Origin of the sequence: Pseudomonas sp. (assembly GCF_030690725.1) — a bacterium.
In the GTDB taxonomy this organism is placed as follows: domain Bacteria; phylum Pseudomonadota; class Gammaproteobacteria; order Pseudomonadales; family Pseudomonadaceae; genus Aquipseudomonas.
Map to the genome: position 1 here is coordinate 1 of NZ_JAUYGD010000054.1, position 57671 is coordinate 57671.

At 60.9% G+C, this 57671-nt stretch carries 45 protein-coding genes, 1 pseudogene and 1 riboswitch (1 of these 47 running past the window's edge); of the genes and pseudogenes, 18 read left to right on the top strand and 28 right to left on the bottom strand.

Translation table 11 applies throughout. From position 1 onward, the window contains the following. Nucleotides 1–28: 28 nt before the first annotated feature. Nucleotides 29–1357 (bottom strand): annotated as a pseudogene (gene thiC / locus Q8O69_RS13715) (phosphomethylpyrimidine synthase ThiC); the annotation flags it as partial. A 95-nt stretch (nt 1358–1452) separates the two neighbouring features. Beyond that, nucleotides 1453–1559: riboswitch (TPP riboswitch) on the bottom strand. A gap of 221 nt (nt 1560–1780) precedes the next feature. Between thiC and Q8O69_RS13720 the strand changes: the two are divergent. Further along, complete coding sequence (locus Q8O69_RS13720) at nt 1781–3226, top strand: TolC family outer membrane protein (protein ID WP_275960525.1); 1446 nt, start codon at nt 1781–1783, stop codon at nt 3224–3226. A gap of 671 nt (nt 3227–3897) precedes the next feature. Continuing rightward, complete coding sequence (locus Q8O69_RS13725; RefSeq protein ID WP_305592873.1) at nt 3898–3996, top strand: excalibur calcium-binding domain-containing protein; 99 nt, start codon at nt 3898–3900, stop codon at nt 3994–3996. Between the two features lie 96 nt (nt 3997–4092). On the opposite strand, the gene waaA is transcribed toward Q8O69_RS13725, so the two are convergent. Both waaA and Q8O69_RS13735 read right to left on the bottom strand, forming a co-directional pair. Beyond that, nucleotides 4093–5376: a lipid IV(A) 3-deoxy-D-manno-octulosonic acid transferase gene (gene waaA, locus Q8O69_RS13730; RefSeq protein ID WP_305592874.1), complete on the bottom strand. Its 1284-nt coding sequence runs from the start codon at nt 5374–5376 to the stop codon at nt 4093–4095. 54 nt (nt 5377–5430) lie between these two features. After that, entirely contained in the window at nt 5431–6315 is an 885-nt protein-coding gene (locus Q8O69_RS13735; protein ID WP_305592875.1) for a LysR family transcriptional regulator, read from the bottom strand. An 87-nt stretch (nt 6316–6402) separates the two neighbouring features. On the opposite strand from Q8O69_RS13735, the gene Q8O69_RS13740 reads away from it, so the two are divergent. The 4 genes from Q8O69_RS13740 to Q8O69_RS13755 all read left to right on the top strand — a co-directional run bounded on the left by Q8O69_RS13740 (nt 6403) and on the right by Q8O69_RS13755 (nt 9731). Beyond that, entirely contained in the window at nt 6403–6735 is a 333-nt protein-coding gene (locus Q8O69_RS13740) for a multidrug efflux SMR transporter (RefSeq protein WP_090249763.1), read from the top strand. A 66-nt stretch (nt 6736–6801) separates the two neighbouring features. Further along, entirely contained in the window at nt 6802–7974 is a 1173-nt protein-coding gene (locus Q8O69_RS13745) for an FAD-binding oxidoreductase (RefSeq protein ID WP_305592876.1), read from the top strand. After that, on the top strand, nt 7974–8792 hold the full coding sequence (locus tag Q8O69_RS13750; RefSeq protein WP_305592877.1) for an aldo/keto reductase: 819 nt from the start codon (nt 7974–7976) through the stop codon (nt 8790–8792). The genes Q8O69_RS13745 and Q8O69_RS13750 overlap by 1 nt, the downstream gene beginning before the upstream one ends. A 63-nt stretch (nt 8793–8855) precedes the next feature. Next, the gene (locus Q8O69_RS13755) at nt 8856–9731 is read left to right on the top strand and encodes a metal ABC transporter ATPase (RefSeq protein WP_305592878.1); all 876 of its coding nucleotides are present in this window, start codon (nt 8856–8858) and stop codon (nt 9729–9731) included. A 203-nt stretch (nt 9732–9934) separates the two neighbouring features. Here Q8O69_RS13755 and Q8O69_RS13760 read toward each other — a convergent pair whose 3' ends face one another. The 7 genes from Q8O69_RS13760 to Q8O69_RS13790 form a co-directional block, all read right to left on the bottom strand. Next, nucleotides 9935–11143, bottom strand: a complete 1209-nt coding sequence (locus Q8O69_RS13760) for an acyl-CoA dehydrogenase family protein (RefSeq protein WP_305592879.1) — start codon at nt 11141–11143, stop codon at nt 9935–9937. Nucleotides 11144–11155: 12 nt separating this feature from the next. Next, entirely contained in the window at nt 11156–12439 is a 1284-nt protein-coding gene (locus tag Q8O69_RS13765; RefSeq protein ID WP_305592880.1) for an acyl-CoA dehydrogenase family protein, read from the bottom strand. 110 nt (nt 12440–12549) lie between these two features. Further along, the gene (gene hldE / locus Q8O69_RS13770; RefSeq protein ID WP_305592881.1) at nt 12550–13971 is read right to left on the bottom strand and encodes a bifunctional D-glycero-beta-D-manno-heptose-7-phosphate kinase/D-glycero-beta-D-manno-heptose 1-phosphate adenylyltransferase HldE; all 1422 of its coding nucleotides are present in this window, start codon (nt 13969–13971) and stop codon (nt 12550–12552) included. Between the two features lie 65 nt (nt 13972–14036). Continuing rightward, nucleotides 14037–15437, bottom strand: coding sequence for a PIG-L deacetylase family protein (locus Q8O69_RS13775; RefSeq protein WP_305592882.1), 1401 nt, complete (start codon nt 15435–15437; stop codon nt 14037–14039). Nucleotides 15438–15439: 2 nt separating this feature from the next. Next, nucleotides 15440–16336 carry a GNAT family N-acetyltransferase gene (locus Q8O69_RS13780; RefSeq protein ID WP_305592883.1) on the bottom strand — a complete coding sequence of 299 codons (897 nt, stop codon included), beginning with the start codon at nt 16334–16336 and terminating at the stop codon, nt 15440–15442. Next, on the bottom strand, nt 16336–18174 hold the full coding sequence (gene msbA, locus Q8O69_RS13785) for a lipid A export permease/ATP-binding protein MsbA (RefSeq protein WP_305592884.1): 1839 nt from the start codon (nt 18172–18174) through the stop codon (nt 16336–16338). Before msbA ends, Q8O69_RS13780 begins: the two co-directional genes overlap by 1 nt. A gap of 3 nt (nt 18175–18177) precedes the next feature. Continuing rightward, nucleotides 18178–19335, bottom strand: coding sequence for an O-antigen ligase (locus Q8O69_RS13790; protein ID WP_305592885.1), 1158 nt, complete (start codon nt 19333–19335; stop codon nt 18178–18180). 103 nt (nt 19336–19438) lie between these two features. On the opposite strand from Q8O69_RS13790, the gene Q8O69_RS13795 reads away from it, so the two are divergent. Continuing rightward, nucleotides 19439–20515, top strand: a complete 1077-nt coding sequence (locus Q8O69_RS13795; protein WP_371136139.1) for a hypothetical protein — start codon at nt 19439–19441, stop codon at nt 20513–20515. A gap of 12 nt (nt 20516–20527) precedes the next feature. Continuing rightward, nucleotides 20528–21139 (top strand): toluene tolerance protein, encoded by a 612-nt coding sequence (locus Q8O69_RS13800; RefSeq protein WP_305592887.1) that lies wholly within the window; start codon nt 20528–20530, stop codon nt 21137–21139. On the opposite strand, the gene Q8O69_RS13805 is transcribed toward Q8O69_RS13800, so the two are convergent. From Q8O69_RS13805 to glnE, 15 genes are all read right to left on the bottom strand, one after another. After that, nucleotides 21136–22233, bottom strand: a complete 1098-nt coding sequence (locus Q8O69_RS13805; protein ID WP_305592888.1) for a glycosyltransferase — start codon at nt 22231–22233, stop codon at nt 21136–21138. The two genes, Q8O69_RS13800 and Q8O69_RS13805, sit on opposite strands and share 4 nt — an antisense overlap. A 29-nt stretch (nt 22234–22262) precedes the next feature. Continuing rightward, complete coding sequence (locus tag Q8O69_RS13810) at nt 22263–23225, bottom strand: glycosyltransferase (protein WP_305592889.1); 963 nt, start codon at nt 23223–23225, stop codon at nt 22263–22265. 121 nt (nt 23226–23346) lie between these two features. Then, the gene (locus Q8O69_RS13815; protein ID WP_305592890.1) at nt 23347–24387 is read right to left on the bottom strand and encodes a hypothetical protein; all 1041 of its coding nucleotides are present in this window, start codon (nt 24385–24387) and stop codon (nt 23347–23349) included. Next, nucleotides 24387–25517, bottom strand: a complete 1131-nt coding sequence (locus tag Q8O69_RS13820) for a glycosyltransferase (RefSeq protein ID WP_305592891.1) — start codon at nt 25515–25517, stop codon at nt 24387–24389. Before Q8O69_RS13820 ends, Q8O69_RS13815 begins: the two co-directional genes overlap by 1 nt. Continuing rightward, nucleotides 25504–27258 (bottom strand): carbamoyltransferase, encoded by a 1755-nt coding sequence (locus tag Q8O69_RS13825; RefSeq protein ID WP_305592892.1) that lies wholly within the window; start codon nt 27256–27258, stop codon nt 25504–25506. The genes Q8O69_RS13820 and Q8O69_RS13825 overlap by 14 nt, the downstream gene beginning before the upstream one ends. 14 nt (nt 27259–27272) lie before the next feature. Then, complete coding sequence (locus Q8O69_RS13830) at nt 27273–28733, bottom strand: lipopolysaccharide kinase InaA family protein (protein ID WP_305592893.1); 1461 nt, start codon at nt 28731–28733, stop codon at nt 27273–27275. Further along, entirely contained in the window at nt 28730–29476 is a 747-nt protein-coding gene (locus Q8O69_RS13835; RefSeq protein WP_305592894.1) for a lipopolysaccharide kinase InaA family protein, read from the bottom strand. Before Q8O69_RS13835 ends, Q8O69_RS13830 begins: the two co-directional genes overlap by 4 nt. Further along, nucleotides 29473–30207 carry a lipopolysaccharide kinase InaA family protein gene (locus Q8O69_RS13840; protein WP_305592895.1) on the bottom strand — a complete coding sequence of 245 codons (735 nt, stop codon included), beginning with the start codon at nt 30205–30207 and terminating at the stop codon, nt 29473–29475. Before Q8O69_RS13840 ends, Q8O69_RS13835 begins: the two co-directional genes overlap by 4 nt. Next, a complete protein-coding gene (locus Q8O69_RS13845; protein ID WP_305592896.1) occupies nt 30204–31169 on the bottom strand; it encodes a glycosyltransferase family 9 protein in 966 nt (321 codons plus the stop codon). Before Q8O69_RS13845 ends, Q8O69_RS13840 begins: the two co-directional genes overlap by 4 nt. Continuing rightward, a complete protein-coding gene (rfaP, locus tag Q8O69_RS13850) occupies nt 31170–31976 on the bottom strand; it encodes a lipopolysaccharide core heptose(I) kinase RfaP (RefSeq protein ID WP_305592897.1) in 807 nt (268 codons plus the stop codon). Further along, the gene (locus Q8O69_RS13855) at nt 31973–33094 is read right to left on the bottom strand and encodes a glycosyltransferase family 4 protein (protein ID WP_305592898.1); all 1122 of its coding nucleotides are present in this window, start codon (nt 33092–33094) and stop codon (nt 31973–31975) included. The genes rfaP and Q8O69_RS13855 overlap by 4 nt, the downstream gene beginning before the upstream one ends. Beyond that, entirely contained in the window at nt 33094–34095 is a 1002-nt protein-coding gene (gene waaC / locus Q8O69_RS13860) for a lipopolysaccharide heptosyltransferase I (protein ID WP_305592899.1), read from the bottom strand. Before waaC ends, Q8O69_RS13855 begins: the two co-directional genes overlap by 1 nt. A 1-nt stretch (nt 34096) precedes the next feature. Further along, on the bottom strand, nt 34097–35131 hold the full coding sequence (gene waaF, locus Q8O69_RS13865) for a lipopolysaccharide heptosyltransferase II (protein ID WP_305592900.1): 1035 nt from the start codon (nt 35129–35131) through the stop codon (nt 34097–34099). A gap of 199 nt (nt 35132–35330) precedes the next feature. Then, nucleotides 35331–36254 carry a branched-chain-amino-acid transaminase gene (gene ilvE / locus Q8O69_RS13870; protein ID WP_090249834.1) on the bottom strand — a complete coding sequence of 308 codons (924 nt, stop codon included), beginning with the start codon at nt 36252–36254 and terminating at the stop codon, nt 35331–35333. An 85-nt stretch (nt 36255–36339) separates the two neighbouring features. Next, nucleotides 36340–39288 (bottom strand): bifunctional [glutamate--ammonia ligase]-adenylyl-L-tyrosine phosphorylase/[glutamate--ammonia-ligase] adenylyltransferase, encoded by a 2949-nt coding sequence (gene glnE, locus Q8O69_RS13875; protein WP_305592901.1) that lies wholly within the window; start codon nt 39286–39288, stop codon nt 36340–36342. A 266-nt stretch (nt 39289–39554) separates the two neighbouring features. On the opposite strand from glnE, the gene aceE reads away from it, so the two are divergent. Both aceE and aceF read left to right on the top strand, forming a co-directional pair. Further along, nucleotides 39555–42200 carry a pyruvate dehydrogenase (acetyl-transferring), homodimeric type gene (gene aceE / locus Q8O69_RS13880; RefSeq protein WP_305592902.1) on the top strand — a complete coding sequence of 882 codons (2646 nt, stop codon included), beginning with the start codon at nt 39555–39557 and terminating at the stop codon, nt 42198–42200. Between the two features lie 11 nt (nt 42201–42211). Further along, nucleotides 42212–43876, top strand: a complete 1665-nt coding sequence (aceF, locus tag Q8O69_RS13885) for a dihydrolipoyllysine-residue acetyltransferase (RefSeq protein WP_305592903.1) — start codon at nt 42212–42214, stop codon at nt 43874–43876. Nucleotides 43877–43975: 99 nt separating this feature from the next. On the opposite strand, the gene Q8O69_RS13890 is transcribed toward aceF, so the two are convergent. Next, the gene (locus tag Q8O69_RS13890) at nt 43976–44452 is read right to left on the bottom strand and encodes a hypothetical protein (protein WP_305592904.1); all 477 of its coding nucleotides are present in this window, start codon (nt 44450–44452) and stop codon (nt 43976–43978) included. 131 nt (nt 44453–44583) lie between these two features. Here Q8O69_RS13890 and Q8O69_RS13895 point away from each other — a divergent pair, with 131 nt between their 5' ends. The 3 genes from Q8O69_RS13895 to Q8O69_RS13905 all read left to right on the top strand — a co-directional run bounded on the left by Q8O69_RS13895 (nt 44584) and on the right by Q8O69_RS13905 (nt 48151). Next, entirely contained in the window at nt 44584–47226 is a 2643-nt protein-coding gene (locus Q8O69_RS13895; RefSeq protein ID WP_305592905.1) for a bifunctional diguanylate cyclase/phosphodiesterase, read from the top strand. A 61-nt stretch (nt 47227–47287) separates the two neighbouring features. After that, nucleotides 47288–47935 carry a peptide-methionine (S)-S-oxide reductase MsrA gene (gene msrA / locus Q8O69_RS13900; RefSeq protein WP_305592906.1) on the top strand — a complete coding sequence of 216 codons (648 nt, stop codon included), beginning with the start codon at nt 47288–47290 and terminating at the stop codon, nt 47933–47935. Nucleotides 47936–47953: 18 nt separating this feature from the next. Beyond that, the gene (locus Q8O69_RS13905) at nt 47954–48151 is read left to right on the top strand and encodes a putative motility protein (RefSeq protein WP_305592907.1); all 198 of its coding nucleotides are present in this window, start codon (nt 47954–47956) and stop codon (nt 48149–48151) included. Here the strand turns inward: Q8O69_RS13905 and Q8O69_RS13910 are convergent. Next, a complete protein-coding gene (locus tag Q8O69_RS13910) occupies nt 48148–49800 on the bottom strand; it encodes an NAD(P)/FAD-dependent oxidoreductase (RefSeq protein WP_305592908.1) in 1653 nt (550 codons plus the stop codon). The genes Q8O69_RS13905 and Q8O69_RS13910 overlap by 4 nt on opposite strands. Before the next feature lie 126 nt (nt 49801–49926). Between Q8O69_RS13910 and Q8O69_RS13915 the strand changes: the two genes are divergently transcribed. Beyond that, the gene (locus Q8O69_RS13915) at nt 49927–50463 is read left to right on the top strand and encodes a PadR family transcriptional regulator (RefSeq protein ID WP_305592909.1); all 537 of its coding nucleotides are present in this window, start codon (nt 49927–49929) and stop codon (nt 50461–50463) included. 86 nt (nt 50464–50549) lie between these two features. Then, entirely contained in the window at nt 50550–51803 is a 1254-nt protein-coding gene (locus Q8O69_RS13920) for an HD-GYP domain-containing protein (RefSeq protein ID WP_305592910.1), read from the top strand. On the opposite strand, the gene Q8O69_RS13925 is transcribed toward Q8O69_RS13920, so the two are convergent. Then, nucleotides 51800–52648 (bottom strand): 23S rRNA (adenine(2030)-N(6))-methyltransferase RlmJ, encoded by an 849-nt coding sequence (locus Q8O69_RS13925; RefSeq protein WP_305592911.1) that lies wholly within the window; start codon nt 52646–52648, stop codon nt 51800–51802. The genes Q8O69_RS13920 and Q8O69_RS13925 overlap by 4 nt on opposite strands. Before the next feature lie 96 nt (nt 52649–52744). Between Q8O69_RS13925 and Q8O69_RS13930 the strand changes: the two genes are divergently transcribed. From Q8O69_RS13930 to Q8O69_RS13940, 3 genes are all read left to right on the top strand, one after another. Further along, nucleotides 52745–53788 carry a nitronate monooxygenase family protein gene (locus tag Q8O69_RS13930; protein ID WP_305592912.1) on the top strand — a complete coding sequence of 348 codons (1044 nt, stop codon included), beginning with the start codon at nt 52745–52747 and terminating at the stop codon, nt 53786–53788. Between the two features lie 315 nt (nt 53789–54103). After that, nucleotides 54104–55906: an acyl-CoA dehydrogenase gene (locus Q8O69_RS13935; protein WP_305592913.1), complete on the top strand. Its 1803-nt coding sequence runs from the start codon at nt 54104–54106 to the stop codon at nt 55904–55906. A gap of 140 nt (nt 55907–56046) precedes the next feature. Continuing rightward, a protein-coding gene (locus tag Q8O69_RS13940; protein ID WP_305592930.1) for a potassium/proton antiporter crosses the window boundary here: on the top strand, nt 56047–57671 show its 5' portion. 121 nt of this gene lie beyond the right edge of the window; 1625 of the gene's 1746 nt are visible here — the first part of the coding sequence; it begins with the start codon at nt 56047–56049; the stop codon falls past the right edge of the window.

Genomic DNA, 57671 nt, shown 5'->3' on the forward strand with positions numbered 1-57671 from the left:
GCGCCTCGTCACAGCACTCCAGCAGCTAGTCCATGTTCTCCTTGATCAGCTGCATCGGCACGTGGCCAGGGCCTTCGAAGATGGTCAGCACGTCGTGCTTCCAGGCGATCTTGGTCAGCTCGCCAAGGGTTTCCAGCTCGCCGAACTGCGCTTCGTCGTTGGCGTCGGCAATCGAACCCGGACGCAGGCCATCGCCCAGCGAGAAGCTGACGTCGTAGGCCTTCATGATTTCGCAGATGTCTTCGAAATGGGTGTAGAGGAAGTTCTCTTTATGGTGCGCCAGGCACCACTTGGCCATGATCGAACCACCGCGCGAAACAATACCGGTGACGCGCTTGGCGGTCATCGGCACATAACGCAGCAACACGCCGGCGTGGATGGTGAAGTAGTCCACGCCCTGCTCGGCCTGCTCGATCAGGGTGTCGCGGAACAGCTCCCAGGTCAGCTCTTCGGCCGCGCCGCCGACTTTCTCTAGGGCCTGGTAGATCGGCACGGTGCCGATTGGCACCGGCGAGTTACGGATGATCCACTCGCGGGTTTCGTGGATATGCTTGCCGGTCGACAGGTCCATGACCGTGTCGGAACCCCAGCGAATGCCCCAAGTGAGCTTGGCCACTTCTTCTTCGATGGAAGAACCCAACGCCGAGTTGCCGATATTGCCGTTGATCTTCACCAGGAAGTTACGGCCGATGATCATCGGTTCCAGTTCGGTGTGGTTGATGTTGGCCGGGATAATCGCGCGGCCGCGGGCGATCTCTTCACGAACAAATTCAGGGGTGATGATCTTCGGCACGCTGGCACCAAAGCTGTGGCCGGCGTGCTGCTGATCGAGCAGGCCGGCTTCGCGCGCCACTTCCAGCTTCATATTTTCGCGGATGGCGACATATTCCATCTCGGCGGTGATGATGCCCTTGCGCGCGTAGTGCATCTGGCTGACGTTGGCCCCGGCCTTGGCGCGGCGCGGGTTGTTGACGTGGGCGAAACGCAGCTTGGTCAGCTCGGCATCGGCGAGGCGCTGCTGGCCGAAATTGGAACTCAGGCCCGGCAGACGCTCGGTGTCGCCACGCGCTTCGATCCACGGCGAGCGCACATCGCCCAGGCCCTTGCGCACGTCGATGATGACCTTGGGGTCGGTGTACGGGCCGGAGGTGTCGTAGACCACTACAGGCGCGTTGATCTCGCCACCGAAGTCGGTGGGCGTAACGTCCAGGCTGATTTCGCGCATCGGCACCAGGATGTCCGGGCGCGAGCCTTGGACATAGACTTTCTGCGACCGCGGGAAGGGTTGGATCGACTGCTGGTCGACCTGGGCAGATTCACTCAGGATCGGATTGAGGTTTTTTTCTTGTGTGCTCATCGGCGGCTCTCCAGGGCTATATGTCGGAGCGAACCTGGAGATGAATGAGCGGCGAAAGGCGCACCAGGGGCGGTGCCAGAGGCTCGCCGAAGGGAGGGCGAGCACATCTTGTTCCCTACGCAGGCCTTAACCTGATCAGGTTCAACGGGATCCGGCAGCTGCCAATCTCAGCCCCGCAATTGGGGCACCCCGACAAGAACGCGGCCAGTCTAATCAACCCCAGCCAATAAAACCAACTCGGGAGTCAATTTCTTATGACCCGCGCGTCGGAAAGTGACGAGGGTAGCCACTACAAATAACCCGACAGGCAGAACACGCCATGGATTGTTGCAATCTACACTCATTCAGCCCCAGACAAATCTTGACCCTCTAGGCAGCGCCCCTATAGCCTTGCCGATTACCGCCAAAATCAGGATCACACCCATGTTGCGCAGACTCTCTCTGGCTCTCGCTGTGGCCGCCGCGTCCAACGGAATGGCCTGGGCTGCTGAACAAGCCCCGCTGTCTACCAAAACTGACCTGGTCACGGTTTACCAGGAAGCCGCCGCCAACAATGCCGACCTGGCCGCCGCCCGCGCAGATTATGAAGCGCGCAGCGAAGTGGTCCCCCAGGCCCGCGCGGGCCTGCTGCCGAACCTGTCTGCCGGCGCCAACCTGAGCGACACCCGTACCCAGGTCGACTCGCCGGCCAACACCAGCTCGCGCAGCGGCATGGTGTACCAGGCCAACCTGAGCCAGCCGCTGTTCCGCGCTGATCGCTGGTTCCAGCTGCAGGCCGCTAAAGCGACCAACGAACAAGCCGTACTGGAACTCTCGGCCACCGAGCAGAACCTGATTCTGCAGAGCGCCGAAACCTACTTCGCGGTACTGCGCGCCCAGGACAACCTGGCCTCGACCAAGGCCGAAGAAGCCGCGTTCAAGCGCCAGCTGGATCAAGCCAACGAGCGCTTCGATGTCGGCCTGTCGGACAAGACCGATGTACTGGAAGCCCAGGCCGGTTTCGACACCGCCCGCGCCAACCGCATCATCGCCCAGCAACAGGTGGAAGACGCTTTCGAGGCCCTGATCACCCTGACCAACCGCGACTTCGCGGCGCTGGAAGGCATCGAGCACAGCCTGCCGATCCTCGCGCCGACGCCGAATGACGCCAAGGCCTGGGTCGACACCGCCGCCGCACAGAACCTCAATCTGCAAGCCAGCAACTACGCCGTTGAAGCCGCCGAAGAAACCCTGCGCCAGCGTAAGTCCGGCCACGCCCCGACTCTGGACGCGGTTGCCAGCTACCAAAAAGGCGACAACGACAGCCTCGGCTTCAGCAACTCCGGCGCACCCGGTCAGGCGCGTTTCAGCGGTGATGTCGAGCAACGCTCGATTGGCCTGCAACTGAATATCCCGCTGTACAGCGGCGGCCTGACCAGCTCCCAGGTGCGCGAGTCCTACCAGCGCCTGAACCAGACCGAGCAGCTGCGTGAAAGCCTGCGCCGTCAGGTGGTGCAAAACACCCGCAACCTGCACCGGGCGGTGAATACCGACGTGGAAACCGTGCAGGCGCGCAAGCAGTCGATCATCTCCAACCAGAGCGCCCTGGAAGCCACCGAAATCGGCTACCAGGTCGGTACGCGTAACATCGTTGACGTGCTCGACGCCCAGCGCCAGCTGTACAGCTCGGTGCGCAACTACAACAACGCGCGTTACGACTACATCCTCAACAACCTGCGCTTGAAGCAGGCCGCCGGAACCCTCAGCCCGGACGACCTAGCCGCCCTGGAGCAGTACCTGAAATCCGACTACAACCCGGATGAAGACTTCCTCCCGCCGGACCTGGCCAAAGCCGCCGAAGCCCAGCTGCGCGGCAACCCGCAGTACTGAGTTAGGCCCAACAAAAAGCCCGCTGAATTCAGCGGGCTTTTTTATGTACTGTGTACAAATGGCTTTAAAACACTGAACTGAAAACAATGAACGGAGACCACGTGAGCCGCTTACTTTTTTATTTTTGGCCCTTGTACCCGCCATAACGTTTGCCGGTAACTGCAAAGTAATTGATGTTAACGATGGCGATACATTTACCTGCTTCACCGATGAGAATGAACAAGTGAAAGTGAGGTTTGCAGAGATTGATGCTCCCGAATTAAATCAACCCTAAGGCGACCGCGCTAGAAAGGCCTTGTACAGCCTGATATCCAGTGAAATGGTGAGGCTGGATGTTCAAGATACAGACAGCTATGGCCGCACAGTGGCTCGGGTTAAACGGGTGGATGGTCTCGATGTGAACGCTGAGCAGCGTTCGCAGAGGAGCCGCCTGGGTTTATCCGAAGCACCTAACGGACAAGTCACTGCTAGTAGTAGAAGCAGAGGCCAAGAATCGCCAAATTGGCATATGGGCATTGCCAGCCTCCGACCAAATCCCCCCATGGGAATGGCGTCATTCTGGGCCGACAGATTCAGCACCCGACACTCAGCCCACGCGCCAGACAACGTTTTCTCAAACCGAATCTTCAGGCGGTAGCTTTAACTGCAGCAAGCTCAAGTGGTGTGGCCAAATGAGTTGTGCTGAGGCGCAATACCAACTGTCGCAGTGTGGAAACCCGAATATAGATGGCGACAGGGATGGCATACCCTGTGAAAGGCAGTGCAGGTAACGGCTTACCTGATTCTGTCGCGAACGGCATAAAATCACTGGAATCAGAGTCACTGCCTCCAGTGGTAGTAATCCATGCTTTAACCCAGCGCATGGACTAACGGAGCAATCGTCCCAAGCCAGCCAGCAAACGCGCCAGCGCACCCTGATTAGCCTGCATCACCACCAACCCGGCATCACGCATGGCCTGCGCTGCATCAGGCTCACGCCACAATTGCGCGACTCGCTGGGCCAAACCATCGGCATCCGCCACCTCGCTCAAGGCGCCGGCAGCGCGCAACTGCGCGGCAATCTCCAGAAAGTTAAACAGGTGCGGCCCGCTCAGCACCGGCTTACCCAGCGCCGCCGGCTCCAGCAGGTTATGCCCGCCATTGGCCACCAGGCTGCCGCCGACAAAGGCGATATCGGCCAGGGCATAGAGAAACAACAGCTCGCCCATGGTGTCGCCGAGCAGCACCTGATCGCTCGCCAGCAGCGCTTCGCCGGTGGAGCGGCGCTGGGTAGTGAAGCCTTGCCGCTGGCACAACTCGAACACCGTATTGAAACGCTCGGGATGGCGCGGCACCAGAATCAGTAATGCATCGGGGTTGTGCGTGAGCAATTCACGGTGGGTAGCGAGAACGATCTCGTCTTCACCGGCATGGGTGCTCGCGGCAATCCACACCGGGCGCTGCGTGGCCTGCCATTGCTCACGCAAGGCTGCGGCACGGTTAAGCAACGCCGGATCAATCGTCAGATCGAACTTGATCGAGCCGGTGACCTCAACGCACTCCGGCCGCGCACCCAGACTGCGAAAGCGTTCGGCTTCCAGCGTCGTTTGCACGGCCAGTAAATCCAGTTCGGCCAGCATCGGCGCAGTGAGGTTGGCAAACCGCGCATAGCCACGGGCCGAACGCTCGGACAGCCGCGCATTGGCCAGCGCCACGGGGATACCTCGCTTGGCGCACTGGTGGATATGGTTGGGCCACAGCTCGGTTTCCATAATCACCGCCAGCTTGGGCTGCACGCGGTCGAGAAAGCGCGCGGCTGCCCAGGGCAGGTCATACGGCAGGTAGCAATGCTGCACGCGGCCTGCGTACTCCGCGCCGCCGAACATCGCCTGAATACGCTCCGAGCCGGTCGGCGTCATGCAGGTGATGGTGATCGGCAGCTGCGGGTAGCGCACCAGCAGTTCACGCACCAGCGGCGCGGCGGCGATGCTTTCGCCTACCGACACCGCATGCAGCCAAATGCCACCGGGCTTGAGCGGCGGCAAACCAAGCGCAAAGCGCTCGCCGATACGTTTGGCATAGGCCGGCGCCTGCCAGGCACGCCAGGCCAGACGCCCGGCCACCAGCGGTAAGCCGAGATGAAACAGCAGGGTGTAGAGGCTTCTATTCATGGCGCGCAGCTTATGCACTTTGGCCAATACCGTCGAGTAATGCGCCGGCCCGCATCAGCCAATCGCCTGCAAATGCTGGGCAAAACACTCGGCCAACCATAACGCCGCAGGCCCCAGCGCCTCATCACGCCGGCAAACCAGCTCCACCACCAATGGCGGCGGCGTCCAGTCGCTGCTCAACTCCACCAGCTGGCTCTGATAGGTCGGGTACTGCACCACATGGCGCGGCAGCCAGGCCCAGCCGAGGTTGCGCATCAGCAGCTCGGCCATGGCGTAGAAGCTGTCGGTACGCCAGACCGACGGGCTGAGCTGCTCGCCGCCGGGGTAATGGCTGTCCTGCGGCGCCATCAGCAGTTGCCGATGCCGCGCAAGTTCACGCCGGTCGACATGCCCGGCCCCCGCCAAGGCATGCCCGGCTCCGCACACAGTAACCATCTCGATGGTGCCCAGGCGCTGACGCTCCAGGGCGTCGGGCATTTGCTCATGGTGAAACAGCAGGCCAAGGTCGGCGCGGTGCTCCAGCAGCTTGCGCGCCACATCGCCCTGGGCGCCGCTGGCCAGCTGCACCTCCAGCAGCGGGAATTGCTGAGCCAGCGCTTCCAGGCTGTCGAGTACGGGCTGATAGGGCATGGCCTCATCCTGGGCCAGACGCAGGCGCACCTCTTCACCGCGCACCAGCCCCAGCGCACGGCCTTCCAGACGCTGACACTGGCGCAGCACCTCGCGCGCCTCTTCCAGCAGAGCCGCGCCGGCCTCGGTCAGGCGTGGCTGACGGCCACTGCTGCGCTCGAACAAGCGCACGCCCAGATCAGCCTCCAGCAGGGCAATCGCATTGCTCACCGCCGATTGTGCGCGTTGCATCTGCCGGCCTACGGCGGAGAACGACTGGCCGTCGGCGACGCTGACAAACAGGCGAATCTGCTCCAGGCTCCACTGCATAACCCATCTCCAATTCAGATAGGCAATCACTTTATCCCATCCGCCAGATCACTAGAATGGCCGCCAGATCACTATGGAGGCCACATCATGGGCGGCTATCTCTACCTCGCTATTGCCATCACTGCCGAAGTTATCGCCACCACCTCGATGAAGGCCCTGGATGGTTTCAACAAACCTCTGCCCCTGCTCTTGGTTGTGGTCGGCTACGCCATCTCGTTCTGGATGCTCAGCCTGGTGGTGAAGACCATCCCGGTCGGCGTCGCTTACGCGGTATGGGCAGGCCTGGGCATCGTGCTGGTGAGCATCGCGGCGGTGTTTCTCTACCAGCAGCGCCTGGACCTACCGGCCATGCTTGGCATGGGTTTGATCGTCGCCGGCGTCGTAGTAATCCAGTTGTTCTCGCAGAGTGTCGGCCACTGAGCCGAGGGAGGCGCGCTAGCGCGAGCGGGTTATACTGCGCGCCTGTTTTCCCGGTGAGACACATGCATGTCCCAGGCGTTAAGCACTGATGTTTTGATCGTGGGCGGCGGCATCGCCGGCCTCTGGCTGAATGCGCGCCTGCGCCGTCAGGGCTTTGCCACCGTGCTGGTGGAAAACGCCCGCCTCGGCGGCGGGCAAAGCGTGAAATCCCAGGGCATCATCCATGGCGGCGCCAAATACGCCCTGCACGGCGCGCTGACCGGTGCCTCCGAAGCCATCGCCGATATGCCGCGGCGCTGGCGCGAAGCCCTGAGCGGCAACGGCGAGCTGGATCTGGTCGGCGTGCGCCTGCTCTCCGATGCCCACTACCTGTGGTCGCCCGGTAGTCTGGCCGGCAATATCACCAGTTTTTTTGCCAGCAAGGCGGTGCGCGGCCGCGTCGATCAGGTCAAGGGCGAGCAACTGCCACCCGCCCTGCAACACCCGAAATTCAAGGGCAAAGTCTACCGCCTGGCCGAACTGGTGCTGGATGTACCGAGCCTGATCAACCGTCTCAGCGAGCTGGCCGGCGATGGCCTGCTGGCTGCCGAGCGCATCGAACCGCTACGGGAAAATGGCGAGCTGGTCGGCCTGATCATCGACGGCCGCGAGATTCGCGCACAACGCATCATCCTCAGCGCCGGGCGTGGCAATGCCGAGCTGCTCAGCGCCCTCGACCTCAGCCAACCCGCACAGCAACTGCGCCCGCTGCATATGGTCTTGGTCAAAGGTCCAACGTTGAAACCGCTGTACGCCCACTGCCTGGGCGGCGGACCGAAGCCGCGCGTGACCATCACTACCCACCCGGCCGCCGATGGCCAATGGGTCTGGTACCTGGGCGGCGATCTGGCCGAAGCCGATGGCGTAGCCCGCAATGAGGCGGCGCAAATCCAGGCCGCGCAGAAAGAGCTAAGCGAGTTACTGCCCTGGGTCGATCTGTCCACCGCGCAATGGGCGACGCTGCGGGTGGAGCGCGCCGAACCGGCACAGTCCGGCCTGGTGCGCCCGGACAACGCTTTCCTCCACGAACAAGGCAAGCTGCTGGTCGGCTGGCCGACTAAACTGGCCTTAGCCCCGGACTTTGCCGACCGCGTGCTGGCGGCGCTGGCCCGCGATGGCCTTCAACCGGCGCAGCACGCGCCACTGCCCGCACTGCCGCGCCCGACCGTCGCCCCACCCGCCTGGGAGGAACTGTTCTGATGCATCCACTGCACAGCCTGCACAACCTGCATCGCCCACTGGGCGCCACCGAGCTGCTGGTTTCGCCGCTGGGCCTGGGCACGGTCAAGCTGGGCCGTGATCAAGGGGTGAAATACCCCAACGGTTTCACCATCCCCGATGACGCCGCCGCCCGCGAACTGCTGGCCCAGGCCCATGACCTGGGCATCAATCTGATCGACACCGCACCCGCCTACGGCACCAGCGAAACCCGCCTCGGCCCGTTGTTGCGCGGCCAGCGCCAGCAGTGGGTGATTGTCAGCAAGGTCGGCGAAGAGTTCGACAATGGCCAGTCGCACTTCGACTTCAGCCCGGCGCACACGCGCTTCTCGGTGGAGCGCAGCCTCAAGCGTCTGGAAAGCGATTTTATCGACCTGGTGCTGGTGCATTCCGACGGCAACGATGCGGCCATTCTGCGTGATAGCGGCGTGTACGAAACCCTGGCTGAGCTTAAGCGCGAGGGCAAGATTCGCGGCTTCGGCCTCTCCGGCAAAACCGTCGAAGGCGGCCTGCTGGCCCTTGAGCAGGGTGATTGCGCGATGGTCACCTACAACCTCAATGAGCAGGCCGAGCAGGCCGTGCTCGACTACGCCGAACTGCACGGCAAAGGCATCCTGATCAAGAAGGCCCTGGCCAGCGGCCACGCCTGCCTGGCGCCGGGTGTCGACCCGGTGCGCGCCAGTTTCGAGCTGATCTTCGGCCACCCAGGCGCCTGCAGCGCGATCATCGGCACCATCAATCCGCAGCACCTGGCGCACAACGTCGCTACCGCCGCCGCTGTAATTCAGGATATTGCCTAAGCGTTCACGCCCGCCCATCTGTGCCAAGCTCTCAGGCCATGCCCATGCCCGCGAGGAGTTGCCATGCCGCGCACCCTGATCCGCAAAGACCCGAGCAACTTCAAGACCCTGCAGCTGTTTGTCGAAGCCAGCCCGGAAGGGCTGAGCTATCAGGGCCTGGGGATGCCGCTGAACTTTGCGCAGATGCTGGAGAAGCGCAAACCGGTAAGCGTGGCCGACACCCAGCGCTTTGCCGTGGAGCTGGCCAACCTAGGCGTTTCGGTGCGCCTGACCCTCTGCTGGCAGGGCCGCGAATACTGGGTGCTGGTACGTCAACGCCGCGCGGATCGCGGCGATGTGGTACTCAAGCTGATCTCCGGTTACGTGCCGGCCCATGAACTCAACCTGCCGCTGCTGACCGCAATTCAGGAAGTGGCCGAAGAATGTCTGCTGGAGACGCCGGAAGGCTGGCTAAGCGGACGCTTTGGCGACACCTGGCTGCCGACGCCCTACCAGAGCAGCCTGCACTACCGGGAAACCGCGCACTTCAGCCTCAACTCGCTGTCCGGCGCCGCGCGGCCGGTGCAGTGTGGCAACCTCAAGCTTCTCGAACGCCCGCGCGCTTACGTGCACCTGCCAACCGCCTCGCTGCAGCTGGTCTACGACCTGCGCCTGGATCTGCCCAAGGAAACGCGGCAGCTCAGCCTGCTGCATGTCGACGAGCACCTAGAAGATGGCCAACTGATCGCCCGCCTCAACCGCGCCCGCCCCGATCTGTTTCTGATTGCGCTGGACCAAGGCCGACCGACCGCCGAGCTGCTGACCCTTAAGCAAGGTCAACTGTCACCCGCCAGCACCCGCGGTCTATGGCTGGCCGAAAGCTTTGCGCCACAGGATGGCTGGCTGGTGCGCGAGGAGCGCATTCGCTGGAAGGATTGGCTAAGCCTGCAAGGCATTTGAACGCAGCCGCAGAGGCAATCTGCAACGGCCAAAACCGTAGGGTGGATGACGCTCTTTTCATCCACCTTTACCGCGTATCGGTGGATGGGTGAAGCGCCATCCACCCTACAACTGACTGGCGTAGACGCAAAAAAGCCCCACCTAAGCAGGGCAAAAAGGGATTTCAGGCAGACGGGCTAGACTCATCCAGCCCGCGTGAACAACTACTTCAATTCGCTGGAGCTCTTGCCCAGCAAGCGCCTGGCGACGATCAGCAACTGGATCTGCTGGGTGCCCTCGAAGATGTCGAGAATCTTCGAGTCGCGCGCCCACTTCTCCAGCAGCTCATCCTCGCCATAGCCCAAGGCGCCGGCCAGCTCGACACACTTCAGCGTCACCTCGTTGGCCACCCGCCCGGCCTTGGCCTTTGCGATGGAGGCTTCCTTGGAGTTGGGCAGCTTGTTGTCGGCCATCCAGGCGGCTTTCAGGGTCAGCAGGCGCGCGGCTTCCCATTCAGCCTCCAGGCGATAGAGGGTCGCCTCGGCATGCGTGACACTCAGCAGTGGCTTGCGGTAATCCAGCGTGCAGACCTTCGTCAGCAGCTCACGGGTACGATCCAGCGACGCCTTGGCCACGCCCACCGCCATGCCGGCGACCAGCGGGCGGGTGTTGTCGAAGGTTTCCATCACCCCGGCAAAGCCTTTCTGCACATCGATTTCCGGGTTGCCGAGCAGGTTGGCCGCCGGCACGCGGCAATCGCTGAAACTGATCGAGGCCGTATCCGAAGCCTTGATGCCAAGCTTCTTCTCTAGGCGAGTCACCGTCATGCCCGGTGTGCCGTGCTCAACCACAAAGGACTTGATCGCCGCACGGCCGAGGCTCTTGTCCAGGGTGGCCCAGACCACCACCGCATCGGCACGCTCGCCAGAGGTAACAAAGATCTTCTCGCCGTTGAGCACGTAGTGATCGCCATCTTTGATCGCCGTGGTGCGAATCGCCGCCGAGTCCGAGCCGCAACCCGGCTCGGTAATCGCCATGGCCGCCCAGGTGCCGCCGAAACGCGCCAGCTGTTCATCATTAGCCACCGCGGCAATCGCCGCATTGCCCAGGCCCTGACGCGGCATGGCCAGGAGCAAACCGACATCGCCCCAGCACAGCTCCATCACCCCGAGCAGCGCAGATATATTTCCGCCATTCTTGATGCCCTCCTGCTGCTCACGGGCCGCGCCGCGCTTGCTCGCCGAGGTGGCGCCGATGGCGTCCGGCGAGCCGGCGTTCATGCCATCGAGCAGCGCCGCGAGCAGGTCCAGCTCCTTGGGATAGGCATGCTCGGCCTTGTCGTACTTACGTGAAAGCGGGCGAAAGTAATTCTCCGCCACCTGATGGGCCTGATTGACCAAGCCACGGAATTTCTTTGGGGTTTCCAGATTCATGTTGAGGCGCCCTTAAAGCTGGAGACCGCCGGCCATAACTGCCAGCGCACGCAAATCGCGGTACCAGCGCTCGGCTGGATGTTCTTTGGTAAAGCCGTGGCCACCGAGCAATTGCACAGCGTCGGTGCCGATCTTCATGGCCTTCTCGCTGCACAGCAGGCGCGCCAGATAGGCTTCACGCTGAAACGGCAAACCCTGCTCGGCACGGGCACAGGCGCGCCAGACCATTAGGCGCATGGCATCGATTTCCACGGCCATGTCCGCGACCATAAAAGCCACGCCCTGGCGATGACTGATCGGCTCACCAAAGGCCAACCGCTCATTGCAGTACGGCACCACATACTCCAGCGCGGCCTGCGCCGTACCCACCGCCAGGGCGCACCAGGCCAGCCCGGCGTAATCGAGAAAGCTCTGGTAGTTGAAATGCTCCGCAGCCAGTCGCGCCTCAACCGGCACCTTGACGCTATTGAGCCGAACGCGCGCCGTGCTGCCGGCCTTGAGGCCCATGGCCGGTTGCGGGCTGCGTTGCAGGCCCTTGGCGCCGGCCTCGACAATAAACAACGCCGGGCCATCCGCAGCCTGCGCGGCGATGATCAGCTGGCTGGCATCCAGGCCGCGCAGCACCAGGCTCTTCTCACCGCTGAGTACGTAATGCTTGCCACGCTTGCGCGCCCGAGTCGCCAGCTTGTGCGGGTCAAACAACGGCGTCGGTTCATTGACCGCAATGGCCATCACCGGCGCCGGCTCCTCACTAACAAAGGCCGGCAGCCAGCGCGCCTGCTGCGCGGCATTGCCCCAGCGGCGGATGCAGTTGGCCGCTGATAGCGGCACCAGCAATGCCGCAGCCAAAGACAAATCGCCCTTGCCCAGTGCTTCGGCAATCAGCGCATTACTCAAGGTGGTGCGCTCGCCCGCCATACCGCCCTGGGCCTCACTCACCGCGTAGTGGGTCAGCCCCAGCTCATGCGCCTGGTTGAGCAAGGCGGCCGGCAGCGCGGCTTGTTCATCTGCATCATGGGCCAGCGGGCGCAGCACTTCGCTGGCGAAGGCTTCGAGCATCTCCACCAGCATCTGCTGCTCATCGGAGAGCGACAGATCAAACAAGGCATCGGGGTCAGCCGGGCGCGGCAATTTGGCAACTTTGCCCGCGCGCTGCGCGGCCGCACGAAAGCTCGCACGACTGCCGTTATAGATGAGTTTTTCAAAGGGTTTGCGCAGCTTCAAGCGATCCGGCCAGTCAGCCTGGGCGACCCGGTTGAGCATTGCCAGGGCACGGCCCTGTACGTCGGAAGTCATGGCATCTCGCTCCATGCGGGGGATGCCGATGATCATGCGCGCGCTCGGGGCAAGCGCCTATGACCGCGCCGACGCCAGCGACTGGCAAAGCAGCCAGTCGCCCTGGTCGTTTACTTGCTGCGGATCTTCTCGACGATGGCGGTGGTCGAGCTGTTCTCCACTAGGCCCAGCACCCGCACTGCGCCACCATAAGCGGTGACGATGTCGGCGCCGACCACCTGCTCAATGCCGTAGTCGCCGCCCTTGACCAGCACATCGGGCTTGACTGAACGCAGCAGGTTTTCCGGGGTGTCTTCGCTGAAGCTCACCACCCAATCCACCGCCCCTAAGCCAGCCAGCACGGCCATACGCCGATCCACCGCGTTGATCGGCCGACCCGGGCCTTTCAGACGACTGACCGAGGCATCATCATTCACCGCCAACACCAGTCGATCACCTTGCGCACGCGCCTGCTCCAGATAGGTCACATGCCCGGCATGCAGGATGTCGAAGCAGCCATTGGTGAAGACGATCTTCTCGCCATGGGCGCGGGCGTCTTCGATGGCCAGCAGCAGCTGATCAAGGCTTAGTACACCACGCTCGGAGCCGGCTTCACGCTGAATCGCGCGGCGTAGTTCCGGCGCACTGATCGCCGCAGTACCCAGTTTGCCGACCACAATACCGGCGGCCAGGTTGGCCAAAGCGACGGCATGCGGCAGATCTTCGCCGGCGGCCAGGCTGGCGGCCAGGGTGGAAATCACTGTATCGCCGGCACCGGTCACATCGAACACTTCGCGGGCACGCGCTGGCAGGTGCAGCGCCGGATGCTCTGGACGCAGCAGAGTCATGCCGTGCTCGCCGCGGGTCACCAGTAGCGCGCCCAGCTCCAGCTCGGCCATCAGCGCCGCACCCTTGGCCACCAGCTCGGCCTCATCGCGGCATGCACCGACAATGGTTTCAAACTCGTGCAGGTTGGGTGTAATCAGGCTGGCGCCACGGTAGATGGAAAAATCCTTACCCTTGGGGTCAGCCAGCACGGCAATACCCTTGCTGCGCGCCAGCTGCACCAGTGCCTGATGGTTCTGCAGCGCGCCTTTGCCGTAATCCGAGAGGATCAGCACCTTGATGCCATCCAGCTGCGCTTCGACGCTGGCGGCAAGTGCCGCGCTGTCGGTGCGGAACGGCTCTTCAAAGTCCATGCGCAGCAGCTGCTGGTGACGGCTCATCACCCGTAACTTAACGATGGTTGGCTGGTCTTTGATCGTTTGAAAGAAAGTTTTCACGCCAACTGCTTGTAGGCTGTTACGCAGGCTTTCGGCAGCTTCGTCTTCACCCGTCACGCCGAGTAATGTAGCTGGCGCACCGAGGGCAGCGATGTTGAGCGCGACGTTGGCGGCACCGCCTGGGCGATCCTCGATCTGCTCAACCTTGACCACCGGCACCGGCGCTTCCGGAGAAATCCGCGAGGTGCCGCCATGCCAATACCGGTCGAGCATAACGTCGCCCACCACCAGAACGGCGGCCTGGTCGAAACGCGGCATGGACAATTTCATAAACACTCCAGAAGCGGCTAAAACGAGTCGCCGCAAATCATAACATTGGCAGGTAAATACGCAGGTCAACCGCCGAGCGTACGCACCCAGAACAGTTCGTGGCGACGCACAGCCTTGCGGAAGAATTCATCTTCGCCGGTCGCCGGCCAGCGCCGCCCGACCAGCAGGCGCTGGATCAGCCGGCGGATGCGTCGTTTAAGCGGCAATGCGCCTTGTAGATCGTGTTGCATGGCCAAGGCCATGGCCTTATCCAGCTGCCGTGCAGTATCCAGATACGGGCTCCATAGGCCATCCGCCGGCAGCGCTTCAATAGCTGGCGGCAGTGCAATGCCAAAGCCTGCGGGGCCCATTGGCCAGCGGTCGTTGTCGTGCAGATGGTTGGCATACAGCAACAGGGTTTTCGGCTTCCAGCGGCTCAACTCAATCGCCTCTAGCAGCGCCTGGGTACTGGCCACATGGTCGCTGTGCGGGTCCAGCTGCGGGTGCGGCGTGACTACCACCTCAGGCTGGAAGTGCTCAAGCGCCGCCACTAAATCGGCCAGCAGATTGCGCCAGCTAGGCAGGCCATCAATGTCGCCAGGCAGTGCGATTGAATTGGCCGCACGCACGCTGCGAATATCGCCCTCACCCGACTCGCGCGAAGCAAAAGCTGCCTCGGGTTGCGCCTGCATCGCGGGCAACTGCAGACAGTAATAACCCAGCTGCAGGCACTGGCTCTGCGGCACACCGCCCCAGAGTGGAACGGCCAGGCTGCCCCACGCACGCAGGCGCCCCTTGAGTCGGGCGGCGGCGGCTTTGTCCAGCGTCAGCGCCTGATAGGCATCAGCCTCGATTTCGCCCTGGGTCAGGGTCACGATACTGACATCGCGCGCACGGCTATACAGGCCAAACGCCGCCAGCTCGGCGTCGTCGGCATGCGGCGCAATCACCATTAGGCGCTGCTCGGCATAATCCGGATTGCTTAGGGCAAATAGGGTGACGGCCGGTTCAATGCGACAGAAGCGGCCACGCAGCTGCAGCGCGCCACAGGCCAACGCATCCTGCTGACCGGACAGGTTGAGGTAGCGACGGCCGTTCACGCCCCGCTCGAAATCCTGACGGTCAGTGCCGATCAGCACATAGGGGTCCAACCAACGCCCCAGCCAGCTCGCCTTGAGCTGCACCTGCAAAACCAGGGTATCGGCAGCGCCAATATCGCCATCCAAGCGCAGGCAGCCCGCCTCAATACGCCCAGCAAGAGCGGGCACATCCGTTGCAAATACATAGCTGTAGTCATCGTTTGGCGCATAAAACAGGTGATCGGCAAACCAGGCCTCATGGGCCACCCAGCCCACCAGCAGAAGCAATGGCATCCACCACCAGGCGGCAAACACACCGAGCAGACACAACAGCACCAGCGCCACCAACAGCGCAATGCGCTTTTGCCGACGATGCTGCTTAAGTAGGATTTGCTTGCGTCCAGACATAATCAGACCTGATAAACCGGCATGCGATTGCACCAGCGGTCTTTGTATTCGCGGTCGGCACGGCCAAAGGAATAACGCAGCGGCTTACCGAGCGCCCGCGCTTCAGCCCAGGCTGTTTGGGTGTTGATAAAACTCAGCACGCTGCCAGGACTGAACTCGCGGTTTTGCGGGTCCACACCACCGTTGATGTATTCCAAACTAACCCATTGCGGCGCCTCGACGCGGTAGAGCACCTGAGTCGCCACTGGCTGGTCGTTCAGGTAGATCAGCGAGCCCGTCATAAAGTCGCGCATCAGGCTGAACACCTCGGCCAAATGCGTCTTACCGGTCGCTTCGAAGCCCCAGCGGCGCTGAAACAGATCGGCATAAATCACCGCCTGCTCGACAGCGGACAACTCCAGCATCGGCCGAATAACACCACCCGCCTCTTCCAGCAGGCGCTGCTCGCGGCGTTGGTTGTAGCGAAACTTCTTGCTGTACTCCTCAGGCTCGCGGGCCAACGCCAGGCCTTCGGGCTGCTCACGTCGACCGATCACCTGCTCGGCATTCAGAGCCGACAGGTAGCGCACCTTGTGGCGCAGCGGCACACGCGCGTCGCTTGCCAGCGGCAGGATGATCTCGGCATTGCCCAAATCGAACAGGCCACGCTTGCCCTGCTGTTTCAGCACATCCTTGGATAGCGCCAGATGCCGCCCCCAGGTCGGAACCGCAGCGCACAACTCGTCCCGCTCAAACCAGCCCAGGTAACGCACCGGCAAACCGGCCAGCCCTGCCAGACGTTCGATCACCTGCGGATGGGTGGCGACGCTGCCGCCGAACCGCTGCCAGGCAGCGGCATAAGCAGCAGCATCAATCGGCGTCCAGCCACGCTCACGCCAGGCACGTAAATGACTGAGCATCAGGCATCAGGCTCCGAACTCAGGTCGGTATCGTCAGCAAAATCTCGGGCATGCAGGCGCGCGTAGTAGCCATTGAGCGCCAACAACTCGTTATGGGTGCCACGTTCAACAATTTCACCCTGCTCCATCACCAGAATCAGATCAGCCTTCTCGATCGTACTCAAACGATGGGCGATCACGATGGTGGTGCGCCCCTCGACAACCTTATCCAGTGCAGCCTGAATATGCCGCTCAGACTCAGTGTCCAACGCAGAGGTGGCTTCATCAAGAATGAGCAATGGCGCGTCTTTAAGCAGCGCACGCGCTATTGCCAGACGCTGACGCTGACCACCTGAGAGCAAGACACCATTTTCGCCCACCAGGGTGTCGTAGCCCTGCGGCATTTTTTCGATGAACTCAGCGGCGTATGCATCCTCAGCGGCACGCTTGACCGTGGCCAGAGGCGCGCCGGCCAGATCGCCATAGGCGATATTATTGCGCACGGTGTCATTGAACAGCGTGACATGCTGGGTCACCAAAGCGATATGGCGACGCAGGTTACGCAGCGTATAGTCTTCAACATCCAAGTCATCGAGCAAAATCTGGCCTTGCTCATGGTGATAGAAACGCGGAATCAGGCTCGCCAACGTAGACTTGCCGCTACCAGAACGCCCGACCAACGCAACCATCTGCCCGGGTTCGGCAACAAAGGAAACATTATTGAGCACGGGCTTTTCACTGGTCGGATATTGGAAGCTGAGATTGCTGACCTGCAAACGACCCGTTACTCGCTCACGCTCCTGAGTACCCTGGTCAACCTCAGGCGGCTCATCTAGTTGCTCGAAAATACTCTCAGCGCCAGCCACACCTTTTTGGATAGTCGAACTGACCTCGGAAAGCTGACGAATTGGCTTGGGCAGCAACCCTGCCAACGTGATGTAAGCCACTAGATCACCGGCACTGGCTTCACCGCGCAGCAACAACACCAAGAACATCAACACGGCCATGGCGCTATAGATCACCAGCTGCAGGCTTGGAGTGTAGATAGCGCCTGTTTTAACCATCTTCAGTTGCTTTAGGCGATTATCTTCGCTGGCTGTTTGGAAACGCTGTTGTTCATAACTCTCACCACCAAAGCTGCGCACGACTCGATAACCCTGAATTGTTTCCGAAGCCACATGGGTAACATCCCCCATCGCAACTTGAATTTTCTTACTTTGCTTACGAAATTTCTTACTAGTGCTAGACACCATCAATCCGATGATTGGCAGTATCGCAACCATCACCAGCGTGAGCTTCCAGTTCATCCATAACAAGGTTGCAAAAAGGAAGACAACCGTCATCCCCTCACGCACCACTACCTTGATCGCATCCGTGGCAGCACCAGTGACCATGGTCACGTTGTAAGTAAGTCTGGATATCAGGTGACCTGAGTTGTGGCTATCAAAATAACGATTGGGCAGCGTAAGAAGATTGTTGAATAGCGCAATACGCATATCTTGAACCAAGCCCATGGAAACTTTGGCAAGGTAGAAGTTACCGAGAAATGAACCAATACCCTGCCAAAGAGCAATAAGAACGATAAGCAGGGGAACCGCCTGGAGCAGTTTGAGCTCTGCAAGCCATGGCGCATGCTCTTGCATCCAGGGTATGCCGGCGAAAAGCCCGACATTCGAATCGCCAAGACCATCCACGAAAAACTTCAAGATGTAGCCAAGCATTGGTTGAGTTGAAGCGAAGATCAGAAACCCAAAAATACTGATCAAAAACATGCCAATGTAGGGTTTCACATACCCCAGCAGCCGAAAGTAGATTTTCAGACTGCTGGGCTGGACCGCATCACTTCTCGCATCACTCATGAATCAACTCACTTCAATACAGGCGGGTCGCAGTCTAACACTGTGCGGCTGTGCAATGAGGGCAAGCGTGAGGGCCAGGGGAAGCCAGACTATGAACCACTCCGCCCTGGGGGTGCCCCATAGACTGGCCGCATCAAACTGAAGCGCCGCCAGCGAGACAACCAAGGTTCCGAATACCAGCCGCCCTTCGGCGGAAAAACGATTCTGCCAAGCAATATGAAATGCGCTCAACCACAGACCGATCCACAAAAGCACACCTGGCAAGCCAAGCTCAACTGCAACATGGGTGAAACCATTGTGCGTATGGTCGAAGCCCTCGGGATAGTTGAACGTCACAACGCGATAATCCGTACCGACTCCCAACCCGAGAAAGGGATTTTGCATAACCATGTCTAGACTGGCCTGGAAAATTTCTGGCCGGTACGACAGACCGCGCGCGAGAATGAACGGCGCGAAAAGCTCAAAACCGACCCAGCAGATAACCACGATTACGATGCCACCCATCCACACAAAGCGCCCGCCGCGAAGTAAAAGCAGGGCAGAAATACCGGCGATTAATGCAAGCATTGCACCGCGGCTCTGCCCCAGCAGCACAAACGCTAGGGCGAACAGCATCAGAACACCCCACAGAAAATTCTGCCAAACACCAGACGGCTTGAACCGTGCCCCCCAAATCACCACAAGCGTCATGACGTAGGCACCAAGAATCGGATGCCCCACCTGCCCTATGCCCTCAAGCCGAGCACTGAGAGGCTGTGCATCGCGGATATAAAAAAGGTAAATGCTCGCAGCACACGCAAGTGCCAAGCCTGCACAGGCCACCGCCAGACCTTGCCAGATACGCTCAGGATGCTGAGAGGACAACAACGCCAAAGAGGCAAGAAAAACCCCTACATAAAACACGCGTTTCAATTCTCTTGCTGGCTCCTCCGCGCCAGTCCACAGGGTACTCAGCGCAGCCCAGGTCAAAAAGAGCAATAAAAACGAGCAAAACACCCGGTTTCTGCGCCAAACCCCCAGTAAATGCTGATGGAAGAGCATCACTGCTAGCAAACCCGGCAGCCAGAGCAAAACAACCAGTGCTTGCTGATAGATTTTATTGCTAGAGGCCCACGCAATCCCCATTAGAAACCACAAATAACCACCGGTTATCAGCAGCATTACTCCTGTCGCCTGAATCCTCAACATCAACTCCCAACGCCCAGGGCACTCAGCGGGCGGTTCAACCTAAAAAAGGGGTATTCTATGCCGTATCTAACATTCGATGCCTTACGTAATGAACGCCACCCCACAACTTGTCTATCTCGCCTTCGGCGCAGACATTTACCAACGCGAGGCGGTTTTCAGCATAGCCAGCGCACTCGCCCATTCAGCACTCTGCGCAAGCGATCGGCAGTTTGAGATTAGGGTCTTTACCGACAACCCTCAGTTTTACACGAGGCTCCCCGTCACAATTTGCACCATAGACCCTACCTGGGACGGCCCTCACCGCTACCATTTCAGGATCAAGCATGCCGTCCTGCTAAACGTGCTCAGTGAGTATGAAAAAGCTGTACTGATTGATACCGACACGTTTTTCCATACATCTCCTGACTCACTGTTCGGGCGCGTGACCGGTGGTCATCTGCTCTGCAATGCTATCGGAGCCGCTCTCGGAGAATCGCCATCGCTTCCCAGCCAGTCAGTCACCTACCTCAAGCAGACTGGACTTTGGGAGACGAACTTGCGCCAGACGAACTCTGGTGTAATCGGTCTAACCACGACTGACAAAGGGGTTCTCGAACACTCCATTAAGCTGATGGATAACCTGCGCCCACTGGCACCTGAGCTCTACACATTAGAAGAACTCAGCTTAGCTCTTGCAGCACATGGCCAGCTTCAACTCAACGCCTGCACCGACCTCATACACCACTATTGGAGCCGCAAGGCGCAGTTCAGAGCCAAAATCCAAGCGTGGTACACAAAGCATCATCGCGAGCCACTGAGCAAAGCAGCGATGACAGATGTACTGCTCGTGAATGATCGACTACCACGACCGCCACAGCCTTATCGCGGCTGGCAAAAAACTGTGACCGCTTTAATCGCCCAAGAGCGCCGACAGTTTCTGCGTGAGCTGCTTTATGGGTGTCATACCTACTCCAACGAGTTTGATCGCGCCTGTGCAGAGGCCTGGTGGGATAAGGCATTAGTCAATATTGAAGAACGCCTGGGAAAACCGTTGAGTACCGCACAAATAACGCTATGGCTTGCAGACCCATTGTTAAAACTGTTAGCGGGTAGCCACTACAACACCATGCAAGCCCACCTGCTGGGCCGCCTCAAGGCCAAGCAGGCCGTTTAAAGCAAAGGACACATGATGCTCAGCACGAAACACCTGACCGACAGCGCGCTGGCGACACTGACCGCTGGCGCAGAAGTACTCGAAGAGGACAGCCTGGGGCCAAAGGTTTACCGCCTCACCAGCGGTAACTTCCTTAAGCTTTTCCGGCGCAAGCGTTTGATTTCTTCGGCCTTACTCAGACCTTACTCCGTACGTTTTTATCAAAACGCAGAGCGCTTGGCAGAGCTAGGTATTCCAACGCTGACGCCTATAACATTGTACACCTTCGCTGAAAAGCAGCTCAGCGCCGTTCTTTATACCCCGCTTCCAGGCCAGACGCTCAAAGAGCTCTACCTGCTGGACCCCGAAAGCTTCATCGCACGCCTTCCCGCTCTCTGTGACTTTATCCGCGAACTTCACAGAAAAGGCATTTACTTCCGCTCACTCCACCTGGGCAACATCGTACTTACCCCACAAAACACCTTGGGGCTTATTGATGTTGCCGACCTGGCATTTCACCGTCGGGCTCTTTCAAGAGCCAAGGCGGCCCGCAACCTCAAGCACTTCGCCCGACTGCTGCGGCAAATGGACATTACCGGGCGTTTTCCAATGGCCGAATTGTCGGCAGCAGTTTTAGCCGACTAACGGGCAAGCAAGTGCTGGTAAAAAGCTTCGAATCGCACCCAAACGCCTTCGGCATCCATACCAGCACGCTGCACATCAGCCAGGGAGTCAAGGTCTTCCACCAGCACAGTATTGAGCGCATCCCGCCACACCTCAGTAGCTGACAGTAAAAGTCCTGTAGCGCCATTGAGCTGCTCACGAAAGACCGCTAAATCGCTCGCCAAAACCGGCACGCCTGCAATTACTGCCTCAGGCAAGACCAACCCCAGCCCCTCCTGCTCAGAGGGTATGCATATCAGATCAAATGCAGAGTAAAGTCGCGGCGCTTCAACATGATGACCAATCAAATGAACTTGGTTGTGCACGCCCAACTCTTCAGCAAGAGCTGACAAATGCTGGCGCTCAACACCTTCACCGACAATCACAAGACGATCCTCGGGATTGTTCAGGAGCCAACCCGCTATAGCGGTCACCAGCAGACTAAAGCCCTTCTCTGGCACTAAACGCCCCACTGCGCCAATAGTTCGCCCACCGCCTGCCGGAATCCCAAGGGCACGCAGTGCAGTCTCTCTCTCCAATAACGAGGCTCGAAACGCAGCCGGTTCAATCGCCACACGCCCGCTCAACACCTTAAGCCCGGTCTGCTCTTCAAGCTCAGCGGCCAATGTGGCCGAAACTGCAACCAGATCCAGACGTCCCGAAGGAAAACCTCTCAAAAGCGCAATATGTGCCGCCTTTAGCCGTTTCGAACCATGAAACAGCACCACAACTCGGGTAGAGGTGAGCTTTAACAACAAGGGGAGAATAAACTCCGCCACCCCGATACCGTCGACAAGTACCAAGCGGGGCGGTTGCTGCACCAAGCGCTTGGCCAATCGCCGTCGATCCAGTACACGCTGCAGCGCCCCTAGTAGCCCTGCACCTTTGATTCGTGCCGAGGAAAGGTCGAGTGAGGTGACGCGCCCAACGTCAGACAGCGGCTCAGCATTGCCTGACTGCAATAGCAGCGTTTCTATAGCTTCACCAGGTTTACACAACTGGAGAATCTGCCGATGCACCTTATGCACGGAGACGAAGGCTGCACCACCGCTCCACATAACGTTCAGAACGCTCACGATCACTCCTTAATTGGACCGGCAGGCCCTCAGATCAACTTCCACCTGGCCAGCGGACGAAGAAACCATGGCAAACGGCTGTGAACGCGCAATGAAGGGCGCATGGCCTCAGCGATTGCATGCCCGAGTGCAGCAAAGCTGTAACGCTGCTCCACCAGCACTCTACCTGCCTCTGCAATCGCCTGTGCTTTTTCCGGGTCGGCACGCAACATGCGGAGCTTCTCGCGGAGCTCAGGAATATCGCGGTAAAGCACAAGGTTCTGCATATCAACAAAACCCAGTGCAGTATTCTCTTCAGCGCCCTGGTCATAGGCGAGCAATACGCAACCCACGGCCATCGCCTCAAAATTCTTGATCATGTATTCACCCATCCCGACATCAGCGCTTACGAAGAAGCGGATACGGTTGAGTGTGTCGTTATATTCCTGGCCTGATCGCGTCTTGGTTACCAACAGGTTTTCGACAGACGCCAACTCATCCAACAGCGCCTTGCGCCCGCTATACGCCACGCTCTTGGTGCTACCAACAAATGCCAATTCGATATCACGCGCCAGCTCTTGATAGGTCATCAGGCCCTGGTCGTAACCTTTAGGCACGAAAACCGCATCGAAGCCCTCAGCGCTTAGGCGCTGGCTGACTTGAGCACCAGAACTGATGATTCGCACCCAGGGCATACGCCGGTAGTGGGCGCTGAACTTCCCTGTGTACTTACACGGAATATAGTTCTGATAAGCGTCATGTTCGAGAATCACTACGTTGGGCAGCGTGCGAATAAAGCGCCATTGGCGCATCTCTTTCTTGAAACGCAGGAAAAAAAGAACCCTGTCGTAGCGCGACAGATCAACGTGTTCGCGGAAATAGCGCTTCAGATTGGCCTGTTCATCGCTACTCAGCCAGCGAATGTCGCAGCTGTCGCATGACGCCGCAATACCCTCGTACAGCCTGTCCAATATTGCACGCTGCTCGGCCTGGACCAGAAAAAGCACGTTCACTGACACACCTCGAAAACAGTACTAAGAATCGCTTACGAGAACAGCGCAATAGCTGTCCAAAAGCATCCATACAGAAGAGATACTGCTCATTGGGTAGAAGCAGAGCCTGTCGCTGAATCAGCTAGAGCGTTCCCTCAGGTATCTGCAACAACTCGGCCAAACGCTGTTTATGCCGGCTGCTGAGCACTTTACTCCAGGGCTGATTGCTCAGCGCCTCACCTTTGGCTACGGCCTTTCGCCGCAACTCCTCTGCGTATCCGCAACCACAGGCTTCAGCATAAGGATCGGCGCGCATCACAGCTGCGTAATAGGCCAGCTTGGCGAGCGAACGGGTTTTGGCGGGGAGAAATAAACTTCTCACTCGATAGTCAAGACGCTGCCACCAGGCAGGCCTGGGTTTACAAGTCGGGACCTCGCGCACCGCTTGCACGGCCTGCACAGAAAATGCATCACCATAGCGCTGAAAAAACACACCGATCATGTGGCGCCAGTAGTTCTTACCCGAGAAGTAATGCATGACAACACCGTGCGCTTGTGCCGGACGGCCCAAATGCCTGGCAGCAATGCCCATGGCAAACTGCTCGATAACGTGGATTTTGGGAACCATCGGATGCAATACATCAATCAAGGCCAGGGTCTCATCCATCAGGTGTGACGCTTCGCCCTGGAAGCCCAGTACGCCCGAATTAATCAACAACATCTGCTGATCGACACCGTGATGCTCTGCCAGGTAAGGCGCCAGGACGTCATACATCACATCGCCCTTGTACTCTTTCCAGACACCTTCAATTTCATCGACAAGCCAGGGTGAGTCCGCGAGTCGCTCAAACAGCTTGACCGGAGAAGCCAGAAAGAAGGTATCCGTATCAATGAATATGCTTTGATCGGCGTACGCCAACGCATCGCGAATAGCAGCAGCCTTACGCCGATGCAGATAAGCCGCTGGCCCCGTCCAACAGGCCAAGGTTGCCGCATCAAGCGTGATCAGATCGACAGGCCAGCCGCTGAACTGTTCCGGCTCATCGGTGTAAAGCAGAATTCGTGGGCACTCACCGCGCGCGTGATACAACGCAGAAAGGATGCTGTACTTGGCCTCCCGGTGATACTCGGGTTTACCCCCATACACCAGGTAAACAAGCTGCCTTGGTTCACGACTGATCATCACTCTGCCTCCTGCACGATGCGACTCACACCAGGTAATGACCAGAAACGGCTGCGGGCGACCTCATCCGTAAAACCAGCCTGCACACGCCCAGTGCCTAGTGAGCCAAGCCTGCCGACTGCGGCAGCCCGCAATCGAGCGGCAAGCACAGTGTGATCCCCCAATGCGAACAGTGCACCAGAGTCACCGATCACTTCAGGCGCCCCGCCACAATCCGTAGCCAGAACCTGCACATCGGCCGCCATAGCCTCCAGCAACACCATTCCGAATGGCTCGTGATCTGAGGCCAGAGCAAATACATCAAAAGCCTTGAAGTAGTTGCGACCATCGGCGACTTGACCGAGAAAGCGCACCGATGCGCCCACACCCAACTCGCTTACAAGCGCTTTTAACGGCGCCTCAAGCCGACCACTGCCCATAATCGCCAGCAGGCTACCTTCTGGCAGCTGCGGCAATGCCTCGGCAAAACCGCGGATCAGGGTTGCCTGATCCTTGTCCGGGTGCAGGCGCCCGACATTACCGACCACCCAGGCATCCTGAGGTAAGCCCAGGTGCTCACGCGCTGCTTCGCGCGAAACCTGCGCAGCCTGCACAGCGGCGACGTCGATGCGGTTGTACAGCGTCTCGATACGTTCGGGCGCCCAGTTCGACAGGCAGGCGCGCATATCATCACGCACAGCATTGGAGACCCCGAGCAAAGCCAGGCGCTTGCGAAAGAGATTGGCGAACAGCTGACGTGTACGCCGCTTGTAGTCGCCAAACGCATGGTGCACGCCGATCACCGGTAAATTGCTGCCCAGCAGGGCGACGTAGATCGGTTTGAAACGATGGGCGATGCAGAATTTGAAGTCGCGCGAGGCGGCGATGCGCTTGAGATCGCGGATCGCCTTGAGCTTGAGGCCACGCACTTGCCGACTGGAATAGTCGAGAAAAATCACCTCGTCAGAGGCCGAGCCTTGCTCGACGTCTGCACTCGGTTTGCCAGTCAGATAGACCGTACACACTTTGTAAGGCGTACCGACAAAGAGCGCGGCGTATTGCCGCGCGCAGTCGAGGAAGGGGCCGTCGTAGCCGTGGCAGAACTGCAAAACCCACGACTGACCTGCCCCAGCGCCCTCAGACATTGTCATACCAATCCTTGCCATCCTTGACCACGAGGATGTCTTCCATGATCAGGTACTGCAGGTCGGAGCCGTAGAACATGTTCAACGCGTCAGTCGGCGAGCAGATCATCGGCTCGCCACGGCGGTTGAGCGAGGTGTTCAGCGACACGCCGTTGCCGGTGAGTTTTTCCAGTTCCAACATCATGTCGTAGTAGCGCGGGTTGTATTCGCGCTTGAGCACCTGGGCGCGCGAGGTGCCATCTTCGTGCACCACTTCGCCGACGCGGGTCTTCCACTCTTCGTTGACTTCGAAGGTGAAGGTCATAAACGGGCTCGGGTGATCGACCTTGAGCATCTGAGGGCCGACGGTGTCGAGCATCGACGGGCAGAAGGGGCGCCAGCGCTCGCGAAACTTGATCTGTTCGTTAATCCGGTCGGCCACGCCCGCCACGCTCGGGCAGCCTATGATCGAACGACCGCCGAGGGCGCGCGGGCCGAACTCCATACGGCCCTGGAACCAGGCCACTGGATTCGCGTCGACCATGATCTTGGCGATGCGCTGCGGCATGTTGTCGATCCGTTTGAACACCGGCTTGCTCGGGTGACGAGCACAGGCGGCGATCACATCTTCGTTGGAGTAGGACGGACCGAGGTAGACGTGCTCCATCTTCTCCACCGGCACGCCGCGCTGGTGCGAGACGTAGGCAGCAGCGCCAACTGCAGTACCGGCGTCACCGGACGCCGGCTGAACGAACAGCTCTTTCACGTCGTCGCGGGCGATGATCTTCTGGTTCAGTTTGACGTTCAGCGCGCAGCCGCCGGCGAAGGCAATCTTGCCGGTCTCGCGGATGATGTCGCCCAAGTAGTGCTCCATCATCTGCAGCGCCAGCTTCTCGAACAGCGCCTGCATGCTGGCGGCATAGTGGATGTAAGGGTCATCGGCGATATCGCCCTGACGCTTCGGGCCCAGCCACTCGATCAGCTTCTTGGAGAAGTAGAAACCCTTGCCGTTTTCTTTATAGCGGCGCAGGCCGATCACGTTGGCGTATTCGGTGTTGATGATCAGCTCGCCGTTTTCGAACTTGGCCAGGCGCGAGAAATCGTACTTGCTGGCATCGCCATAGGGCGCCATGCCCATCACCTTGAACTCGCCGTCGAGCATCTCGAAGCCGAGGAATTCGGTGATCGCGCCGTACAGGCCACCGAGGGAATCCGGATCAAAGAACTCTTTGATCTTGTGGATCTTGCCGTTCTCGCCGTAGCCGAAGAAGGTGGTGGCGTACTCGCCCTTGCCGTCGATGCCGAGGATCGCGGTCTTCTCGGTAAAACCCGAGCAGTGGTAGGCACTGGCGGCGTGGGCCAGGTGGTGCTCGACCGGCTCGATCTTGATCTTCTTCAGATCAAAGCCGAGCTGCTGCAGGCACCACTGGATATGTTTGTAATAGCGCTTGTAGCGACGGTTACCCATCAGAATCGCGTCGAGGGCGCGGTCCGGCGCGTACCAATAGCGCTTGGCGTACTGCCAGCGGGCCTTCTCGAAGATGCTGATCGGGGCAAACGGAATAGCCACCACGTCAACGTCAGACGGTTTGATCCCTGCCTGCTCCAGGCAGAACTTGGCCGATTCGTAGGGCATGCGGTTCTTCGCGTGCTTGTCGCGCACAAAGCGCTCTTCTTCGACGGCCGCGATCAGCTTGCCGTCGATATACAGGGCGGCGGAGGGGTCATGGCTGAGGGCGCCGGACAGGCCGAGAATGGTCAGTGCCACTGGTTTTGCCTCTTCTAGTCTGCTGAGCCGACGGCGGGCGTCAGCGGTATACGTTGGTTGAGCAACTGGTGCAGCGCCGAATCGTCGGGCCAGTTGCGCAGGAAACGGGCGCGGTCGCGGGCATAAGCCCTGGCGAAACTGCGCGCACTGCGGTGCTGCTGCATGGCGTCGAGGTCGATCAACGACCAACGACCCAGGCGTTCATCCCAGAACAGATTGTGCCCCTTGAAATCACCGTGGCTGATGCGCTCACGCAGCAAGGCAGCGAACAAGCGATCCAGTGCCAATAGGTCGGCTTCCGGGGGCGATCCATCATGGAACGCCTGAAAACGCGCGATTATATCCTGCCCGCCGCAGTATTCGGTAATCAGGTAGGCGCGCCCGCGTAACCAGCACCAGCGCCGCTCTAGCACGGCCAACGGCTGCGGGGTGGCAATGCCCAGCAGCTGCAGGCGATTGCCCTCGACCCAGCTGTGCCAGGCGCGGCTGGGCCGCCAGAAGCGTTTCAACCAGTGGGCAACGCTCTTCACGTTATAGCGTTTGACCACCAACGGCCGGCCTTGCAGCTGCACTTGCGCCACAGTGGCCGCACCACCAGTCTTGTAGATATGGCCCTGCTCGGTAAGCAGGTCCAGGTTATTCAGCAGCGGTTGCAGTTCAGCCTGGTTGTCGCGACGCACCACCTGCAGGCCAAACGCACCGATTTTCGCAGCGAATAGGCTGCAATCACGGGCGATCTTGCGCAGATAATCGCGCAAACGCCATTTGCGTACCTTTTCCACTTCTTTGAGCAACGCTTCCAGCGGCAACGCATGTTCAGCGTTGGCCAGCAGGTAATGCACCAGCAGCTCTTCGATAAAGGGCGCCAACTCGGCTGGCAGCTGGGCAAAGAACACTCCGAGGTTTTCCAGCACCTTGTCGCGTGACAGCGGCTGGCCGGCCGTTTCGACCTGCACACCACCTCCGTCGATAACGAAGAGCTGGCCGTTATGTCGCAGCAGGTTGTCCAGATGCAGATCGGCCTGCCACAGCCCCTTGGTGTGCATCTGTGCGATGCTGACCAGCGCATCGGCCAGCACCGCCTGCTGATCGGCACTCAACAGCGGCTGGTCTTCCACAGCGCGCCAGGCATCCCACAGGCTCTCTGCGTCATCCAAGTACTCGAACAGCAGCCAGCCGCCCTCACCCTCACGCAGCCCATCCGCCAACAGTGCCGGTGTGTTCAGCCCCTGCTCGGCCAGCTGCCGCGCACCGTCACGCTCGCGCTGAAAGTGTCGCGCAGCCTTATCACCAACCAACAGTTTGGCCAGCACAGGCCGGCCGCGCCATGCGGCCTGGGCGACATAGCGCTGCCCGGGCAATACGCGCAGCAGTCTTTGCAGAGTCAGTTCAGCCGAGCCGGCTGCATCGGCCAACTCGATGGCCAGCGGCAATGCTGGCGCACGCCCAACCTGACGGAGCTCCGCCAAGTTCATCTCCGCGCTTCCTTGTTCCGCCGGCGCGCACCGAGACGCTCACTCCAGCGACCAAGATCCGCCGTCTCGCCAAGATAGGCCGTCAGCAGCACGCCGAGCTCCGCCTCACTCCACACACTGGCGCGGCGCAACAACGGTTCCAGATCCTTTACCCGATCGCGCTCACCGAACAGCAATGGGCGGGTCTTTTCCAGATCAATCAACTGCGCGTCGAAGCCAGCAACCGTCTCGCGCAAGAAAATATGCTTGGGATAAAAGCAGCCATGCATCTGCCCAGCTTGATGCAGGCGCCGCGCCAGCTCACCACAGGCCTTAAGAATTGCCGCACGGCGCGCTTCTTCGAGCGCCGCCCAGCCAGGCAGCCAGGCATCCAGATCCTGCCAACCATCCAGGGCGCGAGTCAGCAGCACCGCACGCCGCTCGCCCGGCAACTTGCGCTCGGCAAAAAATGCTGCCTGCAACGCAGGAATACCCAGCGCCGCATAACGTTGAATATTGCGAAACTCGCGGGCAAAGGTGGGCTCGCCGAACGGATGCAGAATGCTGCGGGTCAAGTGATTGCTTTGCCGCTTGAGGTAAAACGCCGCCTCACCCAAATCCAGCCGGTACACGCTGCTCCAGCCACCGCGCTCGGTATTGGGCTCATCCACCGCCTCCAACTGCAGCGTCCATAGCGCCTCGAAGCTGGTCAGCCCATGCCGCTCAAGTAAGGCGCGATCCTGCGCCGCAATAAAGTCGCTCATTCCCTGCCCTCAAAAAACGCAACGACTTGGCGGATGCGTTTCTTATCGGAAGCATTCAAGCGCTGGCGCCCACGGTATTGAAGATAAAATCGCAACCGCTGAGTGCGTGAAAGCACCTTGTTAGCGACTTTATCCAGACACGCCAAATCTTTGATGATGCGGTAGCGCAGCAAAGGCCCCCACCAAAAGGTCCCAGTTGGGCAGTCAATGAAGAAAAGCTCGCCACGCTGATTGACCAGCAGATTGCGCCACTTCAAGTCATTGTGCGTGAAATGGTGATCATGCAGCGTGCGGGTACCCCCTGCTAACTGCTGACTGATCTGCAAGACCCAACGAGAGTCGGTCAACCGCACATCCTGCCGATTCGCAATCTCGGCCAGATCAAGCGTCCCCTCGAGTTCACGAGTGATAAGAGCCCCCCGTACAAAAGCCCCCATTCTGCGCTCAAGCCCATAGGCAATAATCGGCGCTGTGGGAATGCCCCACTTGGCGAACAACTTGAGGTTCTGCCACTCCGCTTTAACCCGAGGACGACCAAGGTAACGCCGTAGGCCTTTGCCAGCGCCCCAGTAGCGTTTCACGTAATAACGCACCCCGCCGAACTCCACACGAATGACCTCAGACAAGGGGTCAGAGGTCAAACGCTCACCTTCAAGTGCAAATACGGCCTCAAGGGTTCCGAAAGCACCGAGCAGAATCGGATCGTGCAGGTCATGTTTCCACACTGTCATGCCTGCGTCCTGTTTAAGTCAGGAAGCGCACTGACGATGCGACGCCAAGGAATAAAAGGCCGCCAGACTGTTTTACCCAGCCATTTGAAGCTCAGGACCGGATTGATCACGCTATTGAGTTCATTGAAGCCAGGGCGCCAGGTGAAATCGGTACGCCGGCGTGTAATGGTGAATGTCCGCAACCCCAGCAGTGAACCGAGATGCCCACCGCCGGAATCATTACTAATGACGATGGTGCATGTCAGCAGAAAGTCGACAAGCCCTTTCAAGTCACTGAATGCATGCACATGATGGCCTGGGTATTGCGCCCTCAAGGCTTGCTGCTCAGCCGGAATACCGACGAACTCGACCTGCCAGCCCCTGGCAACCAAATGGCGAGCAAGGCGGCGAAACCCAGACGTTGAGAAATTCTTACTGGCATGCGGCGTGGTCGGAAAAATGGCCACACGTCGCATCTCCGCGCCGGTTTCACTGGGCGGAACCTGTAACCCCGCAATAGGCGTGGATAGATCAAGCCCGAGGATCTCTTCAGCGTACAGATCGATCCACTGCACCATGGTCTTGCCGGCTTTCGGGTCGCGACAAATCACGTTGTGCGCCCCTTCAATGCGGCAATCATCAAGCCATACAGGCGGCGGCTCGGACCTGAGCTTGACGGGAAGCTTCTTACCGGCGAGGTAAGCCACATTTCTCAGTGGGACATCGACGTACCAATCAATCGCACAGATAACCAAATCGTTACAGCCCGCCAGTGCAGGCACATCCGGCGTGCCCCCTAGAATGTCCAGCCCAGGTAGGTACTCGCTCACTGATGACAACGATACTGAAGCCAAGGTGACCTTCGCACCCGTAGCCTGGAGACGCCAGGCAAGGCGCAAGAACAGCGTGGTATCGCCCAACGCAGGACATGGAACCAGTGCAACCCTCACTCCCGGGCCGATCAACGCCTTCTTCTCCGACATCTACAGTCGATCTCCATAACGCTGTTTGCGGCCGTACAATTTAGCCGCCTTGGATTCCAGCCAAGCGAGCAGACGACCTTCTTCCTGAAGGATTTGCCGCAAGGGTTGTTGAAAATAACCACGCAGAAAGCGCAGTTTGTCGCGCCGGGTCAGGCCGATATCCAGTACGGAGAAGTACAGCGCGGCCAAGTCCTTGTTGCGCCAGCGCAACGGCAGCTGATTGCGCACCTGGGCGCGGTGCAGGTCAATCACTGACAAGCGGAAATCGTCGGCGGTGACCGGCTTGTCGGTGTGCAGCAGGAAGTGGCAGATGTAGCAGTCGCGGTGATTGACCCCGGCGCGGTGCATGCTGCCAACCATGTTCGCCACTTCCTTGATCAGCGCCCACTTCAGCCTTGGCTCGGGCGGTTGCTGCGCCCAGTTCAGGCTCAGCTGCTCAAGGTCGGTGGTCGGCGCCAGTTCTTCGGTAACGATAAAGGAATGTTGCGCCGCCGGATTGCTGCCGCGCTCACCGTAGGCCACGGCGGTCATGGTCGCCACGCCAACGTCAGTAAGACGCTGAATGGCCTGCCACTCCTGGCGCGCACCGAGCACCGGCAGCTTGGCAGTAAGCAGGTTCTTGACGATCTCGCCCCAGCCAATGCCGCGGTGGATCTTGACGAAGTAACCGCGCCCGTCGACTTCAGTGCGCAGTGTGCGGCGGCCTTCCAGCTCGCGGTAGACCTGCCCCTGCAACGCTTCGACAGCAGCAAAGGCATCACGCCCAGTCCACAAGGTTTTAAAGGGTTCAGCCAGTACCAGTTTCATGGACGCGCCGCCAGGATGATGTCGGCCGCATGCTGCGGCATGGAATACAGATCGGCGCTGTCGGCATAGGCCAGACCATTGCGTGACCAGAACGCACGGCGTTGATCGTTGGCGAGCATATCGGCGAGCAGATGGTTAAGGCGCTCCTGCTCGAACGGCCCACTCAGCACCCGCCCGGCATCCGCCTCGGCAATGTAGTGGGCATAGCCGCAAACGTCCGTCACCAACACCGGCAAGCCGGAGACCAGCGCCTCCAGCAGCACGGTGCCGGTGTTTTCGTTGTAAGCCGGGTGAATCAGCAGATCGGCACCGAGCAGAAAACGCGGAATATCGCTGCGGCCCTTGAGAATCTGCACTTGGTCGGAAACACCCAAGGCCTTGGCCTGCAGCTGAAAGGAACGCGGATCGTCCTGACCAATGGCGATCAGTCGGGTGCGCTGCTTCAATTCGCGCGGCAAGGCGGCCAGGGCTTTCAGGCTGCGATCCAAGCCCTTGGTCTTAAAACCTGAGCCGATCTGCACCAGCAGCAGGTCGTTATCCGCCAGCTTGAATTCAGCACGAAACTCGGCGCGAATCTCAGCGGCATTGGCCGGCGCGCGGCGGTCTGCGGCGATGCCCGGCGGCAGCAGGTGAAAGCGCTGCAGCGGGGTGTGGTAATGCTTGATAAACAGCGGCTGCTGCACTTCGGAGATCATCAGAATCTCGGTCTTCGATTCGGGGGCGAATACCGCCCGCTCGTAATCGGCAAAGTGCTTGTAACGCCCCCAGCGTTTGTAGATCGGCGCGCGCAGGGTCTGCGCCTTGTCTTCATAGCAGCCATCGGCGGCGTAGTAGACGTCCAGGCCGGGCATTTTGTTGAAGCCGATCAGCCGATCCACCGGACGCTTGGCCAGGTCGGCCTCGACCCAGGCGGTGAGCTTTTCATTGCGCTTGTGGTTGAACAGTGCCTTGACTGGCACCACCACCACCTCAAAGCCCGCAGGCACTTCACCTTCCCAGATCGGCGTGTAGACGCGAATGGCATGACCGCGCGCCTGGCACTCCAGGGCGATACGCATAAAGTCGCGCTGCAGGCCACCGAAGGGGAAGTATTTGTAGAGGATAAACGCGAGCTGCATCAGACAACGTCCTCGGCCAGCAACAGGGCCTGCAATTGTGTGGCGACACGCTCGGCATCCAGACCGTCGAAACAGGCTTTGTGTCGATCACCCGAACCAGCATTCGGCCCCGTGGCGCACAGGTGCACCTGACCGCGGCCATAGGCCCCCACGCGCCCCGGCAGGGTCGGGCCGTACAGGGAAATACTTGGCACATCCAGCGCAGCGGCCAGATGGCCGAGACCGGTATCCACCGCCACGCAGGCGCTGGCTCCGGCGATGACCTTGGCCACGCCTGCAAGATTTAATTTGGGCAGCACTGCAGCGTTTTCAATGCCTGTGGCAATCCGTTCGGCACGAGCCTTCTCGGCTTCATTGCCCCAGGGCAGGCGCACCGCCCAGCCTTGCGCGCTCATCTGCTCGGCCAGCGCACGCCAGTCGGCTTCCGGCCAATGCTTGCTTGGCCAGGTGGTGCCGTGCAGAAACAGCAAATAGGGTTGCGGCGACTGATCCGCCAGTTGCGCGCGATTGAGGCCGTAGTCGCCGACGCCAGCAGGCAGTGCATAGCCCAGCGCCTGGGCGAATAACTGGCGGGTGCGCTCAAGGGCGTGCTGTTCGCGCGGCACGGCATAGCCGTGATCATAGAAGCGACTGGCCAGCGGCTCACGCGCTGAGTCGCGATCCAGACCAGCGATTGGCGCTTTGACGTAACGGGTCAGCCAGGCACTTTTCAGCAGGCCTTGGGCATCGATCACCAAGTCATATCTGGTTTCGCCGAGACGCTGCTTAAAGCGCTTCCACTCACCGTTCTTGAAAGTTTGCCAAAGGTGCTTGCGCCAGCGGCGGATGGCCACCGGAATCACCTGCGCCACGGCCGGGTGCCAGGCGGGGATTTCGGCAAACCCCTCCTCCACCACCCAGTCGAACTGAATACCGGGAATCGCCCGCGCCGCATCAGTGAGCGCCGGCAGGGTGTGTACCACATCGCCCAGCGAAGAAGTCTTGATCAACAGTACCCGCAAGCTATTCAACCTCGACCGGGTCGCTGACCAGGCGATCCAGCGCCTCGATCACCGGGCGCGGCTTGAGCTGGCCCAGGCAGTTGTAGTGGCCGAAACGGCAGGTGCGGTCGAAGCACGGGCTGCATTCCAGGCCCAGGCGGACGATTTCCACCTGCTCGGCCAGCGGCGGGGTAAAGCCCGGCGAGGTCGAGCCGTAGACCGCTACCAGCGGACGATTCAGCGCTGCCGCCACATGCATCAGGCCAGAGTCGTTGGACACCACGGCGCTGGCGCAAGACAGCAAATCGATGGCTTCAGCCAGGCTGGTTTCGCCGGCCAGGTTCACCGCCTCTTCGCGCAGGCCGGGAATCAGCCGGCTGCGAATGTCCTCGCCAACAGGGTGATCATTCTTCGAGCCGAAAATCCACACCTGCCAGCCGGCGCGGATCTTCAGCTCGGCGACCTTGGCGTAATGCTCGCTCGGCCAGCGCTTGGCTTCACCAAACTCAGCCCCTGGGCACAGCGCCAGCACCGGGCGATCCAGGGTCAGACCAAACTTGGCCAGGGCGGTGTCGCGGCTCTGTGCGTCGATCTGCAAGGCGGGGCGTGGATAAGGCTGCGGCAGCGCGGCACCTGGCTCGAAGGCCAGCGCCATAAAGCGCTCGATCATCAGCGGGTAGCGTTCTTTATCAAGCGTGCGGATATCGTTGAGCAGGCCGTAGCGCAGCTCACCCTTCCAGCCGGTGCGCTTGGGGATACCGGCAAAATACGGTACCAACGCGGACTTCAGCGAGTTGGGCAGGAGAATCGCCTGGTCGTATTGGCCGGCCAGGGACTTGCCGATCTTGCGCCGCGTGGCCAATTCCAGCACGCCGTGACCGAGCGGAAAGCTCAAAGCCTGACGCACTTCGGGCATACGTTCGAGAATCGGCCGACTCCACTCGGGGGCCAGCACATCGATTACGCAACCGGGATGACGCTGTTGCAGACACTGGAACAGCGTCTGCGCCATCACCATGTCACCCACCCAGCTGGGGCCTACGATCAGTATTTTCATGCCTATTCCAGAAACGACCGGGGAGGCTTATCAGACTGCTTGGAAGCTACTGAGCTCGGCGGTGCTGCGTTAAAAACTGACTCGCTTGCTCATTGACTAGAGTCAACTCCGCCACTCGCCAGTTTTTGCCTTGCCTCGCCGTCGCTCGCGACGCTTCCAAACAGCCTGATCGCCTCCCTCGCTTTACCTAATTCAGGCCTTATTTAACCAATGTACGCCATTCTGCGTGGGCATCGGTTTTACCGGTCACCAGGTCGAAATAGGCGGTTTGCAGCTTCTCGGTGATAGGCCCGCGGCGGCCTGCGCCGATCTGCCGGCCATCGACTTCGCGAATCGGCGTGACTTCGGCGGCGGTGCCGGTAAAGAAGGCTTCATCGGCGATATACACCTCATCGCGGGTGATGCGCTTCTCGACCACTTCCAGGCCATGCTCGGCGGCCAGGGTCAGAATGGTATTGCGGGTGATGCCGTTCAGGCAGGAGGTCACTTCTGGGGTGTAGATCACGCCGTTCTTGACCAGGAAGATATTCTCGCCCGAGCCTTCGGCCACGTAGCCTTCCGGGTCCAGCAACATGGCCTCGTCGGCGCCACCGGAGATGGCTTCCTGCAGGGCCAGCATCGAGTTGATGTAGTTGCCGTTGGCCTTGGCGCGGGTCATCGAGATGTTGACGTGGTGGCGGGTAAAGGAGCTGGTACGCACCTTGATGCCAACCTGCAGGGCTTCGTCGCCCATATAGGCGCCCCAGCTCCAGGCCGCGACGATCACCTGGGTTTTCAGGCCACTGGCGCGCAGGCCCATGGCTTCAGATCCGTAGAACACCATCGGGCGGATGTAAGCGCTTTCCAGGTTGTTCTCACGCACGGCGGCGCGGGTGGCTTCGTTGATTTCGTCTTTGCTGAACGGAATCTTCATGCCCATGATGTGGGCCGAGTCGAACAGGCGGTCGGTGTGCGCTTGCAGGCGGAAAATCGCCGTGCCTTGCGGGGTATTGTAGGCGCGCACGCCTTCAAACACGCCCATGCCGTAGTGCAGGGTATGGGTCAGCACGTGGGTGGTCGCGTTGCGCCACGGCACCAGCTCGCCGTCATACCAGATCACGCCATCACGATCGGCCATCGACATAGTTGCCTGCTCCTCAAACTCGATTGGTACAACATTGGCCGGCCACCCTGGGTGCCCGACATCCTCAAATTCAGCTCAGCCTACTTCAGCTCAAGCCCAGTTCCTGCCAGATGCGCATCACCGTGCGCCGCTCATCGGCAAACTGCTCACCGCTGACCACCCCAGGCTGCTTTTGCAGGGCCTGGCGGTGGGCCGCCGAGCGGTAGGCCTTGTAAATATCCTGCAGCAAACGGGCATCTTCGCCCGGTAGCAAGCCGACCCGCTCCAGCCCTTCCAGAATGCGAATATTGTCAGTGAACTCAAGCAATTCCGGGTACTGGCACGACCAGGCCAGGGCCGCGTATTGCACCATAAATTCAATATCGACGATACCTCCGGCGTCCTGCTTGAGGTCGAACGGCGCCGTGGCCTCGAAGGCATTCGCCGCGGTGCCGGCCGCCGTGGCCTTGCTACCGAGGTTGTCGCGCATCTTCGCGCGCATCTCGCTGACCTCGCTACGCAAGGTGCCTAGGTCGCGCTCACGCCCCAACACCCCGGCACGCACCGCCTCGAACGCCTTGCCAACCCGTGCACAACCGACCAGCACCCGCGCCCGCACCAGCGCCTGGTGCTCCCAGGTCCAAGCCTCGCCCTGTTGGTAGCGCTCGAAGGCGCCCAGCGAGCTGACCAGCAGGCCCGCCGCGCCGGAAGGCCGCAGACGCATATCGACTTCGTAGAGCTGGCCGGAGTTGGTCTGGGTGGTCAGCAAATGAATGATGCGCTGGCCCAGGCGATTGAAGAACTGCGCGCCATCGATGGATTTTTCACCATCGGTTTCCGCATGCGGGTCGCCGTCGTGGATAAACACCAGATCAAGGTCAGAGCCATGCCCCAGCTCGATGCCGCCAACCTTGCCATAGCCGACGATAACGAAATCCGGGTCACAGATGCTGCCGTCAGGGCGCCGCGGCGCGCCGTATTTGCTCACCGTATGGCGCCAGGCCAGGGCCAGCACCTGGTCGAGAATCGCCTCGGCCAGCCAGGTCAGGTAGTCGCTGACCTTCATCAACGGCAGAGTGCCAGCAATTTCCGAGGCGGCGACGCGCAGGCGATGCGCCAGCTTGAAGTGGCGCAGCGCCTCCATTTGCTGCTCCAAATCTTCCTCGGGAATACGCATCAAGCGCTCGCGCAGCTCGGCGGCCAACTCGGGGGCCAGCGGCGGCTTGAACAGCCGCCCTTCATTAAGTAGCTCATCGAGCAACAGTGGGAAGCGGGTGATCTGCTCGGCAATCCACGGGCTGGCAGCGCACAGGGTCAACAGACGCTGCAGGGCGCTGGGGTTCTCGGTGAGCAGCACCAGATAGGCCGAACGCCGCGCCACGGCTTCGATCAGCGGCAGCACGCGCTCCAGCACTAGGTCGGGATTTTCATGCTCCACCGCTTGCGCAAGCAGGCGCGGAATAAAGGCATCCAGACGCTCGCGGCCGAGACGCTGCATGGCACGCACCTGATTGCCGTTGCGCAGCCCCGCCAGACGCTGCCAGGCCGATTGCGGCTCGGCAAAACCGGCCTCGGCCAGCTGTCGGCACGCGGCCTCTTCGTCCTGCACATCCTCCCAGAGCGGCAACCACTCGCAGCCCACGGCCTCTTCGACCGGCTCGCCACCTTCCTCTTCATCGGGATCGGCGATCACCTGGCGGAAGTGCCAGTCCACTCGGCCACGCCAGTGCATCAGCTGCTCGTGGAACGCCTGCCAACTGTCGAAGCCCATGATAAAGGCCACACGCGCACGGTCCTGATCGGTGTCCGGAAGCATCTGCGTCTGCCGGTCATCGATAGCCTGCAGCGCATGCTCGGCATACCGCAGGAAGGCATAACCATCGCGCAACTCATCGGTCACCGCCGGCGGCAGGTAACCCTGATCGCGCAGGGTATTCAGTACGGCGAACAGCGAGCGCTGCTGCAGGCTGAGGTCGCGACCGCCGTGAATCAGCTGGAAGGCCTGAGCAATAAACTCCACCTCGCGAATGCCGCCAGAACCCAGCTTGATGTTCTCGGCCATGCCCTTGCGCCGCACTTCCTGCTGAATCAGCTGCTTCATCGCGCGCAACGCTTCAATCGCCGAGAAATCCAGATAACGCCGATATACGAAGGGCCGCAGCATCTCCAACAGCTGCGCGCCAGCAGCCTGATCGCCACCGACCACCCGTGCCTTGATCATCGCGTAGCGTTCCCAGTCGCGGCCCTGGTCCTGGTAGTACTGCTCCAGCGCGTTGAAGCTGAACACCAGCGATCCGGAAGAGCCGTATGGGCGCAGGCGCATATCGGTGCGGAAGACGAAGCCGTCGACGGTGATCACGTCCAGCGCCTTGATCAGTTTCTGGCCGAGACGGATAAAGAATTCCTGATTATCCAGCGGGCGTTTCACCCCTTCAGTTTCGCCGCCTTCGGGGTAGCCAAAGATCAGGTCGATGTCCGAGGACAGATTCAGCTCATGGGCGCCCAGTTTGCCCATGCCGAGGATGACCATGTGCTGTGCCTGGCCGCTGCGTCGGCCGATGGGCGTGCCGAACTGCGTGCAATGGCGTGGATAGAGCCACTGATAAGCCAGATCGATACAGGCATCGGCCAGGTCGGAAAGGTCGCGACAGGTTTCGATCAAATCCGCCTGACGACTGATATCGCGCCAGATAATGCGCAATTGCTGGCGGTTGCGGTAACGCCGCAAGCGCCGCCCCAGCTCGTCGTCGTCAGCGCATTCGTCCAGCGCCTGGGCCAATTGGCCGCGCAACTCGCCCGCCGCCAGGCTGCGTTCCAGCTCACCACTGGCGGCCAGATCGAGCAGCATCTGCGGGTCGCGCAGGCCCTGCTGCACCACGAAATCACTGGCGGCGCCCACCCGCTGCAACGCCTCCAGTCGCTCGTTCGGCCAACCTGCGAAAGCCGCGGCCACCTCACTGGAGAGCCCGGCAAATGCGTGCTGCAGGGACTGTTCGGCGCGCAGTGCGAGGGGGGACAAGGCAGCAGGCAAAGAGGCCAGCGCGGGCAGGCTCATGGTCTATCCTTTTTAGCGGCCTGCCAGTGCAGCGACCATGGATGGCACCACCCACGCTAGAGCGGGTCGAATCACTGGCAGAAAAATAATTGTAGTTTTACTACCAAAGATTGTATCCAAAAGGCTGAAATCGGCGTCTGAATGTAGTAAAACTACACGCAGCCGGTCCTACCCCCGGTCAATCCAAGAATTCACGCGGCCACTCACGAAGTCGGCCACGAAACCTGGCCTCCGATTCTGGAAGCCTTTCCGCCCTGGAGCAAGCCATGCAAGACCTCGATCCCGTCGAAACCCAGGAATGGCTGGACGCCCTTGAGTCCGTCCTCGATAACGAGGGTGAAGACCGCGCACATTACCTGATGACCCGCATGGGCGAGCTGGCCACCCGCAGTGGTTCACAGCTGCCGTATGCGATCACCACGCCCTACCGCAACACCATCCCGCTGACCCACGAAGCACGCATGCCTGGCGACCTGTTTATGGAACGCCGCATTCGCTCGCTGGTGCGCTGGAACGCGTTGGCCATGGTCATGCGCACCAACCTGAAAGACTCGGATCTGGGCGGCCACATCTCCAGCTTCGCCTCCTCGGCGACCCTGTATGACATCGGTTTCAACTACTTCTTCCAGGCCCCCACCGAGGAGCACGGCGGCGACCTGATCTTCTTCCAGGGCCACGCCTCGCCCGGCGTTTACGCCCGCGCCTTTATGGAAGGCCGCATCAGCGAAGACCAGATGAACAACTTCCGTCAGGAAGTCGATGGCAAGGGCCTGTCGTCCTATCCGCACCCTTGGCTGATGCCGGACTTCTGGCAGTTCCCGACTGTTTCCATGGGCCTGGGCCCGATTCAGGCGATCTACCAGGCGCGCTTTATGAAGTACCTGGAAGCGCGCGGCTTTATCCCGGCCGGCAAGCAGAAGGTCTGGTGCTTTATGGGCGACGGCGAGTGCGACGAGCCGGAGTCCCTCGGCGCGATCTCCCTGGCTGGCCGCGAGAAGCTGGACAACCTGATCTTCGTCATCAACTGCAACCTGCAGCGCCTCGACGGCCCGGTGCGCGGTAACGGCAAGATCATCCAGGAACTCGAAGGCGTGTTCCGTGGCGGTGGCTGGAACGTCAACAAAGTCGTGTGGGGCCGTTTCTGGGACCCACTGCTGGCCAAGGACGTCGACGGCATCCTGCAGCGTCGTATGGACGAAGTAATCGACGGCGAATACCAGAACTACAAGGCCAAGGACGGCGCGTTCGTCCGCGAGCACTTCTTCAACTCGCCGGAACTCAAGGCGATGGTTGCCGATCTGTCCGACGACGAGATCTGGAAGCTCAACCGTGGCGGCCATGACCCGTACAAGGTCTATGCAGCCTATCACCAGGCGGTCAACCACAAAGAACAGCCGACCGTGATCCTGGCCAAGACCGTCAAGGGTTATGGCACCGGCGCCGGTGAAGCGAAAAACACCGCGCACAACACCAAGAAAGTCGATGTCGACAGCCTCAAGCAGTTCCGCGACCGCTTCGACATCCCGGTTAAAGACGACGAGCTGGAAAACCTGCCATTCCTCAAGCCGGAAGCAGGCAGTGCCGAAGCCCGTTACCTGAGCGAGCGCCGCGCCGCCCTTGGTGGTTTCGTGCCACAGCGCCGCGCCAAGAGCTTCAGCATCCCAACGCCGCCGCTGGACACCCTCAAGGCTATCCTCGATGGTTCGGGCGATCGTGAAATCTCCACCACCATGGCTTTCGTGCGCATCCTCGCGCAGCTGGTCAAGGACAAGGACATCGGCTCACGCATCGTCCCGATCATCCCGGACGAAGCGCGTACCTTCGGCATGGAAGGCATGTTCCGTCAGCTTGGCATCTACTCCTCGGTCGGCCAGCTCTATGAGCCGGTGGATAAAGACCAGGTGATGTTCTACCGCGAAGACAAGAAGGGCCAGATTCTCGAAGAAGGCATCAACGAAGCCGGCGCCATGAGTTCCTTCATTGCCGCTGGTACGTCGTACTCCAGCCATAACCAACCGATGCTGCCGTTCTACATCTTCTATTCGATGTTCGGCTTCCAGCGCATTGGCGACCTGGCCTGGGCCGCTGGCGACAGCCGCACCCGAGGCTTTTTGATCGGCGGCACCGCCGGCCGCACCACGCTGAACGGCGAAGGCCTGCAGCACGAGGACGGCCACAGCCACATGCTGGCGGCAACCATCCCCAACTGCCGCACCTATGATCCGACCTACGGCTATGAGCTGGCGGTGATCATCCAGGACGGTATGAAGAAGATGACCGAGCAGCAGCAGGACGTCTTCTACTACATCACCGTGATGAACGAGTCCTACCAGCAGCCGGCCATGCCGGCCGGTGTCGAGGACGGCATCATCAAGGGCATGTACCTGCTCGAAGAGGACAAGAAGGAAGCCGCGCACCACGTTCAGCTCCTCGGTTCCGGCACCATCCTGCGTGAAGTGCGCGAAGCGGCGAAGATCCTGCGTGACGAGTTCAACGTCGCCGCTGACGTGTGGAGCGTCACCAGCTTCAACGAACTGCGCCGCGACGGCCTGGCCGTGGAACGCAGCAACCGCTTGCACCCGGGCCAGAAGCCAAAGCAGACCTACGTGGAAGAGTGCCTGAGCGGCCGTAAAGGCCCAGTGATTGCCTCCACCGACTATATGAAGCTGTTCGCCGAACAGATTCGTCAGTGGGTGCCGAGCAAGGAATTCAAGGTGCTGGGCACCGACGGCTTCGGCCGCAGCGACAGCCGCAAGAAGCTGCGCCACTTCTTCGAAGTGGACCGCAACTGGGTTGTCCTGGCGGCACTGGAAGCACTCGCCGACCGTGGTGATATCGAACCGAAGGTGGTGGCCGAGGCCATCGTCAAGTTCGGCATCAACCCGGAAAAACTCAACCCACTGGACTGCTAAGGAGCGAAACGATGAGTGAATTGATTCGCGTACCCGACATCGGTGGTGGTGAGGGTGAAGTAATCGAACTGATGGTCAAGGTCGGTGATCGCATCGAGGCCGATCAGAGCGTGCTGACCCTGGAGTCGGACAAGGCCAGCATGGAAATCCCCGCGCCGAAAGGTGGCGTGGTGAAAAGTCTGAAAGTGAAGCTGGGCGACCGCTTGAAAGAAGGCGACGAACTGTTTGAGCTGGAAGCCGAAGGCGCTGCCCAAGCACCAGCGGCGCCGGCCGCAGCACCGGCAGAAGCACCTAAAGCAGCAGCGGCTCCCGCTCCGGCCGCCGCACCTGCGCCAGCCGCGCAGGCCAGCAGCAGCGTGCAGGACGTGCATGTGCCGGATATCGGCTCGGACGGCAAAGCCAAGGTCATCGAGATTCTGATCAAGGTCGGCGATAGCGTCGAAGCCGATCAGTCGCTGATCACCCTGGAGTCGGACAAGGCCAGTATGGAAATCCCTTCGCCGGCTGCCGGCGTGGTGGAAAGCATCAGCGTCAAACTGGAAGACGAAGTCGGCACCGGTGATTTTATCCTCAAACTGAAAGTAGCCGGCGCCGCTGCAGCTCCAGCAGCCGCCGCAGCGCCAGCACCGGCCGCTGCACCAGCCAGTGATGTGCACAAGGTTCCGGCCGGCGCGCATCCGGCGGTCGCTGCCGAAGTTGGTGCAATTGCCTCGCTGGCAGCCGCTGCTGCCAACGTTGCCGCCGCCCCTAAGCGTGACGGCGCCAAGGTGCATGCGGGCCCGGCTGTACGCCTGCTTGCTCGTGAGTTCGGCGTCGAACTGTCCGCCGTACCGGGCACCGGGCCGAAAGGCCGCGTGCTCAAAGAGGACGTGCAGACTTACGTCAAAGCGATGATGCAGAAGGCCAAGGAAGCCCCTGCTGCCGGCGCAACCGGCGGCGCCGGTATCCCGCCGATCCCAGTGGTGGACTTCAGCAAGTTTGGTGAAATCGAAGAAGTGGCGATGACCCGCCTGATGCAGGTCGGCGCCAACAACCTGCATCGCAGCTGGCTCAACGTGCCACACGTGACCCAGTTCGATTCGGCCGATATCACCGAGCTGGAAGCCTTCCGCGTCGCGCAGAAAGCCGTGGCGGAAAAGGCTGGGGTCAAGCTCACCGTGCTGCCGCTGCTGCTCAAGGCCTGCGCCTTCCTGCTCAAGGAACTGCCGGACTTCAACAGCTCACTGGCACCAAGCGGCAAAGCGATCATCCGCAAGAAATACGTGCACATCGGCTTTGCCGTGGACACCCCGGATGGCCTGCTGGTACCGGTGATCAAGAACGTCGATCAGAAGAGCCTGCTGCAGCTGGCTGCCGAAGCCGCCGTTCTGGCGGAGAAAGCACGCAGCAAAAAGCTGTCGGCCGACGATATGCAGGGCGCCTGCTTCACCATCTCCAGCCTCGGTCACATTGGCGGCACCGGCTTTACGCCGATCGTCAACGCACCGGAAGTGGCAATTCTCGGTGTGAGCAAGGCGACCATCCAGCCGGTCTGGGATGGCAAGGCGTTCCAGCCCAAGCTGATGCTGCCGCTGTCGCTGTCCTACGACCACCGGGTGATCAACGGCGCCGCTGCGGCGCGCTTCACCAAGCGCCTGGGTGACGTACTGGCGGACATCCGCACCATGCTGCTGTAACGCATCAACTTTCGAGCAGCCACGCTCGTATCCTCGACCCCGCCCCTTTCGGCGGGGTTTTTTTTAGGTTTAAGACAGCGGCAGAAATGTGGGAGGCGATCAACCTTTCTGCAGATTACGAATCAGAAAGCTCAGGGCCTTAGCCAGTTCGGCGGCGCCCTTGTGATCACGCACGATGGTCAGCATTGGGCTGCCGTCGTTGGGGTTGTGCAGCACGCAACTGATGCCGTTGGTCGGGCATTCGTAACGCACGAAAGGGTCGACGCCAAATAGCGGTACGCGCTGGTTGCGCACGGCAATATCGGTGCCCTGCTGGCCACGGGTTTCTTCACGCAGCAGCAGCTCGCCGGACTCGCCCTGGCGCAGCTGATAAAGCAGGTCCTGACGCTGCGCCTGGCCGACCTGATAGGCGGCGCGCAGGGCGTAGGTTTTTAGCAGATCATTGCAGTGCGCCAACAACGCCTGGCGGTCACTCTGGGTTAGATAAAGGCGTTTCAGTTCGAGCAGATAATTGCCCTGTTCGGCACTGCTCAAACCCGTGTCAGGCTCAGCGGCGAATACCGTTGAGGTGGCCATACAGCTGCTCAGCAGCACTGCGGATATTAGTTTTCTTGTCAGTCGCAATTGCATGATGCACCCTTACCCGACGCTATAAATGAAGTGAGTCGATTGCCGCTTCGATCAGCATACTGGAAGCCAGCCTCCGAATGAAAAGCCATCCCGATGCCGCGAGTCGTTTAGCGGCCGAGGTTGTGACGCAGTTGCCAGTGCCTTCGCGCCTTGGCTTGCTGCGTTTCGAGCGCTTGAATGAAGCCAGCTGGGCTCTGCTGTACCTCGATTCGGGCTGTGAACAACAGTTTGGTCTGCCCGCTCACGAACTCTGCTCCCTGCTCGATGCCCCCTACGCCAGCCTGATGGAACCCGCAGTGCGTCATCAGCTGCACGACAACATTGCGCAGCAGCTGGCCGAGCGTCGCCACTACAGCGTGCAGTACTGCCTGCACACCCCGCGCGGCAGCCTGACGCTGATGGAAGTCGGCGAAGCCTTCAAGCAACGCGGCCGGCACCTGCTGCGCGGCTACCTGCTGGTGATGAACGAGCAAAGCGCTCCCTCGCCACAGACCCTCGAACTCTACCAACGCAGCCAGGCCGAACTGCAGGCGCAGCAGCGTCGCACCCAAGCTCAGCAACAGTTGATCGTGACCCTCGCGCGCCACCATTACGGCGACAGCGATCCCTTGCGTGAAGCCGCCGAGCTGATCAGCAAAAGCGCCTGCGAACTGTATGGCGTTAGCCGCGTCGGCATCTGGAACCTCAATCAACATGTGCTGCAAGCGGTGGCCCTGTACCAACAGGACCAGGGCCGGCATGTCGCCCAGGACGATATCGACGCCAGCCCCTACCCCGCCTACCTGCAGGCGCTGCACAGCGGCCGCGCGCTGGACGCGCATGATGCCCACCAGGACCCGCGCACCTGCGAGCTGAGCAGCAGCTACCTGCAGCCCATGGGCATCACCGCCATGCTCGATGCCAGTATCCGCATCGCCGGTGAAGTGGTCGGCGTACTGTGCCTGGAACATATCGGCGGGCCGCGCACCTGGCAGGCCGACGAAATCGCCTTTGCCGGCGAACTGGCCGACCAGTACGCCCAGGTGCTGACCAATCAGCAACGGCGCTCCGCGACCAATGCACTGTACCTGTTTCAGCGCGCGGTCGAGCAGAGTTCCAGCGCCTTTATCCTGCTCGACCGCGATGGCCTGGTGGAGTACGTCAACCCAAGCTTTACCGCTATCACCCTGTACAGCGCCAGCGAAGTGCAGGGCCGTCGCCTGTCAGAAATTCCTGCCCTGGAGAACCTCAGCGATCTGCTGTTCGACGCCCGTTCCAGCCTGGCCGAACACAACAGCTGGCAGGGTGAATTCAAAAGCCGACGGAAGAACCTCGACCCTTATTGGGGCCAGTTGTCGCTGTCCAAGGTGCATGCCGACGATGGCAGCCTGACCCACTACATCGGCATCTACGAAGACGTTACCGCGAGCAAGCAGGCGCAGCAGCATATCGAGCGCCTGGCCTTTCGCGACAACCTGACCGGGCTGGGCAACCGCTACGCCTTTATCCGCTCGCTGGAGAAGCACTTCAGCGAACACCAGGGCAAACCGATCAGCCTGCTGCTGGTGGACATCGACAACTTCAAGCGGATCAACGACAGCCTCGGCCACCAGACCGGCGACAAACTGCTGGTCAGCCTGGCGCGCCGTCTGCGCAACACCCTGACCCCAAGCAGTGTGCTGGCGCGCTTTGCCAGCAACGAGTTCGCGGTACTGCTCGAGGCCAACCAGGCCGACAGCCAGTTGGTGGCGCAGAAGCTGCTGCACACCCTGGACAAGCCGCTGTTCGTCGACAATCAGCTGATCAGCGTCACCGGCTCCATCGGCCTGGGCTGCGCCCCCGAGCATGGCGATGACCCGCAGACCTTGATGAAGCACACCGGTCTGGCCCTGCATAAAGCCAAGGCCAACGGCAAAAACCAGCTGCAAGTGTTTACCGATGTGCTGAATGCCGAGGCGCACTACAAGCTGTTCGTCGAGAGCAACTTGCGCCGCGCACTGATGCAGAACGAGCTGGAAGTGTTCTACCAGCCCAAGCTGTGCCTGAAGAGCGGCCGACTGCTGGGCCTGGAAGCGCTGCTGCGCTGGCATCACCCGGACAAGGGCATGATCAGCCCGGACAAATTTATCAGCGTGGCGGAAGAAACCGGCCTGATCATCCCCATCGGCAAATGGGTAACCCGCCAAGCCTGCCGCATGAGTACGCAGCTGATCGCGATTGGCCACAAGCCGCTGCAGATGGCCATCAACCTGTCGCCCAAACAATTCTCCGATCCGGACCTGGTCGGCGAGATCGCCGCCATCCTGCATGAGGAACAGCTCGATCCAGCCCTGCTCGAACTGGAGCTGACCGAAAGCCTGCTACTGGAAGCCACCGAAGACACCCGCCACCAACTCAGCCGCCTGAAAAGCCTGGGCCTGACCCTGGCCATGGACGACTTCGGCACCGGTTACTCCTCGCTCAGCTACCTGAAGAAATTCCCCATCGACGTGATCAAGATTGATCGCAGCTTTATCAAGGACATCCCGGAGAATCAGGACGACATGGAAATCACCTCCGCGGTGATCGCCATGGCGCACAACCTGAAACTCAAGGTGGTGGCCGAAGGTATCGAGACGGCCGCGCAGCTGAACTTTCTTCGCCGCCAGCAATGCGATATCGGCCAGGGCTACCTGTTCGACAAACCCATCGCCAGCCGCGACCTACTGGAAAGTCTCAAGCGCTATCCAAACCGAGGCTAGCTGTAACAAGCTCGCCCTTTGACGGTCTATGACACACATGCTTCTGCTGAGGAAATGGCTCATGGTTCTGCGTTCGCAAATTCTCGCCCACAAACTCGAACTGCCCACCGCCGAGCAGGCCCTGCCTGGCCGCGCCGATGCAATAGCGGTGCCGGCTGCGCACTTCGTCAATGGCAACGCGCTGCAAGGGCCATTTCCTGCCGGGCTTGAGCAGGCGGTATTCGCCATGGGGTGTTTCTGGGGCGCCGAGCGGCGCTTCTGGCAGCAGCCGGGCGTGTGGAGTACGGCGGTCGGCTACGCCGGCGGCCATACGCCCAACCCGACCTATGAAGAAGCCTGCTCGGGCCTGACCGGCCACACCGAAGTAGTGCTGGTGGTGTTCGATCCCAAGGTCACCAGCTACGCCGCACTGCTGAAAGTGTTCTGGGAAGCGCACAACCCGACCCAGGGCATGCGCCAGGGTAACGACACGGGCAGCCAGTACCGTTCGGCGATCTACTGCTACGGCGTTGAACAGCTGGCGGCAGCAAAGAGCACGCAGGCGCAGTTCCAGGCCGAGTTGAGCAAAGCCGGTTTCGGCGCCATCACCACCGAAGTGCGCGAGGCGCCGCCGTTCTACTACGCTGAGACCTATCACCAGCAGTACCTGGCGAAGAACCCCGGCGGCTATTGCGGCCTGGGCGGCACGGGAACCTGCCTGCCGGGCTGATAGAGAGGGGATAGCACGATGGAACTCAGCAGCCTGACCAATCAGGTGTCGACCCAGGCAGCGGCTCAGGCCTCTGCCCTGGCCTCACTGCTGTTGCTACGCAAAACCCTGGAACTGCAGGCTGCCAGCATCGGCGGCCTGGTTGAGGCCGCCACGCCAGCCAGCACGTCGAGCAATCCGCCCAATCTGGGCAATAGCGTCGACGTGATGATTTAGCCAGCCACATCCGCCGCCGCACTGCCATCGGCGGCAGTTTCCGCCTTCCAGCTTTTCAATAGCTTGCCGACCTTGTAACCACGCCAGCCAAGCATGCGTGAAGCGGTCAACACGCCGGCCATCAGCGCGCCGCCAACGCCCGCAGTCACCGTATCGGCGCCGGTCAGATACAGGCCCTTGATCGGCGTCTGGCTGTGAATCCAGTGCTGCTCGAAGCGTTGCACCGTATGGTCGATGCCATAGATCTCGCCCTGCTCGTTCCACTGATACCACTCGGTGGACAGCGGCGTGCCCAGCTCGCAGAAGTCCAGCGCACCGCGCAGTTGCGGCTGATGCTGGTAAAGGGTTTCCAGCAGCTGCGCAGTCAGCTCGGCCTTGAACGCCTCGTAGTCGGCGCCGCGCTTGCCCCAGGTCGTACCCTTCCACTTCGCAAACCACTGTGGCTGGGTCGGCGCGACGATTTCCACCGTGGCCTTGTTGGGGTAATGCGCATCCCAGGCCGGGTCCTTGGCCGAGGGGAAGCTGATATAGATCAGCGGCATCGCCGGATTCTGCCCGGCCATAAAGCTGCTGACGTTGTGGTCGTGATCATGGGTCGGGTAGACCCAGTAATTGGTCTTCGGCAGCTTCAGCTCGGCGGCGCTGCCCTTGAAGCCGGCGTACAGGCACAGGGTGGCGGCCGACAGTTTGACCTTGGGCAGTTGCTCCAGCAGGCCATAGTCACTGGCCACCTGATGGTCGAGCAGGCGGGTATAGGTCGGCACCAGGCCGGCGCAGCTGACGATCTGCGGTGCGCGAATCTCAAAACCGTCTTTCTGCATCCGCACGCCAACTGCACGGCCGTTCTCCACCAGAATCTTGTCGACCCCGGCATAGGTGAACACATGGCCGCCGGCCGCTTCGATCACCGGGATGATGGTTTCGGAAATCTTCGTCGCGCCGCCCACCGGGTAATTGCCTCCAGTGATGTAGTGCTTGGCGACCATCGCATGCATAACAAAGGCAGCTTCGGCCGGCGGCAAGCCGTAATCGCCCCACTGCGCGGTGAGCACGCCGATCAGTTCCTGATTGTCGGTCAGGCCTTCGAGCACTTCGCGGGTGGTCTTGAAGAAGTAATCCGGCAACCACAGGCGGCGCAGTTTGCTATAGAGCATGCCCAATGAACGCGGCAGGGCTTGCCCTGCGAAGAAGCGCGGCACCTTGGCGCTGACCTCGCTAAGCAGGTCGACATAGCGCTCCAGCACCGCAGCCTCATTGGGGAAGTGGCGCGCCATCTCCGCCTTGAATTCCTCGCGCCCGGCCACGTAGTCATAGGTCTTGTCGCCAATCACGATGCGATCGTAGTGGGCATCCATCGGTGCCCATTCGAGCTTGCCGTCGCTGATCACATCGAACACCCGACGGATCGCCGACCAGGGTTTATGCACCTCGCCGATGTAATGCACGCCCACGTCCCACTCGTAGCCTTCGCGCTCATAGCTGTGGGTGTAACCGCCGGCGGTGTAGTGCTGCTCCAGCACGCACACGCGCTTGCCAAGCTTGGCCAGCAGCGCGGCGGTGGTCAGGCCGCCGATGCCGGAGCCAATGATGATGGCGTCGTAGTCACCCTGAACCAGGCGAGGACGGAAGCGGGTACCGGTGCGTTTCATGGGAAGCTCCTGCGTTATTCTTGTTATGCAATTTTTTGCATACTAGACAGCGATTGGAGTTGATGCAACTTTTTGCATAATCCGTATACTGCGGCGCACCTCAATAGCAGCCGGTGAAACCCGCTTATGTCGCTCAAGCACGCCATCCTTATCCTCCTGGAAAGCGAACCCGGCAGCGGCTACGACCTGCTCAAGCGCTTCAAGGATGGCCTCGGTTACTTCTGGAACGCCAAGCACCAACAGGTTTACCTGGAGCTGAAAAAGCTCAGTGAAGCCGGCTGGCTGGAATTCGAGGCGCAGGCCCAGGACACCCGCCCAGACAAGAAAAACTACCGACTGACCCCGGCCGGCCACGCCGCGCTGCTGCGCTGGCTGGGCGAACCGGTGCAGCCGAACAAGATCAACGATGCGCTGCTGGTCAAACTCTATGCAGGCGCACACACCTCGACCGCCAACCTGCGCGAGGAAATGCAGCGCCATGTGGCCGTGCACCGCAAGACCCTGGACAGCCTGCTGAGCATCGAACGCGACTACCAGGCCTTGCCGGATGAACAGCGCAAGGCGCTGCGCCTGCCCTACTTGACCCTGCGCCGCGGCATTCTCGGCGAACAGTCCTGGCTGGCCTGGGCGGATGAAGTCGAACAGGAACTGCGGAAAAACTAAGCCCCGCAGAACTCATTGCAGATTACTGCCAGGTCATAGGCAAACCGCTAGACTGCAAGCCAATAGCCACCAGTGCCGATACCCGCATGCCTGCGACCTCCGCCTACATATCTCCCGATCAGCTGTGCGTCGGCCTGTATATCCAGCTCGAACTGGCCTGGTGGGAACACAACTTTGCCTTTAGCAACTTCAAGATCAAGGATGAAGCGCAGATCAGCGCCTTGCGCGCCCTCGGCCTGGAGCGCCTGCGCTATGACCCGGCGCGCAGCGATTGTCCGCCACTCGCCGCCACTCCAACCCCGGTTGCGGCCGAGCCCGTAGCAGCGCCGATGCCCAGCCCGGCCGAACAGGCCAGCCTGGCCCGGGCGGAAAAGCTCAAGGCGCTGCGCAAGCGCCTGGCCGAGGTCGACCGCAAGTTCGTCCAGGCCAGCCAGCAGGTCAAGACACTTAACCAGACGCTGCGCAGCCGTCCGGAAGATGCCATCAAGCAGGCCGGAGAGATAGTCGGTGCGATGGTCGAAACCCTACTCGGCGGCAGCGGCGTGGTGCTGCACAGCATCAACAGCAAGGCCGCCGAAGACAGTTACTTTCACTCATTGAACGTCACGGTGCTGGCCTTGCTGCTCGGTCGCCAACTCGGCCTGGACAGCGAGGACTGCCATATCCTCGGCCTCGGCGCGTTGCTGCACGATGTCGGCAAGCTGGAAGTGCCAAGCAAGGTGCTGCTGAAAAGCGAGCCACTGACCCGCCCGGAACAGCAGCTGCTGCAACTGCACTGCGAATTCGGCCTGCGCATGGGCCACAAATTGATGCTCGACGACGAGGTGCTGCGCATCATCAACGAGCACCACGAGTACTGCGACGGCAGCGGCTACCCGCGCCAGCTGCGCGAGGCTGCCATTGGCCGGTTAAGCCGCCTGGTGTGCATCGCCAACCAGTTCGACAACCTCTGTAACCCGCTCAACCCGCGCGATGGCCTCAGCCCGCACGAGGCCCTGGCGCTGATGTTCAAGCAATACAGTGCGCGCTTCGATGCGGTGGCGCTGAAGGCCTTTATCCGGGTGATGGGCATCTACCCGCCGGGCAGCCTGGTGCAGCTGGAGGATCAGCGCTACGGCCTGATTCTCGGTATGAACCCGAGCCAGCCGCTGAAACCGACGCTAATTGTCTACGACGCCGCAGTGCCCAAGAACGAGGCATTGATCATCGATCTGGAACAGGAACCGCGCCTAAGCATCGCCGCCAGCCTACGCCCGGCCCAGCTGCCGCGCGAGGCGCTGGAATACCTTAATCCTCGCCAGCAGCTCACTTACTTCGTTGAGCCTACGCAGGGCCGTTAGCTGCCGCTGCTTTCCTCGATCAGCCAATCCATACGCCAGCCGCCCTGGCTCTGCCCGAGCAGTTGGGCCAGCCATGGCAGGATCTGCTTGAGTTCATCCTCCAGGCCCCATGGCGGGTTGCTGATCACCAGGCCGGAGCCGTTCAGGCGCGCGGCTTCATCGGTGGAATGCACATAGAGTTCCACGCGCAGCAGCTTGGGCGCCTTGCTCTTTTGCAGGTCGCTGTAGAAGCGCCGCAGCTGACGCAGATCCTTGATCGGGTACCAGATCGCTACCACCGCCTGGCGCATGCGGCCGATGGCTTCGCTCAGCGACTGGGCGCAGCGTTCCATCTCATCGACCTGCTCGAATGGCGGATCGATCAACAGCAGGGCGCGCTTCTCGCGGGTTGGCAGCAGGGCGCGCGGCACATGCCAGCCTTCACCCAGATGCACAGCGGCGCGGCGGTCGCCGTGCATGTTTTCCTTGAGCAGGCGACCATCTTCCGGGTGCTTCTCGTTCAGATGCAGGCGATCCTGTTCGCGCGTCAGCAGGCGCGCCAGCTCCGGCGAACCGGGGTAATGGCGCAACTCGCCATCCGGGTTCATCGCGCGGATCACTTCCAGATAATCCAGCAGCGGGTCTGGCACGTCCGTGGCCTGCCATAGCCGCGCGATGCCTTCTAGCCACTCGCCGGTACGGCTGGCCTGGTCGCCGCGCAGGTCATACAGACCGATGCCGGCATGGCTGTCGAGGTAGGCAAACGGCGCCTCCTTGCGTGACAGCAGGGCAATCAGACGGCTCAAGACATAGTGTTTCAGCACATCGGCATGGTTGCCGGCATGGAAGGCGTGACGGTAGTTCATCGGGGCGGGCTCCTATGGCCGCACAGTTTACCCGCTTGCATTAGAATTCCGCAGCCTGCTATCGCCCAGCCGGCCAACTGCCATGGAGATTGTCAGATGAACCTGCAACGCCTGCTGAATATCGACCTTCCGCTGATTCAGGCACCGATGGCTGGCGTGCAGCTGCATGGCTTGGCCGCAGCCGTGTCGAATGCCGGTGCGCTCGGTTCGTTGCCCTGCGCCATGCTCGACGCGGCCGGGTTGCGCAAGGAGCTGCAGGCGCTGAGCGAGAAAACCCGCAAGCCCTATAACCTGAATTTCTTCTGCCACACCCCGCCAGCCGCCGATGCTGCTCGCGAAGCAACCTGGCGCGAGGCGCTAAGCCCTTTCTACAACGAGCTAGGCATCGACCCGACGACTATCGCCAGCGGCCCCGGTCGCCTGCCATTCAGTGCCGAGATGGCCGATCTGCTCGATGAGTTTCGCCCGGCGGTGGTGAGCTTTCACTTCGGCCTGCCCTCCGCCGAGTTGCTGGCGCGGGTTAAAGCCTGCGGGGCCAAGGTGCTGAGCTCGGCGACCACGGTGGAGGAAGCGCTGTGGCTGGAAACTCATGGCGCCGATGCAATCATCGCCCAGGGTCTGGAAGCCGGCGGCCATCGCGGCATGTTCCTCACCGATGAGTTGAGCAGCCAACTCGGCACCTTTGCCCTGTTGCCGCAGATCGTCCAGGCCGTGCAGCTGCCGGTAATCGCCGCTGGCGGTATTGCCGATGCGCAAGGCGTGCGCGCCGCCATGGCCCTGGGCGCGGCAGGGGTGCAGATCGGCACCGCCTACCTGTGCTGCGATGAGGCCAGCACCAGCGCCATCCACCGCGCCGCCCTGCACAGCCCGGCGGCGCAGCACACAGCCCTGACCAATCTGTTTAGCGGCCGCCCGGCACGCGGCATCGTCAACCGGCTGATACGTGAGTTGGGCCCACTTAGCCCACTGGCACCGGCCTTCCCCCTGGCAACCGCGGCCATTGCACCGCTGCGCAGCCAGGCGGAAAGCCAGGGCAGTGGTGACTTCTCGCCACTCTGGGCCGGGCAGAATGTCAGTGGTTGCAAGAGCATCGGCGCCACCGAACTAACCCGCGAGCTGGCTCAGGGTTTTGCTCCGTAGCCCGGATAAGACACGGCACGCGGCGCAATCCGGGAAATCTCCCCCGGATTGCGCCAAGGCTTATCCGGGCTACCCAAGCACTGCCCAACGCCCCGTTATCACGCTTATTGATAGTGCTGGGAGCCGCACGCGCTGCTGCTTAGAATCTGTTTCGGATCTCGCGAGCTAGAGCGAGACAAGGCAAAAACAGGCGAGGAAGCGGAGTTTACGAGCTGTAAATGAGCATTCCGAGCCTGTTTTTAACGCAGTATCGCCGACGCGCAGCAGAGCCGAGACAGGTTCTAGACTCGGCGCATCGCCACCGGAGGCACACCCATGTCCGAGTCCCTGCTCAGTTCCCGCAACCTGGCCTTCGAGCTGTACGAAGTGCTGGACGCCGAAGGCCTGACCCAGCGCGAGCGTTTCGCCGAGCACAGCCGCGAAACCTTTGACGCGGCCATCGACACCGCCCGCAGCATCGCGGAAAACCTGTTCGCCCCGCACAACCGCAAGAATGACGAACACGAGCCGGAGTATGTCGACGGCGCAGCGGTGCTGATCCCCGAGGTCAAACCGGCGGTGGACGCCTTCCTTGAGGCAGGCTTTCTTAATGCCACTCGCGAGTTCGAGGTCGGCGGCATGCAGCTGCCTAACCTGCTGTCGCAGGCCTGCTTCGCGCACTTCCAGTCGGCGAATGCGGCGACCACGTCCTACCCGTTTCTGACCATGGGCGCGGCCAATCTGATCGAGACGTTCGGCAGCGATGAGCAGAAACAGCGCTTTCTGCAGCCGATGATCGACGGGCGCTTCTTCGGCACCATGGCCCTGACCGAGCCCCATGCGGGCTCCTCCCTGTCGGATATCCGCACCCGCGCCGAACCAGCCGAAGACGGCACCTACCGGCTCAAGGGCAACAAGATCTTTATCTCTGGCGGCGACCATCCTCTGTCGGAAAACATCGTGCATATGGTCCTGGCCAAGCTGCCGGACGCCCCCGCCGGGGTAAAAGGCATTTCGCTATTTATCGTGCCGAAGTTTCTGGTTAACGATGACGGCAGCCTGGGCAAGCGCAACGACGTGGTGCTGGCCGGGCTGTTCCACAAGATGGGCTGGCGCGGCACCACCTCCACGGCACTTAACTTCGGCGATAACAGCGACTGCGTCGGCTATCTGGTGGGCAAGCCGCACCACGGCCTGAGCTATATGTTCCAGATGATGAACGAAGCGCGCATCGGCGTCGGCATGGGCGCGGTGATGCTCGGCTACGCCGGTTACCTCTACTCGCTCGACTACGCCCGCCAGCGCCCGCAAGGTCGTCTGCCCGATGGCAAGGACCCGACCTCCGGCCAAGTAGCGATCATCGAGCACGCCGATGTACGGCGCATGCTGCTGACCCAGAAAGCCTATGTCGAAGGTTCCTTCGACCTCGGCCTGTACGCCGCACGGCTGTTCGACGACACCCAGACCCTGGCGACCGAAGAAGAGCGCCGCATTGCCCTGGAGCTGCTCGATCTGCTCACCCCAATCGTCAAATCCTGGCCGTCGGAGTTCTGCCTCAAGGCCAACGAGCTGGCCATCCAGATTCTCGGCGGCCATGGCTACACCCGCGATTACCCGGTGGAGCAGTACTACCGCGACAACCGCCTGAACCCGATCCACGAAGGCACCCACGGCATCCAGTCCCTCGACCTGCTCGGGCGCAAGGTCTCGATGAATGGCGGCGCGGCGCTCAAGCAGCTGCTCAAGCTGATTCACGGCACCTGCCAGCGCGCCGAAGCCCAGGCCTCGCTGACCGCCCTGCGCCAGCCGCTGGAGCAACTGCTGGCACGCCTGCAAACGGTGACCCTGGCACTGCTGGGCGATTTGATGAGCGGCAAAGTCAACCAGGGCCTGGCCAACTCGGCGCTGTACCTGAAAGTCTTTGGCCACACCGTGATTGGCTGGCGCTGGCTGGAGCAGGCGATTCGCGCCGAAGAAGGCCTGGCGCGCGGCAACGCCGCCGATGCCGACTTCTACCAGGGCAAGCTACAGGCCGCGCGCTACTTCCTGACCTGGGAAGTCCCGAGCTGCCACCACGACCTGGCCATCCTCGAAGCCCGCGACGACACTTGCCTGGGTATGCAGGACGCCTGGTTCTGATCCCGCACGCGTATCCGTAAACCTGACGCCCCGCTGAACGCGGGGCGTTTTTTTTCAGCGGCAAAGCCGGTCAGCGGTTAGAATCGCTGGCACGCGCCATGCATAGTGGCACGCTCACCAACCCGCACGGAGTACGCGCCTTGGATGCCAGCACCATCAATAATCTGTTTTTGATCGGTGCAATGCTGGTGGCCATGAGCATTCTGGTCAGCGCCTTCGGTTCGCGTTTCGGCATCCCGATTCTGGTGATCTTTCTCGCTGTCGGCATGCTCGCCGGCACCGACGGCCCTGGCGGCATCATCTTCAACAATTACCCGCTGGCCTACCTGGTTGGCAACCTGGCGCTGGCCATCATCCTCCTCGATGGCGGTATGCGTACGCGGGTCTCCAGTTTTCGTGTGGCCTTGTGGCCCTCGTTGTCCCTGGCCACGTTGGGCGTGCTGCTGACTGCTGGGTTAACCGGTGTCGCGGCGGCCTGGCTGTTCGACCTGACCTGGATGGAAGGCCTGCTGATCGGCGCCATCGTCGGCTCCACCGATGCGGCTGCGGTATTCAGCCTGCTCGGCGGGCGCGGCCTTAACGAACGGGTCAGCGCCACCCTGGAAATCGAATCCGGCAGCAACGACCCGATGGCGGTATTTCTTACCGTTACCCTGATCGCCATGCTCGCCAGCGGCCAGGACGGCCTGAGCTGGAGCCTGCTGGTGCAGCTGCTGCAGCAGTTCGGCATCGGCGCGCTGTTCGGCCTCGGTGGCGGCTGGCTGCTGCTCAACCTGATCAACCGCATGGAACTGGCCAACGGTCTGTATCCGCTGCTGGTGGTCAGCGGCGGCCTGATCATCTTTGCCATCACCACCGCTGTCGGCGGCAGCGGCATCCTGTCGATCTACCTGTGCGGCTTGCTGCTGGGCAACCGGCCGATCCGCTCGCGCCACGGCATCCTGCATATGCTCGACGGCCTGACCTGGCTGGCACAGATCGGCATGTTCCTGGTCCTTGGCCTGCTGGTCACCCCACACGAGCTGCTGCCCATTGCCCTGCCGGCCCTGGGTCTGGCGCTGTGGATGATCCTGTTTGCCCGGCCGCTGTCGGTATTTCTCGGCCTGCTGCCCTTCAAGGCGTTCCATGACCGCGAGCGCGCCTTTATCGCCTGGGTCGGCCTGCGCGGCGCGGTGCCGATTATTCTCGCGGTGTTCCCGCTGATGGCCGGCCTACCGAATGCCCAGCTGTTCTTCAACGTGGCGTTCTTTATCGTGCTGGTCTCGCTGCTGCTGCAGGGCACCAGCCTGCCGTTTGCCGCCAAATTGCTGCGCGTCACCGTACCGCCGGAGCCGGCGCCCATATCGCGCGCGGGGCTGGACGTGCACCCGACTAGCCAGTGGGAGCTGTTTATCTACCGTCTCGGGGCGGAAAAATGGTGCATCGGCGCGCCGTTGCGCGAGCTGAAGATGCCCGAAGGCACGCGCATCGCCGCACTGTTCCGCGGCAAGGAGCTGCTACACCCCTCCGGCAGCACCACCCTGGATGCTGGTGACCTGCTCTGCGTGGTCGGCCATGAACACGACCTGCCCGCCCTTGGCAAGCTGTTTAGCCAGGCGCCCACACGCGGCCAGGACCTGCGTTTCTTCGGTGATTTCGTGCTGGAAGGCGATGCCGAACTGGCCGCCATCGCCGCCCTCTACGGCCTGAAACTGGAAGGCGCCGAAGGCCAGCTGCACCTGGGCCGCTTTATTGCCCACAAGATTGGCGGCTCGCCGGTCATCGG

Bases quoted from the DNA above. Each gene is read 5' to 3' on its own strand.
- hldE (WP_305592881.1), bottom strand. From the start codon at position 13,971: ATGAAATTGTCCATGCCGCGTTTCGACCAGGCCGCCGTTCTGGTGGTG.
- Q8O69_RS13845 (WP_305592896.1), bottom strand. From the start codon at position 31,169: ATGTCGGAGAAGAAGGCGTTGATCGGCCCGGGAGTGAGGGTTGCACTG.
- Q8O69_RS13830 (WP_305592893.1), bottom strand. From the start codon at position 28,733: ATGAACTTGGCGGAGCTCCGTCAGGTTGGGCGTGCGCCAGCATTGCCG.
- Q8O69_RS13915 (WP_305592909.1), top strand. From the start codon at position 49,927: ATGTCGCTCAAGCACGCCATCCTTATCCTCCTGGAAAGCGAACCCGGC.
- Q8O69_RS13725 (WP_305592873.1), top strand. From the start codon at position 3,898: ATGAGTTGTGCTGAGGCGCAATACCAACTGTCGCAGTGTGGAAACCCG.
- msbA (WP_305592884.1), bottom strand. From the start codon at position 18,174: ATGAGTGATGCGAGAAGTGATGCGGTCCAGCCCAGCAGTCTGAAAATC.
- Q8O69_RS13765 (WP_305592880.1), bottom strand. From the start codon at position 12,439: ATGACTTCCGACGTACAGGGCCGTGCCCTGGCAATGCTCAACCGGGTC.
- rfaP (WP_305592897.1), bottom strand. From the start codon at position 31,976: ATGAAACTGGTACTGGCTGAACCCTTTAAAACCTTGTGGACTGGGCGT.
- Q8O69_RS13795 (WP_371136139.1), top strand. From the start codon at position 19,439: ATGCCTTACGTAATGAACGCCACCCCACAACTTGTCTATCTCGCCTTC.
- Q8O69_RS13890 (WP_305592904.1), bottom strand. From the start codon at position 44,452: ATGGCCACCTCAACGGTATTCGCCGCTGAGCCTGACACGGGTTTGAGC.
- Q8O69_RS13855 (WP_305592898.1), bottom strand. From the start codon at position 33,094: ATGCAGCTCGCGTTTATCCTCTACAAATACTTCCCCTTCGGTGGCCTG.
- ilvE (WP_090249834.1), bottom strand. From the start codon at position 36,254: ATGTCGATGGCCGATCGTGATGGCGTGATCTGGTATGACGGCGAGCTG.
- Q8O69_RS13895 (WP_305592905.1), top strand. From the start codon at position 44,584: ATGAAAAGCCATCCCGATGCCGCGAGTCGTTTAGCGGCCGAGGTTGTG.
- glnE (WP_305592901.1), bottom strand. From the start codon at position 39,288: ATGAGCCTGCCCGCGCTGGCCTCTTTGCCTGCTGCCTTGTCCCCCCTC.
- aceF (WP_305592903.1), top strand. From the start codon at position 42,212: ATGAGTGAATTGATTCGCGTACCCGACATCGGTGGTGGTGAGGGTGAA.
- Q8O69_RS13815 (WP_305592890.1), bottom strand. From the start codon at position 24,387: ATGATCAGTCGTGAACCAAGGCAGCTTGTTTACCTGGTGTATGGGGGT.
- Q8O69_RS13935 (WP_305592913.1), top strand. From the start codon at position 54,104: ATGTCCGAGTCCCTGCTCAGTTCCCGCAACCTGGCCTTCGAGCTGTAC.
- Q8O69_RS13740 (WP_090249763.1), top strand. From the start codon at position 6,403: ATGGGCGGCTATCTCTACCTCGCTATTGCCATCACTGCCGAAGTTATC.
- Q8O69_RS13755 (WP_305592878.1), top strand. From the start codon at position 8,856: ATGCCGCGCACCCTGATCCGCAAAGACCCGAGCAACTTCAAGACCCTG.
- Q8O69_RS13840 (WP_305592895.1), bottom strand. From the start codon at position 30,207: ATGACAGTGTGGAAACATGACCTGCACGATCCGATTCTGCTCGGTGCT.
- Q8O69_RS13750 (WP_305592877.1), top strand. From the start codon at position 7,974: ATGCATCCACTGCACAGCCTGCACAACCTGCATCGCCCACTGGGCGCC.
- Q8O69_RS13760 (WP_305592879.1), bottom strand. From the start codon at position 11,143: ATGAATCTGGAAACCCCAAAGAAATTCCGTGGCTTGGTCAATCAGGCC.
- Q8O69_RS13905 (WP_305592907.1), top strand. From the start codon at position 47,954: ATGGAACTCAGCAGCCTGACCAATCAGGTGTCGACCCAGGCAGCGGCT.
- Q8O69_RS13720 (WP_275960525.1), top strand. From the start codon at position 1,781: ATGTTGCGCAGACTCTCTCTGGCTCTCGCTGTGGCCGCCGCGTCCAAC.
- Q8O69_RS13790 (WP_305592885.1), bottom strand. From the start codon at position 19,335: ATGCTGCTGATAACCGGTGGTTATTTGTGGTTTCTAATGGGGATTGCG.
- Q8O69_RS13735 (WP_305592875.1), bottom strand. From the start codon at position 6,315: ATGCAGTGGAGCCTGGAGCAGATTCGCCTGTTTGTCAGCGTCGCCGAC.
- Q8O69_RS13780 (WP_305592883.1), bottom strand. From the start codon at position 16,336: ATGCTCAGTCATTTACGTGCCTGGCGTGAGCGTGGCTGGACGCCGATT.
- Q8O69_RS13930 (WP_305592912.1), top strand. From the start codon at position 52,745: ATGAACCTGCAACGCCTGCTGAATATCGACCTTCCGCTGATTCAGGCA.
- Q8O69_RS13925 (WP_305592911.1), bottom strand. From the start codon at position 52,648: ATGAACTACCGTCACGCCTTCCATGCCGGCAACCATGCCGATGTGCTG.
- aceE (WP_305592902.1), top strand. From the start codon at position 39,555: ATGCAAGACCTCGATCCCGTCGAAACCCAGGAATGGCTGGACGCCCTT.
- waaF (WP_305592900.1), bottom strand. From the start codon at position 35,131: ATGAAAATACTGATCGTAGGCCCCAGCTGGGTGGGTGACATGGTGATG.
- Q8O69_RS13910 (WP_305592908.1), bottom strand. From the start codon at position 49,800: ATGAAACGCACCGGTACCCGCTTCCGTCCTCGCCTGGTTCAGGGTGAC.
- msrA (WP_305592906.1), top strand. From the start codon at position 47,288: ATGGTTCTGCGTTCGCAAATTCTCGCCCACAAACTCGAACTGCCCACC.
- waaA (WP_305592874.1), bottom strand. From the start codon at position 5,376: ATGAATAGAAGCCTCTACACCCTGCTGTTTCATCTCGGCTTACCGCTG.
- Q8O69_RS13775 (WP_305592882.1), bottom strand. From the start codon at position 15,437: ATGTCTGGACGCAAGCAAATCCTACTTAAGCAGCATCGTCGGCAAAAG.
- Q8O69_RS13800 (WP_305592887.1), top strand. From the start codon at position 20,528: ATGATGCTCAGCACGAAACACCTGACCGACAGCGCGCTGGCGACACTG.
- Q8O69_RS13835 (WP_305592894.1), bottom strand. From the start codon at position 29,476: ATGAGCGACTTTATTGCGGCGCAGGATCGCGCCTTACTTGAGCGGCAT.
- Q8O69_RS13820 (WP_305592891.1), bottom strand. From the start codon at position 25,517: ATGACAATGTCTGAGGGCGCTGGGGCAGGTCAGTCGTGGGTTTTGCAG.
- Q8O69_RS13745 (WP_305592876.1), top strand. From the start codon at position 6,802: ATGTCCCAGGCGTTAAGCACTGATGTTTTGATCGTGGGCGGCGGCATC.
- Q8O69_RS13920 (WP_305592910.1), top strand. From the start codon at position 50,550: ATGCCTGCGACCTCCGCCTACATATCTCCCGATCAGCTGTGCGTCGGC.